The organism is Actinoplanes sp. NPDC049802, from assembly GCF_040656595.1.
GTDB lineage: Bacteria > Actinomycetota > Actinomycetes > Mycobacteriales > Micromonosporaceae > Actinoplanes.
On the sequence record NZ_JBFAMR010000062.1, the window covers coordinates 1 to 52436 of the forward strand.

39 protein-coding genes are annotated in these 52436 nt (G+C 68.6%); 17 read left to right on the forward strand and 22 right to left on the reverse strand.

Features of this window, described 5'->3' with window-relative positions; all coding sequences use genetic code 11:
- Positions 1–192 (forward strand): DUF397 domain-containing protein (locus AB0I88_RS31350; RefSeq protein ID WP_361032761.1); only part of this gene is annotated, 192 nt, incomplete at its 5' end.
- Positions 193–251: 59 nt separating this feature from the next.
- Here the strand turns inward: AB0I88_RS31350 and AB0I88_RS31355 are convergent.
- On the reverse strand, positions 252–1142 hold the full coding sequence (locus AB0I88_RS31355) for a helix-turn-helix transcriptional regulator (protein ID WP_361032764.1): 891 nt from the start codon (positions 1140–1142) through the stop codon (positions 252–254).
- A gap of 281 nt (positions 1143–1423) precedes the next feature.
- Between AB0I88_RS31355 and AB0I88_RS31360 the strand changes: the two genes are divergently transcribed.
- The gene (locus AB0I88_RS31360) at positions 1424–1723 is read left to right on the forward strand and encodes a hypothetical protein (protein ID WP_361032767.1); all 300 of its coding nucleotides are present in this window, start codon (positions 1424–1426) and stop codon (positions 1721–1723) included.
- Positions 1720–1905 carry a hypothetical protein gene (locus tag AB0I88_RS31365; protein WP_361032770.1) on the forward strand — a complete coding sequence of 62 codons (186 nt, stop codon included), beginning with the start codon at positions 1720–1722 and terminating at the stop codon, positions 1903–1905. The genes AB0I88_RS31360 and AB0I88_RS31365 overlap by 4 nt, the downstream gene beginning before the upstream one ends.
- Positions 1906–1990: 85 nt before the next feature.
- Here the strand turns inward: AB0I88_RS31365 and AB0I88_RS31370 are convergent, their stop codons facing one another.
- Entirely contained in the window at positions 1991–2827 is an 837-nt protein-coding gene (locus AB0I88_RS31370; RefSeq protein WP_361032773.1) for a phosphoribosylaminoimidazolesuccinocarboxamide synthase, read from the reverse strand.
- Between the two features lie 395 nt (positions 2828–3222).
- On the opposite strand from AB0I88_RS31370, the gene AB0I88_RS31375 reads away from it, so the two are divergent.
- The 5 genes from AB0I88_RS31375 to AB0I88_RS31395 all read left to right on the forward strand — a co-directional run bounded on the left by AB0I88_RS31375 (position 3223) and on the right by AB0I88_RS31395 (position 15697).
- Positions 3223–4116, forward strand: a complete 894-nt coding sequence (locus tag AB0I88_RS31375; RefSeq protein ID WP_361032776.1) for a NaeI family type II restriction endonuclease — start codon at positions 3223–3225, stop codon at positions 4114–4116.
- 386 nt (positions 4117–4502) lie between these two features.
- Positions 4503–9212, forward strand: a complete 4710-nt coding sequence (locus AB0I88_RS31380) for a DEAD/DEAH box helicase family protein (protein ID WP_361032872.1) — start codon at positions 4503–4505, stop codon at positions 9210–9212.
- On the forward strand, positions 9209–10729 hold the full coding sequence (locus AB0I88_RS31385) for an NERD domain-containing protein/DEAD/DEAH box helicase (RefSeq protein ID WP_361032779.1): 1521 nt from the start codon (positions 9209–9211) through the stop codon (positions 10727–10729). The genes AB0I88_RS31380 and AB0I88_RS31385 overlap by 4 nt, the downstream gene beginning before the upstream one ends.
- A complete protein-coding gene (locus AB0I88_RS31390; RefSeq protein WP_361032782.1) occupies positions 10726–13902 on the forward strand; it encodes a helicase-related protein in 3177 nt (1058 codons plus the stop codon). The genes AB0I88_RS31385 and AB0I88_RS31390 overlap by 4 nt, the downstream gene beginning before the upstream one ends.
- On the forward strand, positions 13883–15697 hold the full coding sequence (locus AB0I88_RS31395; protein ID WP_361032785.1) for a DUF1998 domain-containing protein: 1815 nt from the start codon (positions 13883–13885) through the stop codon (positions 15695–15697). The genes AB0I88_RS31390 and AB0I88_RS31395 overlap by 20 nt, the downstream gene beginning before the upstream one ends.
- A gap of 51 nt (positions 15698–15748) precedes the next feature.
- Here AB0I88_RS31395 and AB0I88_RS31400 read toward each other — a convergent pair whose 3' ends face one another.
- Positions 15749–16846, reverse strand: a complete 1098-nt coding sequence (locus AB0I88_RS31400; protein ID WP_361032788.1) for a DNA cytosine methyltransferase — start codon at positions 16844–16846, stop codon at positions 15749–15751.
- Between the two features lie 61 nt (positions 16847–16907).
- Here AB0I88_RS31400 and AB0I88_RS31405 point away from each other — a divergent pair, with 61 nt between their 5' ends.
- The gene (locus tag AB0I88_RS31405) at positions 16908–17381 is read left to right on the forward strand and encodes a very short patch repair endonuclease (protein WP_361032791.1); all 474 of its coding nucleotides are present in this window, start codon (positions 16908–16910) and stop codon (positions 17379–17381) included.
- A 152-nt stretch (positions 17382–17533) separates the two neighbouring features.
- On the opposite strand, the gene AB0I88_RS31410 is transcribed toward AB0I88_RS31405, so the two are convergent.
- On the reverse strand, positions 17534–18757 hold the full coding sequence (locus AB0I88_RS31410) for an MFS transporter (protein WP_361032875.1): 1224 nt from the start codon (positions 18755–18757) through the stop codon (positions 17534–17536).
- Positions 18758–18963: 206 nt separating this feature from the next.
- Here AB0I88_RS31410 and AB0I88_RS31415 point away from each other — a divergent pair, with 206 nt between their 5' ends.
- Positions 18964–19377 (forward strand): hypothetical protein, encoded by a 414-nt coding sequence (locus AB0I88_RS31415; RefSeq protein WP_361032794.1) that lies wholly within the window; start codon positions 18964–18966, stop codon positions 19375–19377.
- Here AB0I88_RS31415 and AB0I88_RS31420 read toward each other — a convergent pair.
- From AB0I88_RS31420 to AB0I88_RS31440, 5 genes are all read right to left on the reverse strand, one after another.
- The gene (locus AB0I88_RS31420; RefSeq protein WP_361032797.1) at positions 19358–20515 is read right to left on the reverse strand and encodes a PQQ-binding-like beta-propeller repeat protein; all 1158 of its coding nucleotides are present in this window, start codon (positions 20513–20515) and stop codon (positions 19358–19360) included. The two genes, AB0I88_RS31415 and AB0I88_RS31420, sit on opposite strands and share 20 nt — an antisense overlap.
- 83 nt (positions 20516–20598) lie before the next feature.
- Positions 20599–21216, reverse strand: a complete 618-nt coding sequence (locus AB0I88_RS31425) for a DUF305 domain-containing protein (RefSeq protein WP_361032800.1) — start codon at positions 21214–21216, stop codon at positions 20599–20601.
- Entirely contained in the window at positions 21213–22013 is an 801-nt protein-coding gene (locus tag AB0I88_RS31430; RefSeq protein WP_361032803.1) for a lytic polysaccharide monooxygenase, read from the reverse strand. Before AB0I88_RS31430 ends, AB0I88_RS31425 begins: the two co-directional genes overlap by 4 nt.
- Positions 22014–22118: 105 nt before the next feature.
- Positions 22119–23423 (reverse strand): ATP-binding protein, encoded by a 1305-nt coding sequence (locus AB0I88_RS31435; RefSeq protein WP_361032806.1) that lies wholly within the window; start codon positions 23421–23423, stop codon positions 22119–22121.
- Entirely contained in the window at positions 23420–24106 is a 687-nt protein-coding gene (locus AB0I88_RS31440) for a response regulator transcription factor (RefSeq protein WP_361032809.1), read from the reverse strand. Before AB0I88_RS31440 ends, AB0I88_RS31435 begins: the two co-directional genes overlap by 4 nt.
- A gap of 36 nt (positions 24107–24142) precedes the next feature.
- Here AB0I88_RS31440 and AB0I88_RS31445 point away from each other — a divergent pair, with 36 nt between their 5' ends.
- Positions 24143–24733, forward strand: a complete 591-nt coding sequence (locus AB0I88_RS31445) for a DNA mismatch repair protein MutL (protein WP_361032812.1) — start codon at positions 24143–24145, stop codon at positions 24731–24733.
- A gap of 124 nt (positions 24734–24857) precedes the next feature.
- Positions 24858–25472 (forward strand): biotin transporter BioY, encoded by a 615-nt coding sequence (locus AB0I88_RS31450; protein WP_361032815.1) that lies wholly within the window; start codon positions 24858–24860, stop codon positions 25470–25472.
- Between the two features lie 71 nt (positions 25473–25543).
- Here the strand turns inward: AB0I88_RS31450 and AB0I88_RS31455 are convergent, their stop codons facing one another.
- On the reverse strand, positions 25544–26263 hold the full coding sequence (locus tag AB0I88_RS31455; RefSeq protein WP_361032818.1) for a DUF2071 domain-containing protein: 720 nt from the start codon (positions 26261–26263) through the stop codon (positions 25544–25546).
- A gap of 130 nt (positions 26264–26393) precedes the next feature.
- Positions 26394–26765 (reverse strand): hypothetical protein, encoded by a 372-nt coding sequence (locus AB0I88_RS31460; RefSeq protein WP_361032821.1) that lies wholly within the window; start codon positions 26763–26765, stop codon positions 26394–26396.
- Positions 26766–27034: 269 nt separating this feature from the next.
- Between AB0I88_RS31460 and AB0I88_RS31465 the strand changes: the two genes are divergently transcribed.
- Entirely contained in the window at positions 27035–27385 is a 351-nt protein-coding gene (locus AB0I88_RS31465) for a metalloregulator ArsR/SmtB family transcription factor (protein WP_361032824.1), read from the forward strand.
- On the opposite strand, the gene AB0I88_RS31470 is transcribed toward AB0I88_RS31465, so the two are convergent.
- From AB0I88_RS31470 to AB0I88_RS31495, 6 genes are all read right to left on the reverse strand, one after another.
- The gene (locus tag AB0I88_RS31470; RefSeq protein WP_361032827.1) at positions 27318–28223 is read right to left on the reverse strand and encodes a hypothetical protein; all 906 of its coding nucleotides are present in this window, start codon (positions 28221–28223) and stop codon (positions 27318–27320) included. The two genes, AB0I88_RS31465 and AB0I88_RS31470, sit on opposite strands and share 68 nt — an antisense overlap.
- 141 nt (positions 28224–28364) lie before the next feature.
- Positions 28365–29936 (reverse strand): hypothetical protein, encoded by a 1572-nt coding sequence (locus tag AB0I88_RS31475; protein ID WP_361032830.1) that lies wholly within the window; start codon positions 29934–29936, stop codon positions 28365–28367.
- A gap of 95 nt (positions 29937–30031) precedes the next feature.
- Positions 30032–30823 carry a sugar phosphate isomerase/epimerase family protein gene (locus tag AB0I88_RS31480; RefSeq protein WP_361032833.1) on the reverse strand — a complete coding sequence of 264 codons (792 nt, stop codon included), beginning with the start codon at positions 30821–30823 and terminating at the stop codon, positions 30032–30034.
- Complete coding sequence (locus AB0I88_RS31485; protein WP_361032836.1) at positions 30820–31950, reverse strand: dihydrodipicolinate synthase family protein; 1131 nt, start codon at positions 31948–31950, stop codon at positions 30820–30822. The genes AB0I88_RS31480 and AB0I88_RS31485 overlap by 4 nt, the downstream gene beginning before the upstream one ends.
- Positions 31947–33089, reverse strand: coding sequence for a Gfo/Idh/MocA family oxidoreductase (locus AB0I88_RS31490; protein WP_361032839.1), 1143 nt, complete (start codon positions 33087–33089; stop codon positions 31947–31949). The genes AB0I88_RS31485 and AB0I88_RS31490 overlap by 4 nt, the downstream gene beginning before the upstream one ends.
- Positions 33090–33254: 165 nt before the next feature.
- A complete protein-coding gene (locus AB0I88_RS31495; protein WP_361032843.1) occupies positions 33255–34349 on the reverse strand; it encodes a beta-eliminating lyase-related protein in 1095 nt (364 codons plus the stop codon).
- Positions 34350–34406: 57 nt separating this feature from the next.
- Here AB0I88_RS31495 and AB0I88_RS31500 point away from each other — a divergent pair, with 57 nt between their 5' ends.
- Entirely contained in the window at positions 34407–37985 is a 3579-nt protein-coding gene (locus AB0I88_RS31500; protein ID WP_361032846.1) for a DUF4132 domain-containing protein, read from the forward strand.
- 220 nt (positions 37986–38205) lie between these two features.
- Complete coding sequence (locus tag AB0I88_RS31505; RefSeq protein ID WP_361032849.1) at positions 38206–41949, forward strand: DUF4132 domain-containing protein; 3744 nt, start codon at positions 38206–38208, stop codon at positions 41947–41949.
- An 88-nt stretch (positions 41950–42037) separates the two neighbouring features.
- On the opposite strand, the gene AB0I88_RS31510 is transcribed toward AB0I88_RS31505, so the two are convergent.
- The 4 genes from AB0I88_RS31510 to AB0I88_RS31525 all read right to left on the reverse strand — a co-directional run bounded on the left by AB0I88_RS31510 (position 42038) and on the right by AB0I88_RS31525 (position 47824).
- Positions 42038–42700 carry a biliverdin-producing heme oxygenase gene (locus tag AB0I88_RS31510; RefSeq protein WP_361032851.1) on the reverse strand — a complete coding sequence of 221 codons (663 nt, stop codon included), beginning with the start codon at positions 42698–42700 and terminating at the stop codon, positions 42038–42040.
- Between the two features lie 272 nt (positions 42701–42972).
- Positions 42973–45246, reverse strand: coding sequence for a DEAD/DEAH box helicase family protein (locus AB0I88_RS31515; RefSeq protein WP_361032854.1), 2274 nt, complete (start codon positions 45244–45246; stop codon positions 42973–42975).
- A 3-nt stretch (positions 45247–45249) separates the two neighbouring features.
- Positions 45250–47115, reverse strand: a complete 1866-nt coding sequence (locus AB0I88_RS31520; RefSeq protein WP_361032857.1) for a site-specific DNA-methyltransferase — start codon at positions 47113–47115, stop codon at positions 45250–45252.
- A gap of 160 nt (positions 47116–47275) precedes the next feature.
- Positions 47276–47824, reverse strand: a complete 549-nt coding sequence (locus AB0I88_RS31525) for a hypothetical protein (protein WP_361032860.1) — start codon at positions 47822–47824, stop codon at positions 47276–47278.
- 174 nt (positions 47825–47998) lie between these two features.
- Between AB0I88_RS31525 and AB0I88_RS31530 the strand changes: the two genes are divergently transcribed.
- Complete coding sequence (locus AB0I88_RS31530) at positions 47999–49627, forward strand: hypothetical protein (protein ID WP_361032863.1); 1629 nt, start codon at positions 47999–48001, stop codon at positions 49625–49627.
- A 45-nt stretch (positions 49628–49672) separates the two neighbouring features.
- Here AB0I88_RS31530 and AB0I88_RS31535 read toward each other — a convergent pair whose 3' ends face one another.
- Complete coding sequence (locus tag AB0I88_RS31535; protein WP_361032866.1) at positions 49673–50917, reverse strand: family 16 glycosylhydrolase; 1245 nt, start codon at positions 50915–50917, stop codon at positions 49673–49675.
- Between the two features lie 374 nt (positions 50918–51291).
- Between AB0I88_RS31535 and AB0I88_RS31540 the strand changes: the two genes are divergently transcribed.
- On the forward strand, positions 51292–52347 hold the full coding sequence (locus tag AB0I88_RS31540; protein WP_361032869.1) for an LCP family protein: 1056 nt from the start codon (positions 51292–51294) through the stop codon (positions 52345–52347).
- Positions 52348–52436 lie beyond the last annotated feature (89 nt).

Below are 52436 nucleotides of genomic sequence, written 5' to 3' on the forward strand. Positions count from 1 at the left end.
GTGACCTGGCAGAAGAGCCGGCGCAGCAACCCAAGTGGCAACTGCGTGGAGTGCGCCGTCCTGCCGAGTGGTGATGTTGCCGTGCGTAACTCCCGGGATCCCGAGGGTGCGGCACTGATCTACACCCGGGCCGAGATCGAGGCGTTCCTCGGCGGCGTCCGCGACGGGGACTTCGACAACCTGGTCGCCTGACGCTCAGGCATTTCGTAGAAGTCCGGTCGCGGAGCCCCGCGGCCGGACTTCGCGCTGAATCAGGCCGGGCGGCCGACCTCGTTCAGCAGCTTGCCGAGGATGTCGGGCGTGTCGTTCGGCGGCTCGGCGTCGATGCAGACCCGCTCCATCGCCATCGCGTAGTGATCCACATCTTCGCGCTTGTCCAGGTAGATGGCGCTGGTCAGCTGCTCCACATAGACCACGTCGGGCAGCTCCGGCTCAGGGAAGCGCAGGATGGCGAACGGTCCGCCGGCCGCCGCGTGACCGCCCGCCTGGAACGGGATGATCTGCAACCGGACGCCGGGCAGTTTCGCCGCCTCGATGAGCGCCTCGATCTGAGCGCGCATCACGTCGACACCGCCGATGGGGCGTCGCAGCACCGCCTCGTCGATCACCGCCCACAGTTGCGGGCCACCCGGACGGGTGAGGATCTGCTGTCGATGAAGCCGCACGTCGACTCGCCGGTTGATCTCGTCGGCGGTCGCGCCGGCATGGCCCAACATGATGACGGCACGTGCGTAATCGGGCGTCTGGAGAAGTCCCGGAACGAACTGGATCTCATACGTCCGGATCAGCGAGGCCGCCGCCTCGAGACCGAGATACGCCTGGAACCATGTGGGAAGAACGTCACTGAAGTGCTGCCACCAGCCGGGATTGTTGGCCTGCCGGGCGAGACCGATCAACGCGTCCCGCTCGGCGGAGTCGCTGACCCCATACATGGTCAACAGGTCCGCGACGTCGCGTTCCTTGAAACTGACCCGGCCCAGCTCCATCCGGCTGATCTTGGACCCGGACGCACGGATCTCGTAACCCGCGGCCTCCCGGGTGATCCCCCTCGACTCCCGCAGCTTCCGAAGCTGGGAGCCGAGCAGGATACGCAGCACGGTCGGGCCGCCTCCCGGCGCCTCCTCCTGCGAACCCGCGCTCACCTGACTCCTTGTCGCTGCTCTGTGACTGCCCGGCGCAACCTTACGCATCCTAGAGCGGAGATCGTTCCCGCGGAACGGGTGGATCGCGGTGACACGATCATTCGCTCATTGCGGATGCACGTGCAGACGGCCTTGCGGACGCACTTGATGACGAGCATGATAGCTGACAGACACGTACCAACCGCTAACGGAGCGTGCCGAAATCTTCGGCTGCTCAGCTAGTTGCGGGTGCTGCTCAAGAACCCCCGGAGCACCGCCTCGAGACCGTGGAGGCAACCCCCATGCCGAACCTGATGGCGTCCACACCCACCGTGACCCCGCCCTACCGTGACCCGGCAGAGGTGGCCCCGGCCGAGAGCTACCGGCCAGCGGATCCGGTGTGGGTCTATCGGGACGGATGGCGGGCCGGCATCATCGAGGCAGCCTCGCCCCGGGCGGTCACCGTCACCTACCGCCCGGAAAACCATCGGGGTACGGGCGTGGACACCTTCACCGCGCCTTACGTGACTTCGCGGGCCGACGCCGATCCGGCCCTCGACCAGCGAGCATTACGGCTGGTGCGGCGGAGTCCGCTGCGATGACCGGCGCCGTCACGGTCTCGGCGGTCGTCGGACTGCTCAGCCTCTTCGCCGGGGTCGCCCTGGGGTGGTATCTGCGGCGTACCAACGACTGGTGCCCCACCTGCGGCGAGCAACTCTCGTGCGGCGCGTGCAAGGTTCCGATCAACTGGTCTGAGCAGCAGCCGAGCGCTGCGCATCGCTGATCGTTCGGCAGACGGACCAGGGTGATCGCCGCCGCCGCCCACGGAACCCACCTGATCCGCGGACGGCAGCGTCGGATGACCGCGGTCAGCGCCAGCGATCGCCGGTGAGCCGCTCGTAGACCTCGACGTACCGGTTGCGGGTGGCCTCGACCACCTCGTCCGGGATCTCCGGACCCGGCGCGGTGCGATTCCAGTCGGTGAGCTGCCCCGACCAGTCACGCAGAAACTGCTTGTCCAGGTAACGCGGCACGCCGCCCGGCTTCCACTCGTCCGCGCCCCAGAACCGCGACGAATCCGGCGTGAGAACCTCGTCACCGAGCTTCAGCACCCCGTTCGCGTGCCCCACTTCGATCTTGGTGTCGGCGATGATGATGCCCTTGGTCGCAGCGATCTCCGACCCGCGCCGGTACACCTCCAACGTGACCCGGCGCAGTTCCTCCGCCAGCTCCTTACCCACTAGCTCCACCGTCTGCTCGAAGGTGAGCGGCTCATCGTGCCCGCCGCCGACCGGCTCCTTCGTGCTGGGCGTGAAGATCGGCTCCGGCAGCCGCGAGCTTTCGACCAGGCCCTCCGGCAGGACATTGCCGGAGATGGTCCGGTCCCGCTCGTAGTCCCTCAGCCCCGACCCGGCCAGATAGCCACGCGCGATGCACTCCACCATGACCATCTCCAGGCGCTCACACCGGATGGCCCGCCCACTCCACTCCGCCGGCACATCGGTCGCCGAGATGACATGGTTCGGAATCACGTCTGAGAGCTGGTCGAACCACCAGAGCGAAAGCTGGGTGAGGATCTTCCCTTTGTCCGGGATCGGCGTGGGCAGGATGACGTCGTAGATGGAGATCCGGTCGGAGGTGACCAGGATCAGATCGTTGCCGTCGGCATAGACGTCCCGGACCTTGCCGGAGTGCAGGAGCTCCACTTGTTCCCCTCGATGGTGGCGGCTGAGGTGCGGCTCAACGCTATCGAACTGATCCTGACGCCGCAGTCGCGAGCGGCCGTCACCGAAACCGGCAGTAGCCTGGTACAGATATCAGTGTTAGCATGGTCAACAGATACCAAGCACCTTGAGTTAACAGCAGCGCCTCGGGAGGCGAGACCGCGATGGCATCGGCTTTACCCGGACAAGACCCGCTTTGGGAAGACGGGGTCGAGGAGGACGGCAGTGCATACCTACCTCGAACCCTGAGGGTACGGCGACAACGCCTCCGCCCACCCCGCCCGACGACGAAGAACCGACCGAAGCCGTCCCGGGGCCCCGTCGAGATCCTCGGCACCCGACCACCCACGGCCGACGAGGATCCGGAACTCTGGGCGGTGCACGCGGCGATCTCGAAGCTGGATCCGTATGGCGACCGAACCGGGTACGCCATACGTGAGGCACTGGATCAGATCTACGATGGACAACGGACCGGCCGCTGGGATTTCACGCAGCTCCTCAAGACCGAGAAGACGCATATCGGCACTCTCGTGGAGATTTGGATCCAGCGCGAATTCGAGTTCCGCGACGGCGTGGAGCTGGACTACAGCATCGCCGGCGCCGACGTCGACTGCAAATGGTCCCGGAATCTCTACGAATGGGAGATCCCGGAGGAAATGTACAGTCGTGGGAACAAGATTGCCCTCGTGGTCTGGGCCAACGAATACACTGCCCGCTGGGCATCCGGTCTGATCCGAATCAGCGATGAGGTCCTGAAACCCCGGGGCAATCAACGCGACAAGAAACGCCAGCTCAACGAAGAGGCCCGCGGTCGGATCCTTTGGCTGGTGGCGGGCGCGGACCTGGTGAAGAACACTCTCCTGCACATCACGGACACGCGGAAGCTCGAACTCATCGCGTACGCGAAGGGCGGACAGACCGCGGTCGACAATCTCTTCCGCGAGCTACCCGGGGAACTGGTCAATCGCGCGACGATCCAGACCGCTGCACAGCAGGTCGACAGCGCGAAACGAGTACGAGACGCCCGCCGGAACCTGCGGCCGGAGGGCATCGTGATCTTCGGGCACTACCGGCCGCATCCTCAGATGGCCGCGGAACTCGACCTTCCAGCACCGACTCTCGGACGGTTCGTCAGCGCACGTCTGCACCCCTGGAGCGATGGCGATACCGAGCCCTACACGCTTATTCATGGGACTCGTTGGCGACTCGCCCGCCCTGACGACCCGATCGTTCCGGCCCCCGACATCGAGCCCGGCAAGCTACGGGATTGATCAGCTAAGTCGACTATTCTGCCCTTTTCGCCCGCGATGAGCCGAATGGCCAGGAACTCGGCGTACTTGAAGGTCGAGTTTCGTTTCCGAGTGGCGATGACACGCTCATCAGCCATACCCATTAGATTTCACCGCAATCGGAGCGCCGATCGAGCTCTCCGACTGTTAGAGCTGCGACACGCGGGAGTCGGATTGCACATTCGGGAGAAGAACAGGCCAAGAGTTGTCGACGCCGTCGCCGAACGGTTCGATGCCTGTCCCCATACGGCCGATACCGGTTCAACCACGAGACACACCCGTGGAGCGATCCGGCAATCCCGACCACCTGGTTCTCCCGAAGCCTTCCACATCGAAAAACTCCGTACGAGAGGTGACCGACCGTGACGATGACGCAGCCGTCGTGGACTCCCGACGCGGGCCTCGTCCGCGAGGTAGAGAACCTGTTCGACAGCACCATCGCCTCCTATCGGGTGAAGCCGGACCTGATCTCGGAGCATGCGAATCACGAGGAGTCCATTCGCGTCGGTGGGTACGCCAATCGAACGCTTCTCGAACTCGTCCAGAACGCGGCCGACGCCATGTCGGGAACCGGGATGGAATCGGGCCCGCACTCCGGGCGGGTCGAGATCGTCCTCGACACCACCCGCAACATCCTGTACTGCGCCAACGCTGGACGTCCGTTCTCCAAGAGTGGCCTGACGGCCATCACACATGCGCATCTCAGTGGCAAGAGAGGCGATGAGATCGGCCGGTTCGGGCTCGGTTTCAAGTCCGTGCTCGCTGTGTCCAGCGCGCCGAAAGTCTTCAGCCGTTCGGTGTCGTTCGAGTTCAACTCCGCCGAGGCACAAACGGCCATTCACGGGATCGGCTCGGCGGTGAGGCGCCTCCCCGTGCTCCGTACCGCGACCGTCATCGACGCGAACCGGGCGTTCGCCGAAGACCGCGTACTCGCCGAACTCGGAGAGTGGGCGTCCACGATCGTCAAGCTTCCTAACGTCTCCGACACCACTCGACTTCGTAAGGAGATCGTCGAGTTCTCATCGGAGTTCCTGCTCTTCGTGAGTGCCGTACGTGAGGTGCGGCTTCGGATCCTCGGATCCGAGCCGTTCACGACCAGCCACGTTTCCCGAAGCCTCGGCAGCGGCCTGTTCAAGATCGAAGGCCCCGACGGTGAGGGTGAGGAGTGGATCGTCGAGGACCGGATGCACGCCCCAAGCCCGGAGGCTCGAAAGCATGTCGGTGAGGCCGTCTCTCGAGCGAAGGTCAAGGTGACAGTTGCGATTCCCCGGAAGCTGCGGCGAGAGCACCGGATCGGACGTTTCTGGTCGTACTTTCCGTTGCAGGATAAGACCTCAGCATCCGCCCTCTTCAACGCTCCATGGAGCGTGAACGACGACCGCACGACGCTCCTTCGCAACGCCTACAACGCAGAGATCCTCGTGAAGCTCTCGGAGATGTTCGTCGCGATGATGCCGCGCGTCCGCACCGCTGAGGATGCGGCGGCGCACCTGGAATACCTGCCGGCTCGAGGTCGAGAGCTGCTCTCCTACGGCGACGAGGTGCTCTGTGCGCAGGTGCCGCACATGGCAGTGGGGTCCGACATCGTCCCTGATGCTGACGGAACCCTGACGCGTGCGGCGAACCTGAAGCCACTCGACTTCGCGATCGCCCTGGACGAGTCGATTCACAAAGCCTGGATCGGCTCGCCGAACACCGGATCAGACGTCCCGCATTGGCAGTGCTACACCTCATTGCAGCGGGTCTCACGTCTGCGGCACATCTTCGCAGCCGCGAACGGCGCTCCGCTGGACAGCACCGAGGCCGACATCAAGCGGGCAGTGGCCGCGATGACGAAGAAGCGCGGGCTCCTCTCCTGGCTGCGGGAATGGGCCGAGGGAGACGATCCGGTCTCCGCCGCGAACGCGCTCCGGCTAGTCTGCCGGCAGCGAAACCTGCCCGACGTGGAGCGGGCCAAGGTCATTCCGACAACCGACGGCCTACGGTCGCTGCAGGATAAGAACGTTGTATTCCTCCACCAGGTGGAAGGACTCGAGATCGAGGGAGCGGTCTTCGTCGCCCCCGCTTTCCTGTCGCAGAACGGAATCGACAAGCTGCTGAGGGACGCGGGATTCCGCGCTCTCGACCCGCTGGCGATCCTGAACGCCCGACTCGCTCGCCTCTCCTCAGACTCGAGCGACGAGGAGCACACCAGGCTTTGGAAAGCTGCCATTGCGGTACCTCTGCCCATCGTGCAGAGGGCTCTCGCCGCCTATTCCAGCCTGGTCAAGGTGCCCACACGAGACGGCGGTTGGGCATGGCCGCGCGAGGTGATCGATATCGACATCCCCCTAAAGGGCATCCCGGGCGTCAAGGCGTTGGACCGCACCAGGTGCCTGGCGGGAGCCGCGCATACGCTCGGGGTGATTCACGACCCGGTACGCGAATACCCCTCGGAGGATGAGTTCTACTTCGAGAAGTACCGGGACTGGGTCCTGGAGGACATCAACGCGAACCAGGGCCCCGGCGAACGGCCAGTCGAGCGGATCGAGTTCTATCCCGGTGTAGGGCCTGGCCCCTTCTCCATGTTGTTCATCCTCCGCGACGCGGAGGCATCACAGCAGTTGCGTACGCAGTGGACGACCGCACTGATCCAAGCCGACAACACCGATTGGACGTGCGACGACGTCGACGCCGGCATGTCCTACAACGTGTTGTGGTCGCCCGTCCGGTGGGCCGTTGAGAACGCCGGCCTCGTGGAATCGACCAAGGGATTTCGCCCACCCTCCAAGGTGGTGGCACCGTCCATGCTCAGATATGAGCTGCTCCTCCCACTGCTGCGCGGAGGCTCTCAGCTCGCCGCAGCCCTTGAGCTGCCGAACGAACTCGAGGCGGTGCCGGTCGAGGTACTCAAGGAGGCACTCGGCGCCGAGCTGTTCAACAACCGCATCCCGAACGAAGTGCTCCTCGAATTCATCCTGGCTTCCTCCCGGATCGCCTACCCCGACGCGCAGCCTCCAGCGATCCCGGCCAAGATCGGTCACTTTACCGAATCACGGTCACCCTCCACGGTCTTTCTCGCGACCAGCGACGAACAGGAGGCGCTACTCAAGACGCGTCAACGGCCTTACCTGCGAGTACCGGAAGCACAGGTGCCGGAGTTTGTGAAGTCGGTCGGCTGCCGTCGCTTCGAGGACGTCTTCGCCTTCTCGATCTTGGTTGAAGGAGAACGGGAGGACGAGCCGATCCTCGACGTCTTCCCCGGCCTGCGGTCCACACACGTCTCAGGTCACCTACGGAACGCGACATTGACCCGGGCGGTACAGGTGGTCAAGCGTGTAACCGACGAGAAGGGCGCTGAGAACCAGTCGATCGAGTGGCATCTGGATGGGCTTCGACTCATCGTCCGTAACGAAAGCGACGAGCCTCGGCTGCTGCGCTTCGTCAACGAGGCCTTCGATCTCGGTCTCACGAACGCCGACCTGGCGCAGGTCCTCAAGGTCGGCCTCGATCAGCGACTCGAGGAAGAACGACAGCGCGCCAAGGCCGCCACGACGGACGAGGAACGCCTTGACGTCTACTTCGGGCCGGACGATCTTCGGGATGCCCTACCCAAGGGGTTGTGGAAGGCACTCCAAACGCAAGGACTGGTCGACAGCAGGACATCGGTAGCTGGTCTCTTCCTGACCGTATGGGGATACGACTCGATCCAGCAGCTCGCTCAGAACTTCCGGGACCGAGGCTTCTCTGATGTTCCCGATAAGTGGGCCGGTCTGCCGGCAGCCATCACGTGGTTGCGCAAGATGGGATTCGGCCCAGAATTTGCCGGCCGCCGCAATCAACGTCAAGACCAGGAGTTCATCGTTCCCGGTGCGGTTCGGCTCAACGCGCTGCACGCCTTCCAGAAAAAGATCAGTGAGGAGCTACAGGAAGTTCTCACTAAGAACGAGAATGGCGTCTATCGCAAGGCGATGGTGGAACTGCCCACCGGTGCCGGCAAGACCCGCGTGGCGACGGAGACCGTCCTACGCCTCTTCATCGATGGCCGCCTCCGGGGGCCAGTGCTGTGGATCGCGCAGTCCCAGGAGCTCTGCGAACAGGCGGTGCAGACGGTCAGCACGGTATGGCGAGGGCTCGGCGACGAACGCCCGCTGACGATTGGCCGGCTTTGGGACGGTAACACTGTCAATCGGCCTGAGACCGAGTTCAGCTTCATCGTGGCCACGGACGCGCAGCTTCGCCTCAAGGTCAACGACTCGGACTATCAGTGGTTGAGCGAGGCGACAGCGGTGTTCATCGACGAGGGCCACCGTGCGGGTGGCTCCGAGATGTACACGCGAATCCTGAGCTGGCTCGGGGTGGCCGGTCGAGGCTTCGCGCGCCCGCTGATCGGTCTCTCCGCAACGCCCTTCAAAGGCACTTCCATAGAGGCGACGGACGCGCTCGCCGGCCGTTTCGGCCGCAAGAAGATCAAGGCGTTCGATGAAGGGAACGCCTATCGGGAACTGGCCGACGCCGGGGTTCTCGCGCGTGTACAGCACCAGGTCCTGAAGGGCATCGACGTCAACCTCAAGCCAGGTGAGCAAAACGACGCACGGACCCTTCGCCGCATCAGCCCGACGGTCATGGACCGGATCGGCCGCGACCACGCCCGGATGTCGACGCTCGTCAACCACATCCTGGGGCTCGATGACACCTGGCCTGTGCTGGTTTTCACCCCGGACGTCCTGGCTGCTCAGGTCCTGGCTGCGACGCTGAGGTGCCGCGATGTCACCGCGGCCGCAGTGAGCGGGCAGACCGGCGGACAGGAACGTCGCGACATCATCAATAGATTCAAGAACAATGAGATCCGCGTTCTCACGAACTGCGACCTACTAATCCAGGGTTTCGATGCGCCGGGCGTTCGGGCTCTCTACATCGCCCGCCCGACGTTCAGCCCGAACGCCTACATCCAGATGGCGGGTCGTGGGCTGCGCGGCCCCATGAACGGCGGGAAAGAGGAATGCCTCATCGTCGACATGGCCGACAACTTCGGCGATTTCACGGAGCTGCTCGGCTATAAGGAGTATGAGGATCTCTGGCAGGAGCACCGCTCATGATTCTCGTCCCTGACCTGTCAGACATCGAGCGGACCGCTGGCAGCGACGCGGAGCGCCGCATCGCCCGGATACTGCGTGAGGTGACCGGAGATCCTGACGCGGTCGCCTTCCACTCGGTGAAGTTGCGGTCGCACGCGTACAAGCAACAGGCCGAGGCCGACTTCGTCGTCCTGTGGAAGAAGGTTCTCATCGTTGTCGAAGTCAAGGGCGGGGGCGTCCGGAAGTACGACGGGATCTGGTACAGCGTCGACCGACGTAACGACTGGCACAAGCTGGCCGGCTCACCGATGGAGCAGGCACGCTCCGCCATGTATGCGCTTCGAGACATCCTTCGTGAGGAAGGCATCGGCTGGTTCGCGCACGAGGCCGTCGTCATCACTCCGGACATCGAGACACCGCCTCACTCGGTGGAGTGGCAGCCGACTCACTGGCTGGCGAAGGACGACATGACCGTCACCAGGTTGACGGAGGCTCTCGACGCTGTCTCGGCCGCCGCACGATCGGCGCCTGCGGCACAGCGCATTGCGCGAACCGACGACCTGCGAACGCGCCTGTTCGGGGAGTTCACCCGTATGCCCGTGATCGACGCGCAACGTGGCGCGGTCATCGAGGAGCAGAACCGCGCCACCGAGGGTCAGGCCAGAGTCCTCGCCTCCTTGGCTCGTAATCCACGGGTGATGGTCTTCGGCGGCGCTGGCACCGGTAAGTCACTGGTACTGGTGGAGGCCGCGAAACAGGAGGCCGATCAGGGTCGGTCGGTCCTGATCACGTTCCATTCCCCGGAGCTCCTCCGCTTCTTCGCTCCACATGTGGTGGGGCGCGACATCGACGTCCTCCCGGTCGACCGGTTGGACGGAGGCCGGGTCTACGACGCCGTGTTCGTCGACGAGGCTCAGGATCTGATGACCGCCGAGATGATGGACCGGCTGGACACGGTCACCGTCGGCGGGCGTGAGCGAGGCCGTTGGCGCATGTTCCTGGACAGCAATAACCAGGCGCACGTGGACGGCGGCTACGACACGGACGTGATCGAGATCGTCGCGTCGGAGGGCATCTCCGTCGATCTGGATCTGAACGTCCGAAACACCCGGGCGATCGTGCACATGGTTCAGGAGTACCTCGGCGCGGACGTCGGTGACCCCGGTATCGTCCACGGGGAGAAGGTCCGGTGGCACACGTTCGACGGGAACTCCGGCGTCGCCGCGGCCGAGACGGTGGCGGGAGGCCTAGTCTCCGACGGGATCCGTCGGGAAGACATCTGGATCGTCCGCGTCGATTCGACGGATCCTCCCACCGTGACCGGCGGTGGATTCACCCTCACCAGTCCTCGCTTCGCGAAGGGCCTCGAGGCGGAGAGCATCATCATCTGCGACCTCCCGGCCTCGTTCGATGCAGCCGGTACGGCGGCTCTGTACGTGGCCGTGACTCGCGCCCGCGTCTCCCTGGACATCCTGGTGAACAAGGACGACAAGCGGCGGCTTCAGCAACTCCTTCGACAGCGGTTGGTGACGAGATGACATTGACCAGAGGACAGGCGATCGCGCTCTCGCATCTGCGGAAGGCATACGTCGGGCCCGACGATCATGACGAAGAGGTCATCACCAACCTGCCTGACCGTCAGTATGCGGTCGGCATGCTCTTTCCGATCGCCTCCGCCCAACCGCCGGGCGACGCCCCACGCCCGGAGGAACCGGTCCAGTCGGACGTGCCGACCGGTGATGTGGAGGAGAACGATTCAGGTGTCCCGCTCGCCGAGGATTGGCGGCCCTCATCAGTTGCGATCTCCTTCGTGACGGATCGGCTGGAGGTCTTCTGCGATTTCTCCGGAGGGACGTATCAACCCCTCACCGACGATGGCCCTCCGCGCTGGCGGCGTCGCCGGTTTCGGTTCGAGAGCTTGGAACTCGCACCGGATCGGCCCCCACACCAGCTCAAGGCCGGGGAAGTTCCGATCGAGGTCGGATCGCGGTGGCGACCGTACGGTGACAAGCATCTCGTGACGGTGCACGCACGAGTGATGGCCAAATCGACCGGGGAAGACCGGTTGGACATCCCTCTGATGCTGTTCCAGATCGCTCTCGCCGTCACACCCACACCAGGTGGACGGATCCTCGAGTACCGGGGCTCGACAGCAATCGACTTGGATGACGAGTCCGCAGAGCTGCGTCTGCGCTATCGCGACAAGAAGATCTACGCTGTCGGGCACGGCATGGCGGCCGACTGGCAGTTGACCGATGGCGAGTGCACTCGTGTCCTGCTCGATCCGGTTCCGGCGTTCGTCGTTCCTGCCATCGAAACGACGGGCTTCGATCAGGACACGGTCGAGGCCGCCGCATTGCGACTCAACAATCTGGCTCGGATCGACACCCACGCCGACGAGATCCTTCAGATGTTGGACGCGTTCGTCGGCGCCTTCGCGGTCTGGGTGGAGGAACAGGAGAGCCTCGCTGAGGGGTTCGGGGCGGATGCTCCGGTGGCACGAGCGATCACCGGTCGAGCCCGTGGCGCCCTGCGGCGGATGAGCGTCGGCGTTGACCTGCTACGCGACCCGCGACAGCGATCGCTGCGTACCGCCTTCGCGCTCGGAATGACGGCGATGCGGCTGCAGATGCGCCAGACCTCGGTACGTCGTGGCGACCTTCCAGAATCAGTGGCCGAACCGCGCTGGCGACCGTTCCAGCTCGGCTTCCTCCTGGTTGCATTGGCCTCGACGGTCGATGACGAACACATGGATCGGGATCTCGTCGATCTGATCTGGTTTCCCACTGGTGGCGGTAAGACCGAGGCGTACCTCGGTCTTACCGCGATCGAGATCTTCCGGCGACGGCTCGACCACGGCGTCGCGGGCGCCGGTACCGCGGTACTCACCCGCTATACGCTGCGTCTACTCACCGCGCAGCAGTTCCAACGTGCGGCCTCCCTGGTTTGCGCGATGGAGCTTCTCCGTCGATCCGACCGACGGGTGGAAGGCATGGCTCGCTTCTCCATCGGCCTGTGGGTGGGTAACGAGGTCACGCCCGGCACGCGAAGGGACGCCAAGGCTGCGCTCGACCGCCTTCACAAGGCGGCCCGCCCTGAGGAGGCGAACCGGTTCCAGGTGGAGAGTTGCCCGTGGTGTGGCGCCGCGCTACTGCCTGAGAAGCGTTCTGATGACAGGAGCAGGTACGGCGTACGGCTGGAGGGCCACGACGTCGTCATCCATTGCACGAGCACCGACTGCACGTTCCGTCGCGAGCTGCCGGTCATGGTGGTGGACGAGATGCTGTACGAGGAGCCGCCGACCATCCTGCTCGCAACCGTCGACAAGTTCGCTCGGCTCCAGTTCCGTCCCGAGTCGGGCAGGCTCCTCGGCCTCGGCACCCCGTATCGCCAGCCCTCCCTGATCATCCAGGATGAGTTGCACCTACTTTCCGGGCCGCTCGGAACCACGGTGGCGGTGTTCGACGCAGTGATCCAGATGCTTCTGAGCAGGGACGGCAGTTCCCCGAAGATCGTCGCTTCGACGGCCACGATCCGGGCCTCACAGGAACAGATCCAGGGCCTCTACGGGCGGAAGGTCGCGCTCTACCCTCCGGCAGGCCTGGATGGCGATCGAACGTTCTTCTCCCGGCCCGTCGAGAGTGGCGAGGGACGCCTGTACGTCGGTCTCATGCCGCAGTCGCTTTCGCAGGTGTCTGCGGTCATCTCGACCGCGGCCCCGCTCATGGAGATCCCCGCGGTGTTGGCCACGGAGCCCGATACCGGGACGACACGTGACTCCTACTGGACCGCAGTGATGTACCACAACAGTCTTCGGGAACTCGGCCGCACCGGAACACTCGTGGTCGATGACGTCAACGGCCGGCTGGAGCCACGCGCGGACCGACTCAATCTGCCCTTCCGAAAGGTACGGGCAGATCGGGTCCTCGAACTCACGAGCCGCCGTGGACCGGAAGAACTCCCCAACGATCTACGTGAGCTCGCACGCAGCATCGACCAGACCGACCAGGCCGTAGACGTCGTGCTCTCCTCCAACATGCTGTCGGTGGGCATCGACATCCCCCGCCTTGCGCTGATGCTGATGGTCGGCCAACCGAAGACGACCGCCGAGTACATCCAGGCCACGAGTCGCGTCGGCCGTGGCTTGAACAACGGCATCGTGGCGACTTTGTTCCGTTCCAATCGGGCGCGGGACCGCTCACACTTCGAGACGTTCCGCGGCTACCACGAGGCGCTCTATCGCAGTGTTGAGCCGACGAGTGTCACTCCATGGTCGCTGGCCTCCCGGGCTCGATCGTTGGCCGGTGCGCTGGTTGCTCTGCTGCGGCACTCCGTATCAGCCCTTTCCGCGAACGACGCCGCGTCGAATCTCGATCTCGACGACGACGGCATGTCTCGGACGATCGAACGCTTGGTGGAGACCTTCCTCGGTCTAGTGACTCGTTCGGAGCCGATCGAACGGGAGGAGACCGAGGCGGAGGTGTGGCGACTCCTCCGCGACTGGGACCGCCGTGCCAAGCAGGCACGCGAGGGTGGCACTCGCTTGCTTTACGACCGCGTCAAGGCCGACGACGAGGCCTTGCTCAAGAGATTCGACCAGCGCGGCGAGGGTTGGCTTGTCGCAGACTCGATGAGATCGGTCGAACCCAACGTCGCCGTCCATGTACGTGAGCCGATGGAGGAGGGCCGCCGTGGAACCGATCATGCATGACCTGCGACTTTCCGAAACGATTACCCCGTTCGGGGTGGGCGCGATCGTCGATGTCCGCGGCGAGTCGCTGATCGCACCCGATACGTCCTGGTGGAACAGGCACCAAGCGTCCGAGATCAGCTGCAAGCGGCTCGTAGCGCGGCTCCCTCGTGGGCGAGGCATCCTCCGGCAGCCGCCGGCTCACGCCGGTCGAGCGGCAAAGGAGACCTCACACCTGCTCTACTGGCGTTTTCCGGCATGGCGGTTCTGCGAGCAGTGCTCCAAGCTGTCGATGCTCACCGGCAGAAGCAAAGGACGATGGGTCAACAAGTGTGACTGCGGTGGTTCACTCGTCCCGATGCGCTACGTCGCGATCTGCGAGAAGGGCAGCCATATCCAGGACATCCACTGGTTCAAATGGGCCCATCGCGGCGCCGGCGCAGGCGCCGCGGAGGCCGTCCGCTTCTGCCGCGCCTACAAGGAGTTGAGGTTCATCCGCTCCACGAAACACGGCGAAGGCCTCGCCTCGCTTCGTGTCGTCTGCAACGGATGTAAACGCGATCGCCCGCTCTCCGACCTGGTCGGCAAGGATTCGCTGCAACGTGACGGCATCCGGTGCGACGGGCGGCAGCCGTGGGAGGAGACGAACAGCGGGGACCCCTGCGAACACCGGCTTCTCGCCGTCCAACGCGGGGCCACCGGGAACTACATCGCCGACCGGCTGTCGGCCCTCGACATTCCGGAGGAAGCCCCGCAGTCCGTCGCGCAACGGGACCAGATCCGCGCGCACGTCTATTTCGAGAAGGTGGTCTCGGACAACGGCGGCCCTCAGGCGGACATGGTAGCCGGATGGATCGCCGAGGAACTGGGTGTGTCGAAGGAGGACGTCCTCCAGTTGGCCTCTGGCGACGACGATCCCGAGGAGGCTCCGCTGCTGGGGCTGAAGGACGGTGAGTGGGCGGCCTTTCTCAAGAAGTTGGAAGGCGGCCGGGACCACAGCGGCGGTGATTTCATCGTCGATGGCTGGCGGGTGCCAGGCGACACTGTCTGGCCGTCAGCATTGACTGATCGGCTCGTCGCGGTCGGCCAGGTACAACGCGTGCGTGAGGTCCGCGCGCTCAAGGGCTTCCGCCGGCACAACATGGAGGCCGACCCGATTCTCGCGGACCTCGGCCGCGACCAGAGTCGAATGCCGGTGTACCCGGCTGTGGAGATGTTCGGCGAGGGCATCTTCCTCCGCTTCAACGAAGACCGGCTGTCGGAGTGGGAGAACCTTCCCGAAGTCCGAGCAAGAGCCGATATCTTGGTCAAGCGACGCCAATACAACCAGTGGGCACAGAACCTGGACGTACCGGAACCGCGTTTCATTGCGCTGCACACGATCGCCCACCTGCTGATCCGCAGGCTCGCCTTCGCGAGCGGTTACGCATCCGCCTCACTCCAGGAGCGGATCTACGCGAATTCGGAGCGCTCCGACCGCACTGCAGGGATCCTGATCTACACGGCCGCGGGCGACGCGCAGGGCACCCTAGGAGGCCTCGTACGCCTGGGCGAGCCGGACAAGATCCTTCCGCTGCTGGTGGCGGCACTGATCGACGCGGACGTCTGCTCCAACGACCCGGTGTGTATCGAGAGTGATCGACAGGGCACATCCCAGCTCAATCTCTCGGCGTGTCATGGATGCGCACTCGTCAGCGAGACCTCTTGCGAGACGGCCAACCGGATACTCGACCGCCAGCTCGTCCTCGGCGGCGGGAACGTGCCAGGTCTCCTCGACAGCGTGCTCGATCAGGTTCGCCACTCATCGACCGTGTAGTCCTCAAGACCGGTGAGGGGTCGCTTCATCGTCCCCTCACCGGTCTCGAGCTCAGTTCAGGTACTCCTTGAGGTGCTTAGCGATGGCGGCGGCCAGACCCGACGGAACGGCGTTACCAATCTGTTTGGCGATCTCGGTCTTGGAGCCGCACCACAGGTAGTCCTTCGGGAAATCCTGCAACAGCGAGGCCTCGTAGTGGGTGATGACCCGGTTGACCCGCTGATCCGGCCGGTCCGGCTCCCACTGGGGGTGGAGATACTGGCCCTTCTCGGGCTTGAAGAACTCGGTACGAATCGTCAGGGACGGCGCGTCCCAGCGCATACGGCCCATGACATCCGTCGTGCCGGTCTTCTTCTCGCGCCAGCATCGGGACAGCAGGTGATCAGGGAGATTGAACCGGCCACCACCTGGAGGGATATGGTCGTAGCGCTCCAGCGACATCGCCGTCGGCTGCCGGCCGAAGTGGATGTCGGTTCCCTTGAATTCGCCCCGGATCCGCTGGCCGAAGTACTCGGTCAGCGATGCGGGCAACTCGGTGGTGGCCGGGTACGGGTCGACCCAGGCGATTCGGCTCCGCACCGTCTCCCAGGGCAGGAGATCGCCTGTCGGAACCTTCGCATGTGTCGGCTTCGGCAGCGGGATCTCACCGATACGTGACCCGATCACGATGGTCCGTGGGCGGCGTTGCGCCACACCGTAATCCGCGGCCAGCAGGACGCCGTATGAGAGTTTGTAGTCTTTGATGAGGCCGTGGTCGGCCTCATCAAGGAGGAGCTGAAACTCGCTGGCGCGCGAGAATCGTTCGACGTTCTCGATGACGAAGACCTGGGGACGTGCCTTGACGACGAACCTCAGATACTGCTTCCACAGTTTGTTGCGAGGGTCGTCGACATCCTTGCTGCCAAGGTTGGAGAAGCCTTGGCACGGCGGTCCACCGATGATCACCTCGGCGCCGGGGATCTCGTCATCGCGCACTAGCTCGATGTCGCCCCAATGGGTGTGCGATTCGCCGAAGTTCGCCGCGTAGGTGGCGGCTGCCGCGAGATCCCACTCGACCGACATGATCGGACGAAAGCCCTCACGGCGGAATCCGACGGTCATACCGCCACATCCAGCAAACAAGTCGATCGTGCTCAGGCGGTCGCTCACCCGCGACAGTTTAGCTCCCCCTGGTCTCGAGGCAAGGTGCCACGCGGGTGTGATAGAACGCATGTCCGACAAGTCTTGGGCATCGTCCGCCGGCGTGCGGAAGTCGATGCAGGCCAACAAGGGGCGAGACACCCGACCAGAACTCGCGCTGCGTCGGGCTGCACACGCTCGTGGGCTCCGCTACTTCGTGAACCGACGCCCGATCAAGGCGGTGCGCCGAACTGCGGACCTGCTATTCCCCCGCATCCGACTCGCGGTGTTCCTGGACGGTTGCTTCTGGCATGGGTGCCCAGAACATCACACCGTCGCCAAGACTAACGCCACCTTCTGGGCCGAAAAGGTGGCGACGAACCGCCGCCGGGACATCGACACCAACACCCGACTCGCGGACGCCGGATGGACCGTGATCCGAATCTGGGAACACGAAACGGCCGATCAGGCAGCGGACACAATCCTCGCGGCAGTCACTCGACTCCGTGATACCGATCCAATCACTGATGACGATCCACCTCCTCCAGCCGGGAACACCACCTGAGCTGATCTCACCGAATACGCATCAGTCGGATCCCACTCCAGGGCCGTACGCTCGGGTCCCTCAAGCCACACAAGAGCCGACCGGCCGGCGTCAGGCCAGAAGCCGGCGATGCCGCCCGGCCGGAAGGCTGGGCGGCATCGGGTCCGGGGTTGTCAGGCGGGCTGTTCGGTGGGGCGGCCCAGCAGGAAGGCCAAGCTGAGGGACCGGCCCTTGAGCCGAGCCAGGGCGACCCCGCCCGCAACCGCCGCCGCCGTGGTGACCGTGCCGGCGGTCAGCAGCGCGCCTCGGGCGCCGAGGGTGTCGCATAGCCAGCCGATGGCCGGGGCGCCGACGATCGCGGAGAGGGAGGAGACGATGCCGACCGTGGCCAGGACGCGGCCGCGCATCTCTTCGCGGGTGTCGAGCAGGATGCGGGTGGAGACGACGGTGTCGAAGACGACGGCGCCGGCCGCGATCGGGAGGATCAGGGCGGCGAAGCCGAGGATGTTCGGGGCGAGGCCGGAGCAGAACTGCAGGGCGCTGATCAGCGAGCCGGTGCCGAGCAGGACCCGCAGGGTGGATCGGCCGGTGCCGGCCAGGAGCAGGCCGCCGGCGACGGCGCCGACGGCGAAGACCGTCGACAGCAGACCGTACGAGCTGGATGTGCCGCCGAGCGGGCCGGAGACCATGGCGGCCATCGACACCTGATAGTTGCGGCCGAGGGAGCCCAGGACGAACGAGAGCGCCAGGACGACCAGGATCACCGGCTGGCGGAGCAGGTAGCGGAATCCGGCGATCACACCGCCGTCGGACGCGGAGGCGACGGCCAGCGGGCGCATGTCGCCGAGGCGCATGGCGAGCAGGGCGCCGATGACGGCGAGATAGGACGCCGCGTTGATCACGAAGAGGGCGGACGGGCCGGTGACGCCGATCAGGACGCCGCCGAGTGCCATGCCGCCGATCCGGCCGGCCGAGTTGAGGACCGAGCCGAGTGCCAGGGCCGACGCCAGTGCGTCTTGGGGGACGAGGGCGGAGCCGAAGCGGCCGAGGACCGGGCCTTCGAAGGAGCCGATGACGCCGGACGCCAGCGCGACCGCGTAGATGGTCCAGTCTCCGCCGGGCAGGAGCAGAGCGAGGGCGAGCAGTGCGCGTACCGTCTGGAAGGCGATGAGCAGCGGCCGGGCCGGAAGCCGGTCGGCGAGGGCGCCGCCCCAGCTGCCGAGCAGCAGCACCGGCAGGGATTGCAGCATGATGACCGCGCCCATCGCGGTGGCTGAGCCGGTGGCGGACAGGATGAGCCAGTTCAGCGCCAGGACCTGCATCCACGTGCCGCTGACCGAGATCAGGTCGGCGGCCGCCCACAGGCGGTAGTTGCGCTCTCGGAGCGGCGCGAACATCGGAGCCAAGGCGGCGGCACCCCCACAAGGAAAGTGGCGCCGGCTGTCGGCGCCTCCTCCTTGTTCGGGTCGGGCTCGCGGCCCGCTTCGCCCTTGGCCACCGGAACACCACAACCGCAACCTGCACGGTTGCGCTTCTCGAGTACCAAGCACCGATCAGCAACGCTCCGTGAACCGCACAGTGGCAGGCCTTACGCTCTGGGGCCATGACCGACGTTCCCGCGCAGCCCACCCGGGCTCGCTCTATTTTTCAGACGGTCGGCGCTCTTGCCGTGGCCGTTCTCTCCGCGCTCGCCTGGTTCGGCTGGCTGGGCTGGGACAACGAGTATCAGGCGGACGGCAGTGGCCCGTACCAGGCGTGGCAGGTGGCCGGTTGCGCTCTCACCCTGATCGTGATCATGTTCGGCGCCGTGCAGCTGGGTGTGTTGCCGTTGTCGGCGGCGGCCGCGATGACGCTGGCGTTCACCGCGGCGTTCAGCGTGACGGCGTCCCAGGACACCACCGGCCTGTGGGCGGTCGGCGCACTGCTGATCTTCATCTCGCTGGCGTCGGCGTCGGTGCTGGTCGGTTTCCTCTCCCTGCATGTCCGTCATCGTCGGCTCAGGGGGCGTACGCGGTGAGCGTCCCCTCGGACACCTGATGGATCCGCCCGCCGGCGACGATGATCGAACCGTGGTAGGCGGGCCCGGCCACCGTCCCGTCGGCGGCCTTCCGCACTTGTCCGCCGCTGTAGAGCAGCCCACCGGCCCGAATCGGCTGTGCCGTGCCGGCGGTGGTCGACCGCACGCTCCAGAGCCGTTTCCCGTCGGTCACCCGGAACGTCTCGATGCCTTGATCGAACACCCGGTAGATCCGGTTCCCGTCGACCGCGATCGGGGACCGGTCGAGGCCGGGCACGGTCCATCCGGGCTGCCCGTCCGCTACCCGGACCGTGCTGAGTCCCGTGGTCTTCTCGTCGGTGACGTAGAACCGGGTGCCGTCCGGGTCGGCGGCCTCCGCGGTCCAGTCGGCCTTGCGGGTCCACCGCACTCGGCCGCTGACGACGTCCACGCCGGCGCTCTCGCCCTGTTCGACTTCGCTGCCGTCGGTCTTGCGCATCAGGATCGTCCCGTTCGCGGAGACTCCGGACGACAGATGCCGCGGTTTGCTCCAGAGTGTCCGCCCGTCGCGGGCGGAGAACGCCACGACCTCGTCCTCGTCCGACGGCGATCCACCGGACACCACGATGACGCCCTTGTCGACGGTGGTGTCGTGCACCGGGATGTCCATGCGCTGGCGCCAGCGGACCAGCCCGCTGCGCAGGTCGAGGGCGGTGAGCTGCCCGTCCGGGTCGCTCTGTGAGTTGCAGCCGTTGTTGGCGAGGATGACGAGCCCGCCGGTGATGCCGATCCGGGGTGTCCCGTTGTCGCCGGGATCGTCCCAGTCGTGACGCCACAGCAGCCGGCCGGTGTCCGCCGTGTAGGCGGAGACGCCGAGCTGGTCGCTGGTGACGACACGCCCTCCGGACAGCAGGGGCGCCGAATACCCGGAGCAGCTGGTGTCGCTGGAACGCAGCTTCACCTGCCACTTCTTGGCGACGCGGCGGATGCTGCCGGCGTTGATCACGTCTTCCGCCGGGTTGTAGTGGCTGTCTTCGGCGTCGTAGCCGGGGTGGTCCCAGACCGGCGCGACGGCCGCGGTGGCCGGGCTCGCTGCCGCGCCCGCGGCAAGCGCGATCGACAGAACCAAGGCGGGGGTACGCCGTACAGAAGTCGTCATGCGCCATAACGTATGCGGACCTACCACCCGGAAACGGGGAAATGGGACGACCCGCGTGGGCCGCCCATCTCGATCCCGCTGTTTCAGCCGGCGAGCAGCTTGAGCATCTGCTGGACCTGATCGCTGCGGGACTGTTTGACCCGCTCCGCGAAGGCCTTGGCCTGCTCGTTGCCGCCCTTGTCGAGTTCCAGCTGAGCGAACTCGACAGCGTTGTGCTGATGTGCGAGGAACAGATTGAGAAAGGCGGTCTCGAACTGTGCCTTCTTCATCGTCCTCAGCGCCGCGATCTCCTTGGCGCTGGTGGCGGGCAGACCACCGTGGTCGGCGTGCAGGCTGGTCCGTTCGTCGAGGGTGGCCGGCTTGCCCCACTCGGTGAGCCAGTTCGTCATCATCTTGATCTCGTCGGCCTGGGTGACCTGCACGGCCTCGGCCAGTTCGGCGATCTCGGGACGGGTGGCCCGGTTGGCGGCGATCCGCGCCATCTGCTGTCCCTGCTTCTGATTGTCGATCAGCATCTGCAGGAACATCACGTCGGTGTCGTTGAAGGCCGGCCCGGCGGTGATCTCGGAGACGTTCTTGACGTTCTGCGTCTGCACCACGGTGGCGGCCGGTGCGGCCTCCTTCTCGACCGCGGTGCCGCAGGCCCCGAGCAGAAGCGGGGCGGAGGCGACGAGCAGCGCGGCTACGTGGCGGGCCTTCACAGCGGCAGCCAGAGGGCGAGCGTCCAGATGCCGGGCTCCCAGCTGCGGATCGCCTTGTGCGCCTGGCGGCACTTGTAGGAGACGCCCTCGTAGGTCACCACGTCACCGATCTTGTACGACACTCCCGGCGCCCACGCGGTCCCGTTCGCCGGAGCCGTCGTGCCGGTCGGTGCGGCGGTCGGCGCCTTGGTCGGTGCGGTCGTCGGCGCGGTGGTGGGCGACGAAGTCGGAGCCTTCGTCGGGGCGGCCGTGGTCGGCGCCGTGGTCGGCGCCGTCGAGCCGGAACCACCGATGTTGACGTCCACGCAGTTGTAGAAGGCGGCTGCCGTGTCGCCGATGTTCCACACCGCGAGGACCGTCTTCCTGCCCGAGAACCTGCTCAGGTCGACGGTGTGCGAGACGGAGGCCGCCGGGATGGCGTTGTTGTCGTCGAACGCGGCGACCGCGGTACCGTCCACGAAGTACTCCCAGGTGGCGGTCCGGTGCCGGGCCGTCAGCACCCAGTTGAAGGTCACCGACCCGCCGACGGTAGCGGCCGGCCAGTTCTTGGACTCGTCGTTCAAGACCGTGAAGTTGGCGTTTCCACCGTTGCATTGCCTGGACCCCTTCGGAGCCTCCACGCTCTGTGGCTCGAACTGGATGGCGCCACAGTTCGCGACCGTCCCGGCGGCGCAGAGAGCCTGGCGGCTCGGGGGCGAGGAGACGTAGCCGTGTGCCAGGGCGGGCGACGCGACGGCCAAAGTCGATGCGACCATCCCGAGGGTAGTAGCCAGCGGGTAGGCGATCTTCCTGCGCATGTCAGCTCTCCAGTGGTTCGACCTGGCAGTTACCGGCCGGAACATTAGGAGCGGCTGCCATAACGGAGCCTTAAAGGAACCGTCAAAGGTCTTTAAAAGCGCGGTCTAACGTCGTTTACGCTGTTCAGCGGGCTCGAGAACGGGTGCGTGAAGCAGGAATCCGATGCGCGCGCCACCCAGGGGGCTACGGTCGATGACCAGTTGCCCACGGACTGTCTCCGCGGTCCGGCGCACGATGTCCAGACCGAGACCGGTCGAACCGGCGCCGCTCACCCCGCGCTTCACGGCGGTCTCCGGATCCGGGATGCCGGGCCCCGCGTCGTCGACGAGCAGCCCGCTGGCCGAGACGCTGACCCGGAACGCGGTGCCGTCCGGGGTGTGCGAGAAGACGTTGCCGAGCAACGCGTCCACCACCAGGATCACATCGCTGACCGGCATCGGGATCATGACCGGTTCGTTCCCGCCGACCACCTCCCACGGGCGCTCCTGGTCCTCGGCCAGCACCGACCAGAAGGCGAGCCGGTCGGCCAGGACCTCGACCAGGTCGCACTGCTGGGAGCCGCGCTTCTCGATGCTGCCCAGCCGGGCGCCCGTGATGATCGCCTCAAGCTCCTCGTCGAGCAGGTCACAAGCCTGCCGCATCCGCTCCGCGATCGGGCCGGGCGGCATCGCCTCGACATCGAGACGAAGGCCGGTCAGCGGCGTACGCAATCGGTGGGAGAGGTCCGCGGCGAGCTCGCGCTCCCGGTCGAGCAGGCGCCGCAGATCGTCGGCCATGCCGTTGAAGGCGGTGGCGGCGTCGCGCAGCTCGCGCGGGCCGATCGGGGTGATCCGCTCGTTGAGCTCACCACCGCCGAGGCGACGGCTGGCCGCCGCGAGCCCGCGGGTGGCCCGGACCAGTTGGCTGCCGAGCCGGTCGGCGAACAGGACCGAGCCGCCGACCAGGACGACGGCGAGCGCGCCCAGGTAGAGCCAGGCCCGGCCGACGCCGCGCCGGGTGTCCGCCTCGGGGATGAACACCTCGACGACCACGGTCCGGCCGTCGGTCAACACGGTCGGCTGCAGGTAGGCGACCCCGCCGGCGCTGTCCGCGGTGGCGGCCCGGCGCTCCTGCGCGGCCCGCTGCACGGTGGCGTCGCTGAGGTGGGTGGCGCCGATCGGCTCGATGCCCGGCAGGTGGATCGCGAGGTTCCCGGCGCTGCCGGCGGCGGTGCTGGCCACCGCGTTGGTGAGCGAGACCAGGTCGCTGTCGATGCCGAGCACGGTGACCATCGAGGTGGCCTGCTGCCGGGCGTCCGAGATGGCCCGGTCGTACGCGATCTGCCGGGTGGCGACGGCGAGCGGCACCAGGAAGGCGAGGGCGACCATCGCGGTGATGGCCAGCGCCAGCCGGTTGAGCGCCCACCTCATTGCGGATCGACCATCATGACGCCCACCCCTCGAACGGTGTGCAGGAAACGCGGTTTCGCGGCGGTCTCGCCGAGTTTGCGGCGCAGCCACGAGATGTGGACGTCGATGGTCTGCTCCTCGCCGATCCGGGCCTGCTGCCACACCTGGTTCATCAGTTCACGCCGGCTGATCACCTGGCCGACCCGCTCGGCAAGATACGCGAGGACGTCGAACTCGCGCCGGGTCAGCTGCAACGGCTCGCCGCGCAACTCCACCCGCCGCTGTCGTGGCTTGATCACCAGCTCGCCCACGATGATGGTGTTGGGCTGCTGCTCGGTGGTGGTCCGGGCGCGGCGCAGCACCGCCGAGATGCGGGCCAGGATGTGCCCGCCGGAGAACGGTTTGGTCACGTAGTCGTCGGCGCCCGCCGAGAGCAGCGCGATGATGTCCGCCTCCGACCGCCGTGCGGTGGCGACGATCACCGGCACGTCGGAGACGGTCCGCATCATCCGCAGCGCGTCGGTGCCGTCGATGTCGGGCAGCCCGAGATCGAGAATGACCAGGTCGGGCCGCTCCTGGGTGACGATCTTCAACGCCTGGGCGGCCTGACCGACCGGGCGGACGACGTGCCCCGCCTCGGTCAGCGCACGGGTCAGCGCGGCCGTGATGATGCGGTCGTCCTCGACCAACAGGATCATCGCCATGGCGGTGATCCTAGGACCAGGTGAGAAGATGGCCTCGTGCGATCTTCCTGGTGGGTGCCGATAGCGGGCTGGTGTCTGGCGACCGCGACGAGCATCGTGCTCGGCTCGGTGGCGCTGTCGCCGGTGCTGACCGCGGCTCGCGCCGACTCGGGAGCCCTGCCCGATATCGATCAGTTGCCGGCGCCGGCCGCGGTGGCCGAGACCAGTGACACGCCGCCGCCCGCCGAGACGACCGCGCCGGCCCGCACCACCCGGCCCACCACGTCGGCGAAACCCGGCCGGACCCGCCCCTCGTCGGCCCGGCCCACCGGCGGCACGACCACGCCGGCCCCCACGACGAAACCGCCGACCACCACCGAGAACGGGTGGACCGTCACCACCAGTGACGGCGTGAAGACCTACGTCCGGTCCTTCACCACCGACGGTGGCACGGCTGTCATCAGGATGACCAGCAAGGGCATCATCTCCCTGGTCACGGCCACCCCGGCGGACGGCTACCGGGTGGAGAAGACCGGCTCGGACACGAACCTCGCGGTCTACTTCAACGAGACGAACCACAGCTTCATCGTTCACGCGATGTGGTGGAACAACGCGCCGTTCGTCGAGGTCACCGAAGTGGGCGGCTGATCGCGCCCGGCGGGACGACGGCGGCGAAACGATCACCACCTGATCACGTTCGTCGCGCGGCTCTGCCGCTTCGGCCGAGAGGGCCATAAAGTGCCTCCTAGGTGTACGGACAGGAGGCTCCCGGGTGACTTACGGCGTGTACGAGTTGACGGCCGGACGACCCACCGGTGTCCTGGCCGATGTCTGGGGCCGATCACTGGTCCGGGACGTGGTGCTCGTCGCCGGGGCGGCCGGAGCGGTCGGGCTGGCCGCGCAGATCTCCTTCCCGGTCCCCGGCTCCCCGGTCCCGATCACCGGGCAGACCTTCGCCGTCCTGCTGGTGGGCGCCTCGCTGGGCGCGACCCGCGGCGCCGCCGGCATGCTGCTGTACGTGATGGCCGGCGTCCTGGGCGTCCCGTGGTTCGCGGACGGCGCCTCCGGCTGGCCCTCGGCCACCGCCGGCTACCTGGTCGGTTTCGTCCTGGCGGCCGCCCTGACGGGCCAGCTCGCGGCCCTCGGCGGGGATCGCCGCCCGGTCCACACGATCGGGCTGATGGCCGCCGGCAACGCGCTGATCTACCTGGTCGGCGTGCCGTGGCTGGCTTTCTCCACGGGCGTCGGCCTGACCACCGCGGTGAGCCTGGGTCTCACCCCGTACCTGTTGGGCGACGTCTTGAAGATGCTGCTGGCGGCGGGTCTGCTGCCGGGCGCCTGGGCGCTGGTCCGCCGGCATGCCGGCACCGGGCACGACCGCTACTGACCCACGCCGGCCCTTAACCCACAGGCTGTGTGCACAGCCTGTGGATAACTCGAACAGATGTGCGAATCCGGTCAGCGGATCACCCTGGGTAGTCCGATCCGGGTTCGCACGCCGGGCGACGAATGCACCAGCGGGGCACCTTCCGGCATCGGCAGGCCGGCTGCCGTGGTCAGGTCCTGCTCCAGGTCGAGCACCCGCGCCCGGTGCAGCGCCCACGGCGGATGCCACACGTCGACGCTGGTCAAGCGGCCGGCGACCACGGTGTAGAGCCGGTGCTGGGTGGTCAGGAAATGGTCGGTCCGGTCCAGCTCGGCGGCCGGGAACGGCTCCCCGGAGCGGACCCGAAGCCGGTAGCCGGCGCCGCGCGGCTCAGCCCGCCGGCGGCCGCGATACTCGGTCACGTCACCGTCGGTGCGCAGCGACATCCGTGACCACCGGTACGGCAGGTTGAGCCCGGCGCGCGCGGCCACCACGGCCGGCAGGCGGGCGGCGTCGAGCGAGAAGAAGTAGATCCCGGCGCCCCCGTCCGGGCCGCGTACGTAGGTGCGCAGGTTGGTCTCCGGGAAGGTGGAGAGCCAGGGCAGGGCGGGCAGCCAGGGTGGGCGGATCTCGTCCATCAGGAACGGGAGCATGCCCACCCAGACCTGACCGTTCTCGGCGTCCGGGGTGAGGCCGGGTGGCAGCAGCGGGCTCACCGCCTCGGCCGGGTAACGCCAGTGCAGGAACGTCATCCGGCGCCACCACTGGATCATCGTGGCGATGCGGACCTCGGCCATCGGCGGGGCGAGCACGTCGACCACCTCCCGCCCTCCAGTGTCCCGGTCGGCGAAAGGCGGCGCGCGGCGCCCGTACTAATCGGGGGTCGCACGGTCGTCCGGCGCCCACGTGCCGGACGACCCGTCGCGCGTCCCAAGGCTCTGATCAGATGTCGAGGTTTCCCTCGATCCGCTTCAGCTGGTGCCGGGCCAGTGCCAGGTTGGCGCGATCCTTGCTCAACGCCAGGTAGATGAACAGGCCCTGCCCGGAGCGGCCGGTCAACGGGCGGATCAGGTGGTACTGGCTGTCCAATGTGATCAGGATGTCCTCGATCTTCTCGTGCAGGCTCAGCATCTCCATGGCGCGCAGCTTCGCCCGCACCACCTCGGTGTTCGCGGCCGACGCCACCTGGAGGTCGAAATCTCGGCTCCCGCCGGCGATGCCCAGCGCCATACCGCTGGATCGGTCGACCAGGGCGGCGCCGATGGCGCCGTCGATCTGCATCGCGTCCTTGAGGGCTACGTCCATTTCCGGCATCTCGGATGTCCTCCCACTCCTCGGGTCTGGGCCTGAGCGTGGTGGACATCGGCCGGGAGCGGTCGCACACGATGTCCGCCTCAGCGGCATCGGTCCATGGGATCAATATGACGGGCGACGGCCGAGTTGAAGAAGTCTTCAACTCAAGAACTGGTCAGGACTTCACGTAGCGCTACGTCGGGGGCGCGATCACGGAAAGAAAACCTTGAGGGGTACGCCGTAACCGCGCCCGGTCCTTCGCAGTTGGCAGTCGGGGAGGAGAACGCGACGTGTCAGTGCCGCTCTACCAGGCGAAGGCCGAGATGTTCCGGACCCTCGGGCACCCGGTCCGGATCCGGGTGCTGGAACTGCTGCAGGACGGCCCGAAACCGGTCCGCGACCTGCTCGCCGAGATCGACGTCGAAGCGTCCAACCTCTCCCAGCAGCTCGCCGTCCTGCGCCGGGCCGGCATCGTGACGTCGTTCCGCGACGGCGCCCTCGTCATGTACATGCTCAGCACCACGGACGTCGCCGACCTGCTCGCCGCGGGCCGGCGCATCCTGGGCGCGGTGCTCACCGATCGCGACGGTCTTCTGGTGGAGCTTCGCGCTCAGGGCTCGGCGGGCCGGATCGAGGGTTGATGATGGCCGCCATCAGGGCGAGCACCGGGAATCGGCGCTTCCAGGCGTACACCCGCGGGGTCGGCGGAGGAACCACCGGTGACGCCGGGACGATCTCCTGGCCGAGTGGCGCGGGCAGCGGGATCATCGCGCCGGAGGCGCGCCCCACCTCGCGCAACCGGGCCGCGAAGACCGCCATGCTGTCGACCGCGGGAACCGGCGTGACGACCTCGTCGAAGAGCCGCGACAGACCGGGCCAGACCGAGATGATCCGGTCGGCGCGGTCCGGGTCACCGGGCCAGTCGTCGCCGGTCAGCGCGCGGAACAGCAGGGAACCGAGGGCCGTCACGTCACCGCCCGGCGTGGGCGCGCGCATGCCGAGCGGAAGCGGCGCCACGAAGTCGGTGAGCATCGGGTTGCCGGCCGTGTCGATCAGGACGGACTCCGGGCGGATCCGGCCGTGCGCCATCTGCGGGCGCATCGAGTGCGCCCAGGCCAGCGCGTCGGCCAGGACGAGCGTGACCTGGAGGGCCTCGGCCGGTGACGGCGGATCGTCGCGCAGCACGTCGGCGAGGGTGCGGCCGTCGACGGGGTCGAGCGCGAGCCAGGGACGGCCGGTCGCGGTGACGCCGCCGGAGCGGACCGGGACGATCGCGGAATTACCACTCAGACCGACCGAGGCGGCGACATGCGCGGCGAAGGCCGACTCCTCGGCACGGTCCCGGACGAAACGGTGGAAGAGCTTCAGCACCACCCGGCGGCCGGCCCGTTCGTCCCAGGCCCGGTAGAGAATCGCGTCGGCGCCGGTGCTCATCCGCTGCAAACCGGTATAGCCGGCCGGGGTGTCGATCCCCGCCACGTATCACTCTCCCCTGCCGGTCCTGGAGTAGCGATCTCACCCCACCTCGCCGCTCGCACCGTCATCCGAAGGGTTGTGAACCGAGTCACTTCCGTAACGCAGGCGCCCGGTGCGGACAAGTGCGCGTCACCCGTACCCGGTTCAGCGGCCGTCGATCTCCGCACGCAGGCCGGTGGCTTCCTCCTGCAGTGCACGCGCCTGCTCGGCCTGCCGCCGGCTCACCTTCGGCTGGGCCAGGATCCGGTCCGCCTGCTGACTCAGGGCAGCCGCCAGGCCCGGTAGCTGCCGGCGCCGGTTGGCGGCGACGCTCTCGCGGCAGATCTCGACGGCCTCGGTGCCCAGCGTGATGGCAGCCTCGGAGTGTCCGGCTTCATCGAGCCGTTTCGCCTGTTCGCGTAACAGCAAGGCGTGGTAGGGCAGGAATCCGGCGCGGTTGGCCGCGAAGGATTCCCGTGCCAGGCGGATGGCTTCGTCGCCCGTGTCCACGGCCGGGCCGATTCGCCCCATGACAGCGAGTTGATCGGCCAGAAAGCCGAGCGCCCGCGCCAGCCAGGGAAGGTGTACGGCACGGTTCTGGGCTGCCAGTTTGCGGCGCAGCGCGACGGACTCCCGGTAGAGCCGCAGCCTCTCCTCGTCCGTTTCCACGAGACTGGCGTGGTTGCTGACCGCCTCAGCCAGTTTGCCGAGGTACGCGTCAGGTTGGGAGGCGGCCAGCGCCCGGTAGATCTCGAGCGCCTCGGCCATCACCGGCCGGGCTTCGTCCTCCCGATCGGTCGTGGCGAGCCCGATCGCGTACGACGTCAGCGCCGACGCCAGGCCGGGCCGTCCCGCCACCGGGTCCGCGGCACTGATCTCCCGCTGCAGCTCGACGGCTTCCCTGGATGCCGCCAGGCACTCGTCCCAGCGGGCGACCTTGGTGAACATGATGGTCTGGTTGGACAGCGCCCGGGCCAGGCCGGGCAGATACGCGAGACGGTTCCGGGCGGCCAGCGCACGGTATCGGGCGACGGCCTCGGTCGCTGTGTCCAGTGCCTCCTGCCAGCGGCCGGCCCGCAACAGCCGATTGGCGTCGTTGGTCAGGGCGCGGGCCGCCTCGGCCTCCAATGTGGTGGCGTCGGCCTGTCCCGAGCCGGTCGCCTGCTCGTGCGGCCCGGTGTTCCGCTGCTTGATCGCCCGCCGCGCCGAGGTCAGAGCCTGTTCGCTGACGGCCGATGCCTCGGCGTCCTCGCCGGTCGCCGCCAGCACCTGTGCCAGCGTGCCCTGGATCCAGATGCCGGCGCGCTCCGGCAGCGCGGCGGTGGCGCCGGCCGCCGCACGGGCGTGTGGCAGGGCTTCGACGGCCCGCCCCGACTGCAGGAGGCGGGCCGCGAGGTTCGCCTGCGCCAGCGGTAACGACTCCGGGCGCCCGCGGCCCGCGGCCGCCACCTCCTGTGCCAGCGCGAGCGCCTCCTCGGCGCGCGACAACGCGCCGGCGGTGTCACCCACCGCCGCGAGGTCGCCCGAGTGGTAGAGAACCGCCCGGGCCAACAGCGGGACGATCTCGGTGCGGGGGACCCGCCGGAGGTTCCGCAACAGGCGCACAGCCTGCTCTTCGAGGGCCAGCGCCTCGGCGTGACGACCGGCGTCGGAGAGCGCCACCGCCTCGTTCACCAACTCCGCGGCGCGACCCCGTGCCGCCGGATCCTCGCCCCGCAGCCGGTGAAGCCAATCCATGGGCGCAGACCGTACACCTGGTTGATCGAGCACCGCCCCGGCCGCCGGACCCCGATACGCAGTGATCTATGTCTCCGCGCGCCGGCCGGGGAGCATCAGATGCTTCGGTACCCGGCGATGGTCGCGGCCAGGATGTCGGCACCGGGACGCTGCCACAGCTGCTCGTTCATGACCTCGACCTCGATCGGGCCGGTGTAGCCGGCCTTGGCCACCGCGTCGTGGAAGGCACGCATGTCGACGCAGCCGTCACCGGGCAGGCCGCGGCCGGTCAGAACGCCCGCCGGCAGCGGGGTGATCCAGTCGGCCAGCTGGTAGATCGCGATCCGGTCGCCGGCCGCCTCGATCTTCGGCAGCACGGTGTCGTCCCACCACAGGTGGTACGTGTCCACGGTGACGCCGACCCGGCCGGCCGGGTGCTGTTCGGCGATCGTCATGGCCTGGTCCCAGGTGTTGATGACGCAGCGGTCGGCCGCGTACATCGGGTGCAGCGGTTCGATCGCCAGGGTCACCCCGGCGGCGGCCGCGTGGGGCACGAGCCGGGCGATCGCGTCGGCGACGTGCCGGCGCGCCCCGGCGATGTCCTTCGAGCCGTCCGGCAGGCCGCCGGAGACCAGCACCAGCACGCCGGTGCCGAGGGCCGCCGCCTCGTCGATGGCCCGGCGGTTCTCGTCGAACCAGCCGTCCAGCTGGAAGAAGCCGCTGCGGCAGAGCGTGGTGACGGACAGGCCGGCGTCGCGGACCAGGGCGGCTGAGCGCTCCAGACCGTACTCGGCGACCGGCTCACGCCACAGCGCCACCTTGTCGACACCCGCGTCCACGCAGCCCTTGACCATGTCGGTCAGCGGCCAGTGCTTGGCGGTGATCTGGTTGAAGGAGAACCTGTTCATCCCACCATCACCTCGAAGAACCTGTTCGCCCGGCGGGCCGCCAGGTCGGGGTCGGGAAGCAGGCCGGCGGTGTCGGCCAGCTCGATCAGCTCGGCGAGATGCGGCACCGAACGGCCCGACTGGAGGCCGCCGACCATGGTGAAGTGGTCCTGGTGCCCGGCCAGCCAGGCCAGGAACACGATGCCGGTCTTGTAGTAGAACGTCGGCTTCTTGAAGATGTGCCGGGACAGCGGGACCGTGGGCGCGAGGATCCGGTCGTACTCGTCCAGGTCACCGCGGTCCAGGGCGGCGAAGGCGGCGGCAGCAGCCGGGGCGATCGCCGCGAAGATGCCCAGCAGCGCGTCCGAGTAGCCCTGCTCGTCACCCCGGATCAGCTCGGGATAGTTGAAGTCGTCGCCGGTGTAGAGGCGGACGCCCGCGGGCAGGCGACGGCGCAGCCGGATCTCGTGATCGGCGTCGAGCAGCGAGATCTTGATGCCGTCGACCTTCGCCGGGTTGCTGTTGATCAGCTCCAGCACGGTCTCGGTGGCCTTGTCCACGTCGGACGAGCCCCAGTAGCCCTCCAGCGCCGGGTCGAACGCCGTGCCCAGCCAGTGCAGCACGACCGGCTCGTCCGACTCGTCCAGCAGCTCGCGATAGACGCTGAGATAGTCGTCGGCGTCGCGGGCCGTCGCCGCGAGATGCCGGCTGCACATCAGCACCGGCGCGGCGCCGGCCGTGAGGACGTCGGTCAGCTGCTCGGAGTAGGCCCGCCGGAGCTGGTCGAGGGTGGTGGGGCCGGGTGGGAGCTGGTCGGTGGCGACTCCGGCGACGATCCGCCCGCCACCTTCGGCGGCGCTGCGCCGGATCAGCTCCTTGGTGGCCGCGTAGTCGAGGCCCATGCCGCGCTGCGCGGTGTCCATCGCCTCGGCGACGCCGAGCCCGTGGGACCAGAGGTGACGCCGGAAGGCCAGCGTCCGGTCCCAGTCGAGGACCGCCGGGGCGCCGGGCGAGTTCTCCGCGCGCGGGTATGCGACCACATGGGCGGCGGCGTACGCTATCCGGCTCGACGGCGGCCCGGCCGGCTTCTCCCAGCTTCTCGTGGTGAGTGTCAGCTTCCGCCCGCCGGGCAGGTGGACCGTGCTCACAGCGCGATCCGCTGCCCGCTGCGGGCCGACTCCAGGCCGGCCTCGGCCAGCCGCACGCCCCGGGCGCCGGAGGTGAAGTCCCAGTGGAACGTCTCGCCCGCCACGACGTGCCGCAGGAACGCCTCCCACTGCACCTTGAACCCGTTGTCGAACTCCTCGTTGTCCGGCACCTCGGTCCACTCGTCGCGGAACGACTTCCCGGTCAGCGGCAGGTCCGGGTTCCACACCGGCTTCGGCGTGGTGGCCCGGTGCTGGATCTTGCAGGCGCGCAGGCCGGCGACGGCGCTGCCGTGGGTGCCGTCGACCTGGAACTCGACCAGTTCGTCCCGGTTCACCCGGACCGTCCAGGAGGAGTTGAGCTGGGCGATGATGCCGCCCTCCAGCTCGAAGATCGCGTAGGCGGCGTCGTCGGCGTCCGCCGGGTACTTCTCGCCGCGTTCGTCGACCCGCTCGGTGACGTGGGTCGCCGTGGTGCACTGGACCGTGCGGACGTTGCCGAAGAGTTCCTCGAGGACGTAGTTCCAGTGCGGGAACATGTCCATCACGATGCCACCGCCGTCGGCGAGCCGGTAGTTCCAGGACGGCCGCTGGGCCACCTGCCAGTCGCCCTCGAAGACCCAGTAGCCGAACTCGCCGCGTACCGACAGGATCCGGCCGAAGAAGCCACCATCGATCAGGCGCTTCAGCTTGCGCAGGCCGGGCAGGAACAGCTTGTCCTGCACCACGCCGTTCTTGATGTTCGCGGCGGCGGCCAGCTCGGCCAGCTCCATCGACGCGGCGGAGCTCTCGGCCAGCGGCTTCTCGGTGTAGACGTGCTTGCCGGCGGTGATCGCCTGGCGGATCGCCTTCTCCCGCTGGGCGGTCACCTGAGCGTCGAAGTAGATCTCCACGTCCGGGCGGGCCAGAGCCGCGTCCAGGTCGGTGGTCCACTCGGTGAGGCCGTGCCGGGCCGCGACGGCGGCCAGCTTGTCGGGGTCGCGGCCGACCAGGATCGGCTCGGGCCAGATGTGCCCGCCACCGGCCAGCGGCACGCCACCCTGCTCGCGGATGGCGAGAAGCGAACGAACCAGGTGCTGCCGGTAACCCATCCGCCCGGTGACACCGTTGACGATGATGCCGATCGATCTGCGCGCTGCCATGTGGAACCCTCCGCCAGTCATGAGGAAAGCGCTTTCCTGCTGCTGGCAGCGTAGGCGGCGGAAGCCGTTCCGACAAGTCCGAGTTGATCTCCGAAAATTCGGGCCCGGGATGGCCCGGCGACGCCCGTCAACCCCGTCCGGCCTGGTCAGCCACCTGCCACGCGGTCAGTTCAAACGATCCAGCAGACGTACGCCCACCGAGCTGATGTCCGAACAGGTCCACTCCAGAGCGTGCCCGGCCACGGTGACCTCGGTCATCGCGTAGCCGGGCACGTCCGCGTCCGTCCAGCCGCCGGCGAACCAGACCCCCTCCTGCTCGGCCATCGCCAGCACCGCCTCGTTGAGGGCAGCCGCCGAACAGGGCAGCCAGAGCCGGAACTGGTGGGTGTGCGGCGGGTGCGGGAACACCCGGGCGCCGGGCAGCCCGGCCAGCGCGTCGGCGACCGTCCGGGCGTGCGCCACGTACTCGGGGATCCGGGGCAGCTCGCCGTCCAGACCGGCGAGCGCGGACAGGGCCACCGGCCACTGCTGGAAGACGTGGCCGCCGTACCGGTGCCGCCAGTTCCGGGCGTACTCGGTCAGGTCGGCGGTTCCGGCCAGCGCGGCGCCGCTGATCCCGCCGAGCGTCTTGTAGAACGACACGTAGACGCTGTCCGCCAGAGCCGCGATCTCCCGCACCGAACGGCCCAGATAAGGGGCGCACTCCCAGATCCGGGCGCCGTCGAAGTGCACCCGGGCGCCGATGCCGCGGGCCGCCTTCGTCACCTCCACCAGCTCCGGCCAGGCCGGCAGGACGAAACCGGCGTCGCGCAGCGGCAACTCGATGACGACCGTGCTGACCGGCTCGGCCAGGGTGGCGATCTCGGCGGCGGTCGGGTTGCGCGGCTCGCTCGTGGAACGGATCCCCCGCAGGCCGGTGAGTTCGGCGTACGCATGCCGCTCGTGCACCTCCTGGTGACCGAGCGGATGCAGGGCGGCGGCCGGGATGCCGATCCGCTCGGCCCCGTAACGGAGCGCGACCTGCTGGGCCATCGTCCCGGTCGGGAAGAGCACCGCGTCCTGGGTGCCGAGCAGCGCGGCGACCCGCCTCTCCAGGACGGTCACCGGGCCGCCGCCGTAGAAGTCGGGCATGCCGTCCAGGTCGGCGGCGGTCTCCATGACAGCCAGCCGCTCACGCATGGTGAGCGGCCTGACCCCGGAGAGGATGCGGTCACAGGTTCGCATGGCGGCCTGGCGGCGCTGGATCAAGGAGTCCGGCATCAGCGGATGATCGCATGTCCGGCGTTTCTGTCGGACCCGGTCGCTACTGTTCGCGCCATGCGGAGCTTCGAGTTCGTCGCGGGCACGTCGGCGAAATTCTGGGAGATCGAGCGGGACGGCTGCGATGTCACCGTCCGGTTCGGACGGGTCGGCACAGCAGGTCAGACCAGCGTCAAGACGCTGGCCGACGAGCCCGCCGCGGTGGCTCACGAGACCAAGCTGATCAACGAAAAGCTCCGTAAGGGATATGTGGAGGTGAACCCGTCCCCGGCCGCCGAGGACGAACCACCGGCTCCCGCCGCTCCCGACGAGGACACGTTCGTCTTCCCCGCCACCTGGTACCGGCACCGTTCCGCCCGCCGGGGCAGCGCCGGAGTGAGCCGGTTCGTGCCGTCCCCGAAGGCTCGGGCCGCGGTGGACGGCGACATCGGCCGCTCCCAGGCCCGCATCCGGCAATTCCTGAGCTCGCCGAGCACCCCCGATTCGATCAAGGCCGAGACACGGGCCTGGCTCGACGGGACGTCCGCGGCCACCCCGCTCGGCGCCGCGGGCGTGCCGGCGATCAGTCAGCTGAGCCGGTGGGACACCACCGACTGGGCCCACCTCTACGCCGACATGTGGATCGCCGAGCACGGGTTGCGGTTCGCCGCCGAGGCCGCGATCAACCTGATGGCGTTGACGATCAAGGACACGTTCGTGCCACCCGGCGCGGCGAACACCGACAAGATCGGTGTGTGCTTCAAGGCGCCCGGCGACGTGAACCACACCGGGGTGCCCGACGCGCCGATGCTCATCCTGCTGCGGGTCCGGCAGGCCCTCGCCGGCTGCTCCGACGAGGAGTTCGCACAGGTCAAAGCCGCTGTCGAACCGTCCCGGCGGAACCACCCCTACGCCCGCACGGCGACCTCCGTCCTGTTCCCGGACGAGCGCACCTGGTTCGAGGAGGACGCGGCCGCCGCCGTCGCCGCCTTCGACGGATACCTCGCGGCTCTGCTGTTCACCGCCGCGAGCACCCCGGCGGACGTGGCGACGCTGCTCCCCCAAGCGTCCGACTACACCATGACCAGCTCGCTGCACATGCTCTCCACCCTGGTCGACGGGGTCGGCCCGGCCGCCGCGCCGGCGCTGTTCCACTGGTTCGACACCGGCTACACCGACGCCGAGACACGCCACCGCCTGCTGTCGGTGCTGGTCGTGCTGCCCGGCGACGACGTCACCCGGGGCCTGATCGACCGGGTCGACACGAAATACGTGGCGCCGGCCCTGCTGGAGCACGCCGACCGCTACCCGGCACAGGCACTGCGACTGCTCGCCGAGGCCGCCGGCAAGCGTGAGGTGGCCCACCTGCTCCGCGCCCACCTGCTGAAACACCGCGACCTCACGGCCGGGATCGAGTCGCGGCTGAGCCCCGAGGCGGCCGACCACATCGCGCGGATCCTCGCCGACGAGGCCACCGCCGTCCCGCCCGCACCGCTCTCCGCCGTCCCGCCGGTACTCGCCGACCCGCCGTGGAAACGCGCCACGAAACCGGTCAATCCGATCATCATCACCGGCTTGAGCTGCGACGACCCGGCCGCCCTCGACTGGCCGGAGGGCGAGCGGGAGCGCTGGGCCAAAACCGAGATCCATCGGTACGGTGGGGCTCGCGAGTGGGAGAGCTACGCGCGCCAGACCGACACCGCGCACCTGACCGCCCGTGAGGCGGCCATACTGTTCCTCGACGCGCCGCAGGAGACCGCCCGGCGAGCGATGGCCGCCTGGGACCCGGCCGACACCTGGTCCACGGGGACGTACATGCGGCCCGTCGCCGCCCGCCACGGCATCGACGCGCTGCCGCTGCTGGTGCGGCTGGCCCGGCGGGCACCGAGCGAGATGGCGCCGCTGATGCGGCCGTTCCGCTCCCCGGAGATCGCCGTCCTGGCGGCCGACTGGCTGGCCCGGCTCAAGAGCGTCCGGGCCGAGGCGCTGGAGTGGCTGCGGCGGCACCCGACCGCAGCCGCCCGCGCGCTGATCCCACCGGCTCTCGGCAAGGCCGGCAAGGCCCGGCAACAGGCGGAGAACGCGCTGCTCACCCTGCACACGCACGGTCACACCGAGACGGTGCGCGCGGCCGCCCGAGAGTATGGGGCGGAGGCCGCCGCCGCGATCGAGACGCTGCTCGCCACCGATCCGCTCAGTCTCGTCACCACGAAGGTCCCCCCGGCACCGGCCTGGGCCGACCCGAGTCTGCTCCGGCCGGTGCTGCTGCGCGACGGCGCCGGATCACTGCCCGCCGCAGCGGTGACCAACCTGGTCACCGTCCTGGCGATGTCCCGCCTCGACTCGCCGTACCCCGCGATCGACCGGATCCGGGACGCGTGCGAGCCGGAAAGCCTGGCGGCGTTCGCCTGGAGCGTCTTCGCACAGTGGCAGGCGTCCGGTGCCCTCTCGAAGGAGAACTGGGCACTCGACGCGCTCGGCCTGCTCGGCGACGACGAGACGGTCCGCCGGCTCGCCCCGCTGATCCTGGCCTGGCCCGGCGACGGCGGGCACGCCAAGGCGGTCACCGGCCTGCAGGTGCTCGCCGTGATCGGCAGCGACGTGGCCCTCATGCACCTGCACGGCATCGCCCAGCGGGCCAAGTTCACCGGGCTCAAGACCGCCGCCCGGCAGAAGATGGACGAGGTGGCGGCCGGGCTCGGTCTCACCGCCGAGCAACTGGCCGACCGGCTCGTCCCCGACCTCGGACTGGACGCGGACGGCAGCCTGCGGCTCGACTACGGCCCCCGCCAGTTCACGGTGGGTTTCGACGAGCAGCTGCGGCCGTTCGTGGCGGATGCCGACGGCAAGCGCCTCAAGGCCCTGCCCAAGCCGGGGGCGCGCGACGACGCGGAGCTGGCGCCGGCGGCGTACCAGCGGTTCGCCGCCCTGAGAAAGGACGTCCGGACGATCGCGGCCGACCAGGTCCGCCGTCTGGAACGTGCCATGGTCACGAACCGGCGGTGGAGCGGCGCCGACTTCCGGCGGCTCTTCGTCGAGCACCCGCTGATCTGGCACATCGTGCGCCGCCTGATCTGGATGACCGTCGACACCGACGGTGTGCCGACCGGGTCGTTCCGGGTCGCCGAGGACCGCTCGCTCTCCACCGTGGACGACGAGGAGACGACGCTTGCCGACGACGCCGTGGTCGGGCTGGCACATCCGCTGCACCTGGGCGACGACGTGGCGGCCTGGGGCGAGGTGTTCGCCGACTACGAGATCCTCCAGCCGTTCCAGCAGCTCGAACGACCGGTGTTCGCCCTCACCGAGGAGGAACGCACGGTCAGCAGGCTGACCCGGTTCGAGAAACTCAAGGTGCCGACCACCAAGGTGCTCGGGTTGGAGCGGCGCGGCTGGCGGCGGGAGGCCCCACAGGACGCGGGTGTGCAGGGGTGCATCGAGTTCGTCATCGGCCCCGGCCTGGAGATGGTCGTCGACCTCGATCCGGGCATCGCGATCGGCGCGCTCGACGTCTTCCCCGACCAGGAGCTGGAGCAGGTCTACCTGCACGACGGCACGGCGAACCGGTGGCGTGCCGAAGGCCACCTCAGCCTCGGCCGCCTCGACCCGGTCGTCGCGTCCGAGATCCTGCGTGACCTGACCGATCTCGCCTCCTGACGATCGCGGGCCGCCGCTCGGCCCGCGATCACCGCTTGCTGACCATCGCGGGCCGCCGCTCGGTCCGCGATCACCGTTTACTGACGATCGCGGGCCCGACGTCGCCTCCTCTTGGCGATCGCCGGCCCGCCACCGGGCCGGGATCGCCGCTCACTGATGATCGCGGGGCCGCCGCTGGTGGGCCCGCGATTTGTCGGACCCTGCCGTTAGTGTTCGCGCCATGCGGAGCTTCGAGTTCGTCGCGGGCACGTCGGCGAAATTCTGGGAGATCGAGCGGGACGGCTGCGACGTCACCGTCCGGTTCGGACGGGTCGGAGCCAGGGGCCAGACAAGCGTGAAGACACTGGCCGACGAGCAGGCCGCGGCGGCTCACGAGACCAAGCTGATCAGCGAAAAGCTCCGTAAGGGGTATGCCGAAACCATCGCCCGCACCCCGGGCGCCGCCACCGATCAAGCGTCCGTTGAGGGGCAGATCCTGATCGAAGCCGCGATCTCCGCCGGCACGGCGGGCGACACCGCCGGCCCTGGCGACGCCGCTGGGGTCGGCGAAATCGGTGGGGTCACTGAGCTCGGTGGGGTCGGGGAGATCAGCGGGGTCGGTGAAGCCGCCGAGGCGGGTGATTCCGCCGTGGCCGATGAGGACACGTTCGTGTTCCCGCAGGCCTGGGGGCGGTATCGGGCGGCGCGCCGGGGCAGTGCCGGGGTGAGCCGGTTCACGCCCGCAGCAAGGGCTCGCGCCACCGTCAAAACGGACATCGCCCGGGATCTGGGCCTGGTGGAGCGGATTCTGAACGCTCCGACCACGGCCGAGACGACCCGGCTGGCAGCGCGGGAGTGGATGGACGGTTCGGCCGACGCCCGGCCACTGGGGGCCGCGGCGGTGGCGGCCATCGCCAAATCCGGCTGGTGGGATGCGGGCGACTCGGCCGCGCCCTGGGCCGACGCCTGGTTGGCCGGGCACGGGCCGCGGTTCGCCGCGGAGGCGGCGGTCACCCTGATGGCGCTGACCGTCACGGAGGACGACGCCCCGGCGTATCAGACGGTCACCGACATGAGGCGCGGGGTGCGGCACCGCCGTCCCGACGAGACGAAGCCTGCCTGGATGGTGGACCGGGGCATGCAGATCCTGTTGCGGGTGCGGCACGCGCTCGCCTCGGTCTCCGCGGAGGACCATGCGGAGGTCGTGGCGGCGCTGCGGCCGTACCGGGAGGCGAACCCGTATGCCCGGGCCGCCACCACGGTGCTCGTGCCCGAGCGGCGGGACTGGTTCGAGGAGGATCTGCGGTACTGCACGGTCAGCTGCCACGACGGCTACCTCGCGGCCCTGCTGACCACCGCGGCGAACACCGTCGAGGAGGCGCGGGCGCTGCTCAAGGCGGTGCACACCAATCTGCTGCTCAACTCGATGCCGCTACTCACCACGCTGATCGACGGTGTCGGCCCGGCCGTCGCGCCGGTGCTGTTCGACCTGTTCGACGCCGCCGGCAACACCGAGGACCATCGCCGTCTGCTCGGCCTGCTGACCCCGCTCCCCGACGACACGGTCACACAGGGGCTGATAGATCGCATCGGCAGCCGGCATGTCGCCGCGGCGCTGCTGGAGCATGCCGGGCGCTTTCCCGCGCGTACTCTGCGGTTGTTCGCCGAAGGCGCCGACCGGCCGGTGGTGGCCGATCTGCTCCGCGCCCACCTGCTGAAACACCCTCACCTGGCCGAGCGGGTCGCGCCCCGGCTGAGCGCCGAGGCGGCCGACCGGATCGAGCAGATCCTCGCCGAGAGGAGCTCGATCCGTGTCGCGCCGCTGTCCGCGGTGCCTCCGGTGCTCGCCGATCCGCCGTGGCGGCATGTCCCCGAGCACCCCGAACCGGTCATCATCCCGGGCCTGACCTGCGACGATCCGGCTACCGTGAGCTGGCTGCCGGGTGAGCGCGAGCGGTGGGCCGACACCCCGATCCACCGGTTCGACGGCGATGACTCGCAGTGGGAGCCGCAGCATCAGCGTCTGGCCCTGCTCGCCAACCGGCTGCCGATGCGCCTGGTTGGCCTGTTCTTCCGCGATCAGCCCGAGGAGATCGCCCGCACCACGTTGGCCGAGTGGGTCGCCGTCGAGCCGAACGGCCGCTGCCTCATGCCGATGGCCGCCCGTTTCGAGGTGGCGGCGCTGCCGTCGATCGTCCGGCTGGCCCGGCGGTCGATGGAGGAGATGGCGCCGATGCTGATGCCGTTCTCGTCACCGCGGATCGCCGTGCTGATGGCGGATTGTCTGAGCCGCCTCAAGAGTCTTCGCCCGGAGGCGATGGAGTGGCTGCTCCGGCATCCGGCCGAGGCGTCCCGGGCGTTGATCCCGCCGGCTCTCGGCAAGATCGGCAAGGCTCGGCGACAGTCCGAGGCCGCGTTGCTCGCGCTGGCTGCCGAGGGTCACGCCGAGACGGTGCGGAAAGCCGCCGAGGGGTACGGGGCGGACGCCGTCGCCGCGATCGGCGTTCTGCTGGACACCGATCCCGCGGCCGTCGAGCCGGTTCCGGTGCCGGACGCTCCGGCGTGGGCGTCGCCGGCCCTGCTCGACCCGGTGCTGCTGCGTGACGGTTCGGGCGCGCTGCCCGACGAGGCGGTGATCAACCTGGTGGTGCTGCTGGCGATGTCGCCGCCCGGCACGGCTTACCCGGGTTGGGAGTCGGTTCGGGAGGCCTGCGAGCCGTCGAGTCTCGCCGCTTTCGGGTGGAGCCTTTTCGAGCAGTGGCGGGCGGCCGGCGCGGCGTACCGGGAGACCTGGGCGCTCGACGCGCTGGGGCTGCTCGGCGACGACGACACGGTCCGCCGGCTCACCCCGCTGATCCTGGTGTGGCCTGGGGAGAGCGGGCACAACAGGGCTGTCGCCGGGCTGGGCGTGCTGGCGTCGATCGGCACCGATGTGGCGCTCATGCACCTGCACAGCATCGCCCAGCGGTCGAAGTTCACCGGTTTGAAGAACGCCGCCGGGCAGATGATCGAGCGGGTCGCGATTCGGCTCGGGCTGAGCGCCGAGCAGCTGGCCGACCGTCTGGTGCCCGATTTCGGCCTGGAGGCGGACGGCAGCCTGGTCCTCGACTACGGTCCCCGGCGGTTCGTGGTCGGCTTCGACGAGCTGCTCCGGCCGTTCGTCGCCGATTCCGGTGGCAAGCGGCTCGCGGCGCTGCCCAAGCCCGGTGTCCGTGACGACGCGGTGCGGGCGGCGGCGGCCTATCAGCGGTTCGCCGTCTTGAAGAAGGACGTCCGTACCGTCGCCGCCGATCAGGTCCGTCATCTGGAGCAGGCGATGGTCGGCAACCGCCGCTGGTCCGGCGCGGAGTTCCGCGTCTTCCTGGTCGGTCATCCGCTGCTCTGGCACATCGTCCGCCGCCTGGTCTGGGCTCGTTTCGACGGCGACACGGTCACCGCGTTCCGCGTCGCCGAGGACCGTACCGCGTCCACGGTGGACGACGAGGAGACGGCGCTGCCGGACGACGCGGTGGTGGGGCTCGCCCATCCGGTGCACCTGGGTGACCAGGTCGCGGCCTGGGCGGAGGTGTTCGCCGACTACGAGATCCTCCAGCCGTTCCCGCAGTTGGGGCGGCCGGTCTTCACTCTGGCGGAACACGAGCGTGCGGTGAGTGTGCTGTCTCGTTTCGAGGGCGTCATGGTGCCGACGACCCGCCTGCTGAGCCTGGAGCGCCGCGGCTGGCGGCGCGAGACTCCACGGGACGCGGGCGTGCAGGGCCGGATGGAGTTCCGGCTGGAGCCGGGCCGGGAGATCGCCGTGGAGATCGAGCCGGGCATCGCCATCGGCTACCCGGACCTCGATTCGGAGCAGAAGCTGACCAGTGTGTTCCTGCACGACGGCAGAGGTCATGGCCGGCGCCCGGACGGCCGTGTCCCGCTCGGTGCCCTCGATCCGGTCGCCGCCTCCGAGATCCTCCGCGACCTGGAGGAGCTGACCAGGCCGTGACGGGCTTCCGGGTCCGGGTTCTGTCGCGTGGGAGCGCGTCTCGCTCCCACGCGCGACACGACCCAGCTTTCGAGGGCCCGGCCGGCTGTCAGGCGGCGGGTGCCAGGTCCTCCGGGTTCTCCGGGTAGTGGGCGCCCAGCTCGACGAAGACCTCGGCGTTGCAGCGGAAGGCCAGCTGGGCTTCGGCGATCGTGATCTCGGCCTGCTCCTCGGGCAGGGCGAGGGCGTCGAGCCTCGCCCGGTAGGCGATCTTGTAGGCGCGCGGGTCGGGGATCCGCTCGAAGCGGTAGAACGACGTTCCGGCGTCGTCGAGGCCGTAGCGGTTGGCCAGGGTGCGGCCGATCATCTGGCCGCCGCTGAGGTCGCCCAGGTAGCGGACGTAGTGGTGGGCGATGAAGTGGGTGGGCGAGGTGGCCGCGTACGTGCGGAGGCGGTCGGCGTAGCGGCGGGTGGAGTCGAGGACGGTGACGGCCGACGGCCAGTCCGGGCCGTACAGGTGGGCCAGATCCGCCTCCAGCGACGGCACCCGGGTCAGGGCGGGGTCGGCGAACCCCGCGACCGCTGAGGTGGCGCGCATCCGGTCGGCGGCGGCTTCCAATTCGCGGTAGATGGTCAGGTATTGGGCGGTCAAGGCGGCGTAACCGGCCATCGGCACGGAGCCGGCCATCAGGCGGGAGATGAAGCTGCGGGTTTCGGCTTCACGGTGCTCGACCATGGTGGCGCGGCGGAGGCGGGTGGAGAAGTCGGTCATCTCGGCTCGTCCTTCCTGATCATCGAAACTGCGGCGCGGAAGCAGGCATGGGTACGCGACACGACTCCGATGTCGTCTCGATCATCTCCATTCAGTGGCGGTCGGGTCCAGCCTCTCGGGCCGTTCTTCGGCCGCTTGCGGGACAACCCGCGACGGACGAATCGGAATCCGCGGAACAAGACGCCCGGGTCGAGTGGCACCGATCCGGGCCGGTCGGCCGGGGGCGGCGGGAAGAACCGTGGCCGGAACGTCCCGGAGGACCATGTCGCTCCTTACGATGAGGCGGGCCGGCCGGGGGTTGTTGCGGAATCCCCGGCCGGTTCCCAGACGCCGACGCTGAACGGCACGCCCAGGGCGGCGAAGAACCGCCGGGCGCATTCGATCCGCGCCGGGTCGTCGTCGCCGCCCGCCGCGATCACCATGCATCCGTCGCCGAGGACCATCAGCCAGCCGGGGTGGTAGTCGCCGGCGGGAGTGGGGACGACGTAGTCACCGGGAAGCCTCGCGTAGACGAGCACGTCCGCTCGGGCCTCCAGGTGGCGGACCAGGGCGGCGTCGGTGGTGGCGTGGTCGTAGACGTTCTTGGCCAGCTTGGGGCCGGCTCCGGCGAGGTCGATCCGGGGACGGATCTCGGTGAAGATCTCGGGGCGGCCGGGGAGGATGTCGTAGCTCAGGTTCTCCACCACCAGGCCGGACTTCACCCGGTTCATCAGGTCGGCGGCGACGACCGCGAAGCGTGCCGGGTCGTCGCGGTACCGGGCGAAGGTGCCGGCGGCCACCCGTGCCAGGATCGCCGCGATCGTCCGCCGGGTGAGCCGGGTACGCCCAGCGATCTCGCCGAGAAGATCCCTCGGCCCGCCGTCGACCTGGTATGCCCTTCTTTCGCCGTCCTTCTCCACGACGATCCTCAGGGGTTCGACGACCAGGTGGGCGTCGAGCGCGGCCACACACCGGGTGATCAGCTCGGCGGAGTCGAAATCGACCCGGTAGACCGCCCGCCGGTTGATCCTCTCCACCGCGGCCCGGAATTCCGGCCGGTCGAAGTTGGCGTTGCGGGACAACCGGGTGAGCCGCCGCCCGTCGGCCACCACCCCGAATCCGGTCTCCTTCTGCAATCCGGCCACGAAGGACGCATAGGACTCGTCGGTCACCACGGTCAGTTCGTTGATCTCGTGCACGATGGCCGGATCGTCCATCCGCGCACCGTTGCGGTCGACGGCGAGCCGCAGCCCCCGCCCCACCTCCTGCCGGCGGGACACCGTGTTGTCGCTGCTCTTGAGCATGCCCATGACGAAGACGTTGGGGTTGTCCCACCCCTCGCGCAGCGCGGAGTGGGAGAAGATGAACCGCACCGGCTCCTCCGGCGACAGCAGCCGCTCCCGGTCCCGGAGGATCAGGTGGTAGGCGTCGACGTCGGAGGACGCCGGGTCGACCAGCCGCCGGGTCCGCCGGTCGATCGCGAAGTAGCCCTGATGGGTCCGCTCGACCGGGATGCCGGCGAGGTGACGCCGGTAGCCGTCGTCGGTCTCGGCGGCGACCAGGTTCCGGTACTCCTCGACGAAGATCCGGGCGTATTCCCCCAGCTCGTCGTCGACCGAGTAGTCCCGGTACCGGCTGACCTGGTCGATGAAGAGCAGGGACAGCACCTTGATCCCGCGGGTGTGCAGTTCCCGCTCCTTGTCGAGGTGGGCCCGGATCACCTCGCGGATCTGCACCCGCCGTTTCGCGGTGACCGGCGCCGACGCGGGCGTCTCGACGCCGATCACGGTGATCTTCTTGACCAGCCTCTCCCGGTACGCCTCCCGCGCGTCCAGCCGGTGCACCAGATCGTGCGTGACCCGATGGGTGGCCGAGTAGCGGAGCACCATGAGCGGATCGAACCGGCTCAGCGACGCGAGCGCACGGGCCCCGCCGATCCGCTGCGGCTCGTCGATGATCACGACCGGCCGGGCCGCGCTGATCACGTCGATCGGCCGCCGCGACTGGAATCCGTCCAGCTCCTCGTAGATGCGCCGGTTGTCGCGGGCCGCCGAGTTGAACGCCTGAATGTTGATGATCATGACCTGCACCCCGGCGCCGTCCCGGAACCGTTCCAGTTCGTGCAGGTCGGTGGAGTCGTACACGAAATGCCGCGGCCGAGTCCCGTACGCCTGCTGGAAGTGCCCCGCCGTGACCTCGAACGACCTGCGCACCCCTTCACGGATCGCCACGCCGGGCACCACCACGATGAACTTCGTCCAGCCGTACCGCCGGTTCAACTCCATGATCGTCTTGATGTAGACGTACGTCTTGCCGGTGCCGGTCTCCATCTCGACGTCCAGATTCGGGGTGCCCTCCGGCGCCGAGTCGCTGCTCGCGAGCGCCGTGGACAGCGGCAGCCCGGCCCGTTCCTGAACGGCCCGGATGTTCGCGAGCAGCCCCGCCGGTCCCAGTTCCAGCGGCGCGTTGCGGCTGCCCGGATCACGTCGCGGCTGCCCGGCGAAGCAGTCGGCCACGGCCGCCACCGCCTCGGTCTGGTACGCCTGCACCTTGAACTGGAGCCGCACCGCTCACAGAACCTTCACGTGGGTGGCCGGCGACACCTCGGCGAACACCTGCTCGGCGTTGATCCGGTCGGCGTCACGGGCGAACGCCGAGTCCCGGAAGCACGCCCACCGGGGCCGCCGCCCGGCCACCGCCCGCACCACGGCCGGGCTGACCGTGGCGTCGAAGCAGGCGGCCAGGTCACCGGCGATCAGGATCTCGTGACCGTCGGCCGGCATCACGGTGATCGGTGTGGCCGGGTCGAGACCCCACTCCAGCAGCACCTGAAAAAGCAGGTCCTCCCCGCTGCGCCCGGGTTTGACCCGGTCCGCGTGCGCGCCGAGGCCGGCCTGTTCGAGGGTCTCCGGCGGTACCCGGGCGTCGGTGAGGTTGGACGAGTCCCACCGCAGCACCCGGAACCCGAGGTCGAGCGCCGCCGCCGGGTTCCGGGCACGGATCTCGGCGGCCACGTTGCGTACCCGGGTCAGGCCGATCTCGAAGATCGACCGGAGTCCGGACTCGGCGACCGGCAGCGGCTCCGGGATCTGCACGCTGATGAACCGCCGGTTTCCGCCGTCCGCCAGGTTCTGCTCCAGGACGGCGTGGGCGGTGGTGGCGCTGCCGCTGAAGAAGTCGAGGACGATGTCGCCGTCGCCCGGGTCGCCGGCCAGTTGCAGGATGCGCCGGATCAGCTCGACCGGCTTGACCGAGTTGAGGACGTTCGCGGTGTGCTCGAAGGGGACGTGGCGCAGCAGTGCCCGTTTCGCGTCCTGGGTGTGGCCGACCTCGTCGTACGGCCACAGGGTCTGCGGGGTCCGCCCGGCCGACACCTCGGAGAGGAACCGTTTGACCGCGGGCGCGTTGTCGCCGTCCACGCCCCACCAGATCCGCCCGTCCGCGTCCAGCTCGTCGAACCGCTGCTTGGAGATGCGCCAGTAGCTGCCCCGGGGCGGCCCGTCGATGACCCGGCCGGACGGTGTGGTGATCGGGTAGACGCCGGCGTCGTACCGGTTGCGGGCCGACATGTTCTCGGCCTTCCACGGGCCGCGCGGGTCGTCGTCGAGGTTGCGGTAGCGGGCCTCCATCGCGGCGGTCCGGGCCAGCGGGCGGGGCCGCCAGCGTTCCCGGTTCCGGGCGAAGACCAGGATGTAGTCGTGGTCGGAGGAGAACCAGCGGGCCGAGTTCTTCGGGGCGTACACCTTCTGCCAGATGATCTGCGCGACGAAGTTCTGCTCGCCGAAGATCTCCGTGCCGATCTTCTTGAGGTTGTCGATCTCGTGGTCGTCGATCGAGATGAACACGACCCCGTCGTCGGCCAGCAGGTTGCGGGCCAGGGCCAGTCGCGGGTACATCATGGTCAGCCAGTTCGAGTGGAAGCGGCCGCCCCACTCGGGGTTGACGACCAGCGGCACACCGCCCGCGCCGATCTGCCCGGATCCGGCCAGGTAGCCGGCCCGGGTCTGTGAGAAGTCGTCGTCGTAGATGAAGTCGTTGCCGGTGTTGTAGGGCGGGTCGATGTAGATCAGCTTGATCCGCCCGAGGAACGGCTCCTGCAGCAGCCGCAGCACGTCGAGGTTGTCGCCCTCAATGAACAGATGGCCGGTGGTGTCGAAATCCACCGACTCCGACCTGGACGGACGCAACGTTCCGGATGCCGGTGCACGCGCTTCGCGTTGCGCCCGCCGTTTGCCGGGCCAGTCCAGCCGGTAACGCTCCCGTTCGCCCTCGACCACATGGTCGCCGAGCCATCGCCGCAGCTGATCGAAGTCGATGGCCCGGACCGGCTCACCGTCCGCGCCGAGCACCTCGGTGACGGCCATGGGAAACAACTCGGCGAGCCGGGCGGCGTCGCGCGCCGCCGGGTCCACACCGTCCCGCCTCAGGCTGTCCACAGGACCCGGAGCCTACCGCCCGATCGGCAGAAACCGGACCTTACAAAACCAATTTCGGTACGCGAGGGACAAAAGCACCACACCTGCCCCAACGGCGGCTACACCGAGGTGACCGTCCTCCGGGCGTACGCCATCGGTTGATCTTGGAGGCGGCCCGGTCTCACCGGCCGGGCCGTCCCACGAAGATCCGGATCAGCGCTCCGATGGCGTAGCCGAGGAGCAGCACCCCGATCCCGGAGGCGGTCACCCGGGCCGGCGGCACGTCCGACATCAGCCCGGTGATCAGACCGGCCAGCGCGGCCAGGCACACCGCGCCGCCGATCACCCGCAGGGCGGGATCCCTCAGCAGCGGCGCGAGCGGCAGGAAGTGCAGGCCGACGATCGCGCCGACCAGCACCACGATGAACTCGGACCGGTGGGTGACGGCGAGCAGCACGGCCCCGAACCCGGCCGCCGCCAGCTCCCCGGCGAGAACGGCCAGATATCTGCGGTCGGTGACCGCGTTCCGCTCCACCGGGCCCGCCCGGTGGACCCGCAACACCAGCAGCGCGCCGATGCCGGCCACCAGGATCGCGAGCAGGCTGCCCACCATGAGGTAACTGCCCAGAGGCGGCTGGTTGTCCGGCACGCTGAACCAGATCATCGCGAAGACGCCAAGGTAGAGCGCGGTCAGACCGGCCTGTCGCCGCTCGGCCAGCGATGCCGTCACAGTGCTTCCCTCCGCCGCCCCGGGTACGGCCACCGATCGGCGACCCAAGGCATCTTACGGACGGTGACGGCTTACGGTTCGCGCACGGCCGTATCATCGATCGCGTGATCGAGGAGCCGCGCCGGGCGGCCTGCCAGCCGATGTTCCATCCGTGGCCGAAGTCTGGGGCGGCCAGTGAAATCGGCCGGTGAGGTCTCCGCCGACAAGTTGCGGGGCGGCTTCTACTCCCCACCCGGCCTGGTCCGGGTCTGTCTGGACCGGATCGCCGCGCTGCTGGGCGGCTCGGGCTCGCTGCGGGTCCTGGAGCCGAGCGCCGGCGACGGGGCGTTCCTGCGCGGCATCGCCGGCCATCCGCTCGGCGACCGGGTCGGCGAGCTGCTCGCCGTGGAGATCCTGGAGCCGGAGGCGGCCGCGTGCCGGGATGCCGCCACAGTCCTCGGCGATCACGTGCGGGTACGGCACGGCAGCTTCCTGGACGAGGACGTGCCGGCCGGGCCGCGGTTCGACGCCGTGGTGGGGAATCCGCCGTATGTGCGGTTCCAGTTCGTCGACGGCGCGGAACGGCGCAAGGCGGAGCATCTCGCGGCGCGGCTCGGTGTTCCCCTGGCCGGGGTGTCCAACCTGTGGATCCCGATCCTGCTCAAGGCGATCGACTGCCTGCGTGACGGTGGCGCGTTCGCCTTCATCCTGCCCGCCGAGTTCCTGACCGGGGTCTCCGCCTCGATGGTCCGGGACCGGCTGCTCCACCATGCGACCGAGCTGCGGATCGACCTCTTCCCGCCGGGTTCCTTCCCGAGCGTGCTCCAGGAGGTGGTGGTCCTCAGTGGAATCCGGCGCGACAATCCGGGCGGCCGGTCGGAGCTGTGCGTCTTCGACCACGTCGCGGACCGGCCGGCCTGGCGTCACACGGTCCGGCCGGGTGCGCCCACCTGGACCGCGTTCCTGCTGACCCCGGCGCAGGTGGAGGCGTATGCCACGGCGTCGGATCTGCCGGGCTGCGTCCGGCTGGGCAGCGCGGTGCGGTTCGGCGTCACCATCGTGACCGGCGCGAACGACTTCTTCTCCGTCGACGACGCGACCATCGAGGAGTACGGGCTGGCCCGCTGGGCCCGGCCGCTGCTGCCACGGATCCGGAACGCCCCCGGCCTGGTCTTCACCCGGCGCGACCACGACCGGATCCGCCGGGGTGGCGGCAAGGGCCACCTGCTGGACTTCGCGGCGACCGCCCCGCGACCGACGCCGCGCGCCCTCGACTACCTGGCCCGCGGCGAACGGGACGGGCTGCACGAGCGGTACAAATGCCGGATCCGTACGCCGTGGTATCGCGTCCCCGTGGTCGCGCCCGCCGACCTGCTGCTGTCCAAACGGTCGCACCGGTTTCCCCGCGTCGTGCTGAACTCGGTCGCGGCGCTCACCACCGACACTATCTACCAGGGCCGTCTCGCTCCGGCGTACGCGGGAAGGGGCCGTGCCGTGGCGGCGTCGTTCCACAACTCGCTGACCATCCTGAGCGCCGAGATCGAGGGCCGCAGTTTCGGCGGCGGCGTTCTGGAGCTGGTGCCGAGCGAGGTCGCCCGGCTGCGTGTCTTCGTCGCCGACGAGCTGGCCGACGCGCTGGACAGTTTGGACGGTATCGCGCGGTCCACCGACCCCGACAAGGACAGCCTGCTCGTCGAGGAGACGGATCGGCGGCTGGCCAAGGCGGTGGACGGGCTGGACGACGCGGTGCTGTCCACCCTGACCGACGCCCGGCAGACCCTGCTGCGGCGCCGCCTGGACCGTAACCGCGCCGGGCGACTCTGACCCGGCGGCGGGAGACCGGCGTTCCGGTCTCCCGCCGCGCGTGGGTCAGGCCTTGGTCCACTTCTGGTTGGCGGTGCCGCCGCAGTCCCAGAGCTGGAGCGGGGCGCCGTTGGCGTTGTTCCAGCCGGTGATGTCGACGCACCGGTTCGCCGAGACGTTCACCAGGTCACCGGCGGCCGACAGGGTGAACCGCTGCACCGGGTTGCCGTTGCAGGTGACGAGCTGGATCGGGGTGCCGTTGGCCAGCGCGCCGCCGGCCGGGTCCATGCACTTGCCCATGGCGCGCAGGGTGCCGTCGCTGTTGAAGGTCCACTTCTGGGCGGCGGAGCCGTTGCAGTCGTACATCTGCAGCCGCGCGCCGTCGACGGCGTTGGCGCCGGGGATGTCGATGCAGCGGCCGTTGAAGTTGCTCTTCAGCGCGTTTCCGGTGGCCGGCGGGGTGGTCGACTCGTTCCAGGCGGAGACGCGCACGTAGTCGACGAGCATGGTCTGCGGGAACGAGGTGGTGGCGTCCGGGCTGCCCGGCCAGGTTCCGCCGACCGCCACGTTCAGGATCATGAAGAACGGGTGGTCGAAGACCCACTGGCGGCCGCCGAGCGAGGCCGGGGTGACGCGGAAGTACTCACTGCCGTCCAGGTACCAGACGATCAGGTTCGGGGACCATTCGACCGCGTACGAGTGGAACGCGTCGCCGAGCGGCGCGCCCAGTGTGCGGCTGCCACCGATCGAGCTGCCGCCGGAGTAGCCGGGCCCGTGGATGGTGCCGTAGAGCTTGTTCGGCTCCTTGCCGACGTTCTCCATGATGTCGATCTCGCCGGACTGCGGCCAGCCGACGCTGCCCATGTTGTCGCCGAGCATCCAGAACGCCGGCCAGATGCCCTGTCCCTTCGGGACCTTGATACCGGCCTCGAACCGGCCGTACCGCTGCGTGAACTTTCCGGACGTGAGGATCCGGCCCGACGTGTACTGACAGGTGCCGTACCAGCACTGATAGTTGGCCGGGTTCTCCTTGCGTGCGGTGATCGCCAGGTGGCCCTGGCCGTCCTGGCGCACGTTGTTCGTGGAGTTGGTGTAGTACTGCAGTTCGCTGTTGCCGAAGCCGCCACCGCCGACGTCGAAGTTCCACCGCGAGCCGTCGATGGCCGCGCCGGCCGCGCCGTTGAACTCGTCCGACCAGGTCACGGGGCCGATCGCGGCGTCCGCGGTGTCGTCGCGGGAGGAGATGGTCAGGGCTCCGGCGAGGGTGAGCGCGACGGTCGCCGCGCCGAGCAGTGCTCGTAGTTTCCGCATGGGGATCCTCCGGGGGAGAGGGAACCGTTATTCATAACAGTCTTTAAAGTTCGACTGTCATCGGTCAATGGGGTTTGTTCACGACCTACCTGGAGCCCCGCCAGCGGAGGTTGCGGACATGGTCTCCACCGTCGTGAACAAACCCCATTTGGAGACGGGTTCCGGAACCCCGGATAACAGGAAACGCTCAGCCGACACGATGAACCTTCGACCGAGTCGGACCGTGGACCTTCTCAGATAAGGTGTCACCCGCCGCATCGCCCGCATCGAGGTTGGAGACAGGGTTGCCTAAGTCCGCGAAGCGCCGCACGCCTCTGTGGGCGCGGCTCAGTGCCGGTGTCGGCTGTGCGCTCATGGTCGTCAGCGGAGGGGCAATGGTCACCGGCCAGGCCCTGGTCGCCAAGTACACCGGCGGCATCACCGACGACTCCCTGCTGGAGAACGGGGCGGCCCGGGCCGATTCGGGCGACAAGGAGATCAAGGGCCCGCTGACGATCCTGCTGGTCGGCATCGACCCGCGGAAGTCGACCACGCCGCCGCTGTCCGACTCGATCCTGATCGCGCACATCCCCGCGGACATGAGCACGGCCTACCTGTTCTCCATGCCCCGTGACCTGTACGTGGACATCCCGGCCGACGCAAAGTCCGGCGTCCGGGCGCACACCGGGAAGATCAACTCAGCGATGGCGCTGGGCAGCCAGGTCAACGGCAAGATCAACGTGAGGAACGGCTTCCAGCTGCTCTCCAAGACGGTGCGCAACTACACCGGCATCGAGGAGTTCGACGCCGCGGCGATCATCAACTTCGGCGGCTTCAAGAAGATGGTCGAGGCGCTCGGCGGCGTCTCCATGGTCATCGACATGGACGTGAAGTCGGAGCACCTGGCGCCCGACGGCAAGCCGCGCCCGCGCAGTTCGAGGTGCCCGGTCACCAGTGACTGCCCGCATCCGTACATCGGGCCGCAGGCGTACTACAAGAAGAGCACCAAACCGGTCCGGCTCCAGCCGTGGCAGGCGCTCGACTACGTGCGGCAGCGCTACCCCTACGCCGGCGTCCCGATGACCGACTACGACCGGCAGCGGCACCAGCAGCAGTTCATCAAGGCCATGGCCAAAGAGGCGATGAGCAAGGACGTCATCACCGACGTCAACAAGATGACGAAGATCCTGGACGCGGCCGGCGAGTCGCTGACCTTCGCGGGCGGCGGCAACAGCCCGATCGAGTGGGCGGTCGCGCTCAAGGGACTGAACGTCGACGACATGACCACGATCAAGCTGCCCGGCGGCGGGAAGTACGCGTCGGACGGCGACTACCTGGGCGAGGAGTTCCGCCCGGCGGCCACGGCCGACGCGTTCTTCCAGGCGGTCAAGGACGACCGGGTAGCGCAGTTCCTGCTCGACAACCCGAGTCTGGTGAACAAGGACAGCTGACACTGACGTACGACGAACGGGGCGGCCTCTGCGGAGGCCGCCCCGTTCGTCGTACGGTCCTCGCCGCCGCCTCGCCGGCGTTCGACGCC

Bases quoted from the DNA above. Each gene is read 5' to 3' on its own strand.
- AB0I88_RS31360 (WP_361032767.1), top strand. From the start codon at position 1,424: ATGCCGAACCTGATGGCGTCCACACCCACCGTGACCCCGCCCTACCGT.
- AB0I88_RS31365 (WP_361032770.1), top strand. From the start codon at position 1,720: ATGACCGGCGCCGTCACGGTCTCGGCGGTCGTCGGACTGCTCAGCCTC.
- AB0I88_RS31380 (WP_361032872.1), top strand. From the start codon at position 4,503: ATGACGCAGCCGTCGTGGACTCCCGACGCGGGCCTCGTCCGCGAGGTA.
- AB0I88_RS31385 (WP_361032779.1), top strand. From the start codon at position 9,209: ATGATTCTCGTCCCTGACCTGTCAGACATCGAGCGGACCGCTGGCAGC.
- AB0I88_RS31390 (WP_361032782.1), top strand. From the start codon at position 10,726: ATGACATTGACCAGAGGACAGGCGATCGCGCTCTCGCATCTGCGGAAG.
- AB0I88_RS31405 (WP_361032791.1), top strand. From the start codon at position 16,908: ATGTCCGACAAGTCTTGGGCATCGTCCGCCGGCGTGCGGAAGTCGATG.
- AB0I88_RS31410 (WP_361032875.1), bottom strand. From the start codon at position 18,757: ATGTTCGCGCCGCTCCGAGAGCGCAACTACCGCCTGTGGGCGGCCGCC.
- AB0I88_RS31415 (WP_361032794.1), top strand. From the start codon at position 18,964: ATGACCGACGTTCCCGCGCAGCCCACCCGGGCTCGCTCTATTTTTCAG.
- AB0I88_RS31420 (WP_361032797.1), bottom strand. From the start codon at position 20,515: ATGACGACTTCTGTACGGCGTACCCCCGCCTTGGTTCTGTCGATCGCG.
- AB0I88_RS31430 (WP_361032803.1), bottom strand. From the start codon at position 22,013: ATGCGCAGGAAGATCGCCTACCCGCTGGCTACTACCCTCGGGATGGTC.
- AB0I88_RS31435 (WP_361032806.1), bottom strand. From the start codon at position 23,423: ATGAGGTGGGCGCTCAACCGGCTGGCGCTGGCCATCACCGCGATGGTC.
- AB0I88_RS31440 (WP_361032809.1), bottom strand. From the start codon at position 24,106: ATGGCGATGATCCTGTTGGTCGAGGACGACCGCATCATCACGGCCGCG.
- AB0I88_RS31460 (WP_361032821.1), bottom strand. From the start codon at position 26,765: ATGCCGGAAATGGACGTAGCCCTCAAGGACGCGATGCAGATCGACGGC.
- AB0I88_RS31475 (WP_361032830.1), bottom strand. From the start codon at position 29,936: ATGGATTGGCTTCACCGGCTGCGGGGCGAGGATCCGGCGGCACGGGGT.
- AB0I88_RS31480 (WP_361032833.1), bottom strand. From the start codon at position 30,823: ATGAACAGGTTCTCCTTCAACCAGATCACCGCCAAGCACTGGCCGCTG.
- AB0I88_RS31490 (WP_361032839.1), bottom strand. From the start codon at position 33,089: ATGGCAGCGCGCAGATCGATCGGCATCATCGTCAACGGTGTCACCGGG.
- AB0I88_RS31495 (WP_361032843.1), bottom strand. From the start codon at position 34,349: ATGCCGGACTCCTTGATCCAGCGCCGCCAGGCCGCCATGCGAACCTGT.
- AB0I88_RS31500 (WP_361032846.1), top strand. From the start codon at position 34,407: ATGCGGAGCTTCGAGTTCGTCGCGGGCACGTCGGCGAAATTCTGGGAG.
- AB0I88_RS31505 (WP_361032849.1), top strand. From the start codon at position 38,206: ATGCGGAGCTTCGAGTTCGTCGCGGGCACGTCGGCGAAATTCTGGGAG.
- AB0I88_RS31510 (WP_361032851.1), bottom strand. From the start codon at position 42,700: ATGACCGACTTCTCCACCCGCCTCCGCCGCGCCACCATGGTCGAGCAC.
- AB0I88_RS31535 (WP_361032866.1), bottom strand. From the start codon at position 50,917: ATGCGGAAACTACGAGCACTGCTCGGCGCGGCGACCGTCGCGCTCACC.
- AB0I88_RS31540 (WP_361032869.1), top strand. From the start codon at position 51,292: ATGGTCACCGGCCAGGCCCTGGTCGCCAAGTACACCGGCGGCATCACC.